Below are 46,805 nucleotides of genomic sequence, written 5' to 3' on the forward strand. Positions count from 1 at the left end.
TAGATTGTGCTGGCGTTTGGCTAATTCGGCGGCAAAGGCTGCACCAATTCCGCCAGAAGCACCGGTGATTAAAGCAGTCTGCATGAAATTAAGTCGGATATTTGATGTGGGCTTTATATATTTTAACAATTATTTATAGGGGAACCTGTAAAATAATTAAAAGGGAATAGGTGAGTTTTATGGCGCGTCTTACCGATCGAGCTTTTGAAATTTTGCGGGCAGAAGTTGACAAGTGCGCGGCGGCTGATAGTCTACCCGGTGATGTCTACCGACGGATGGTAATCAAGCGGTTGGAGAAGTTGCGATCGCAAAACGGCACTTTCGCCTCAAGAGAAGAAATCCGCGATACCTTCAAAGACGAATTTCCCAACTTCAGCGAACAAGCTCTCAAAGCTGCCGTCAAAGCCAACCGCCCGCCCGGATTGTTCGGTAAAATCATCTTTGCTGGGAGTTTGCTGGGAAGTGCTGCGGGGATAATTTGGCTGATTAACCTACCTTTTCCCATGATTCGCTGGCCCGTGGCGAAAACAATGCCGATATTATTGCTGCCGAGTTTTATGAGTATGGATCACAATTACCGGCAGGCGATCGCCCTTGTGGAACAATCCGATCAACTAATCAATAAAGCCACGGCTGTTGCTGATTTTGACTTGGGCGAAATTAAAGCAAAAGAGGCTCAAAAACACCTCGACGCCTTGCCGGTGTGGTTCCTCGGCTATTACCCAAAGAGGTACTGCTCTTTTTTCCGCTGCCGTTGGCGGTTTACAGTCGATGAATTTGAAGCCGCCCGCAAAAATGTCGGGCGGATGGAGGCTCAAATTTTCCAGCAAAAAAATGCTTTTACTCAGTTAAATCAAGTCGAACAAACGCTAAAGGCCGCGAAACAGGAGTATCAGGAAGCAAAAACTGCCGCAGATAGACAAAAAGCGACGGTAAATTGGCAAAGTGCGATCGACCAACTCAATCAAATTCCCGCCGAAACCCTCGCGGGAGAAACGGCTAAGAAAACACTCAAAGCAGCAGAAAGAGACTTTCAAGCAATGGGTGGCGTCGCCACCGGTTCTTTGCAGGCTGACAACTTAATTGAAGCTGCCAAAGAATTTGCTCTCTCCGCCGCCGTCGCCTCGCAAAAACCGCCACATCCCGCCGCACAGTGGGAGCAAATAGCACAATTGTGGCAAGAAGCAATTAACAGACTAAAATTAATTTCTGTCGATAACCCTGGTTATCTCGACGCTCAAACTAAACTCGCTCAATATCAAAAAGATTTAGGAATTACCCAGATTAGACTGGAAGCAGAAAAAGATTCTACAACAGCTTTGCAAGCAGCTAAAAACTTGTTTGCCAACTTGCAAAATAATGTGAATTCTCAAAATCCCGGTTACTCCCTCAGCCAGTTGCAACAAATTATCAATCAATTAGAATCCGTCAAACCCGGCACAACGGTTTATCCCGAATCCCAAAAATGGCTGCAATCTGCTCGCAAAAAACAGCAAGAATGGCAAAAAAATTAGTCAGTTGTCAGTTGTCAGTCAACAGTTAACAGTCAACCGTCAACAGTCAACTAACAAATTACCAAGTCGGGTCAACATACAGATTAATTGTCACTTGCTTCTTCCCGGAAGGGATGCCGGAAATACAAGCACAAATCGTATCTCCGCCATCAATTTCTACTTCGCAAGCGTGACAAGAACCCATGAGACAGCCAGTAGGAATAGAAACCCCTGCACGTTTGGCTACATCTAGCAAAAGCTCTCCCGGTTCAGCTTCAACTGTCACATTATCAGGTAAAAAACAAACTTTTGTCATTGAATTTGAACCTCAACTATAATAAACAATAATCAACAGTCAACAGTCAACAGTTAACCGTCAACAGTCAACAGTTAACTAATTAACCTAAAATATGCTTGATATCTAAATGCTTTTCCACTGTATCTGCTAGAGAGTCTAACAGAGCTTCTCGGTGTTCTCTGTAATTAGGAATACCAGTAGGCAACGCGCGGAGTCCCCGCTGCTGCCGCAAGTGATTTAACCAAGCTCGCCGCCAAGCTCCGTTGTCAAATATGCCGTGCAGGTATGTACCCCAAATTGATTGAGAAGTATTGACAATGCCTAAACTAGCATCGTCAAATAGCGGTTCAGTCAAATCAGACTCTAGGATTTGCGTTTTTCCTTGATGAATTTCGTAACCGGAAACGGGCAAACCCGGTTGAGGATAGTTAGATGTTACGATGCGTTGGCGGGCAATTTTGTTCGGTGCCATCGCAGTTTTCAAAGGCAGCAATCCCAATCCTGGAAATTCTCCCTTTTCTCCCTCAACGCCTTCTTTATCCGTGATACTTTCTCCCAGCATCTGAAAGCCGCCGCAAACTCCCATGACTGTACCGCCAGCTACTAAATAATTTTGAATAGCTTTTGCCATACCTGTTTGCCGCAGCACCTGCAAATCGGAAATTGTAGTTTTAGAGCCTGGTAAAATTACGGCGTCTGGATGGCCTAACTGGTCTTTTGGGCTGACATATTTGACAGTGACGGAAGTTTCCGACTCTAGGGGGTCAAAGTCGGTAAAATTGGAAATTCGGGGCAGGCGGATGACCGAAATATTTATGTCGGTTTGAGAATTGGGAGAACGTCGATCGAGTAAATCGAGAGAATCTTCTGAGGGAAACACTTCGTCTATCCAAGGAATTACCCCAACTACCGGGATTCCCGTCCTTTCTTCTAGCCAAGTCAGGCCCGGATCTAAGATCGATTTTTGTCCTCGGAACTTATTAATAATAAATCCTTTAATTAAAGCTCGTTCGTCGGGATCGAGCAATTCCAAAGTACCGATGATGTGAGCAAAAGCACCGCCGCGATCGATATCAACTACTAGCAAAGTCCGCGCCTTTAAATATTTAGCTACCCGCATATTTGTTAAATCGCGGTGTTTGAGATTAATCTCAGCAGGGCTACCGGCTCCCTCACACACAATCATGTCAAATTCTTGGGATAGAAATTCTAAAGATTCCCGAATAGCTTGCCAGCCGATATCGAAATACTGTTCATAATATTGAGATGCTCGCACATTGGCGATCGCCCGGCCCTTCACAATCAATTGAGAAGTCATGTCTCCTTGTGGCTTGAGCAAAATCGGATTCATTTCTACCCAAGGTGCTACGCCCGCGGCCCAAGCTTGCACTGCTTGAGCATAGCCAATCTCTCCGCCGGCCGCTGTGACATAGGAATTCAGTGCCATATTCTGACCTTTAAACGGAGTTACCCGCCAGCCGCGCCGAGCAAAGATTCGACACAACGCTGCAACCAGTAAAGATTTTCCTGCGTGAGAGGTTGTTCCCACGACCATAATTGCTTTCATAATATTAAAAGAGAAGGAAGAAGGAAGAGGGAAGAGCCAAGAGCGAAGAAGGAAGAGGGAAGAGGGAAGAGGGAAGAAGTAAAAAGTAAGAAGTAAAAAGTAAAAAGTAAGAAGTAAGAAGGCAGAAGGCAGAATCAAAAAAAATTCTGATTTCTACCTTTTGCTTTTAGCCTCAAGATGAGGGCTTATCTTCGTCGGATAGATTTTCAGACTTGGATTCATCGGCCGCTTGAGCAGCTTATACTAGCTCCGAAGGGGGGGGATTCGGGCGAATCAATTCCGGTTGTTCTCCCTCAGAAGATGGTGTTTTATCTGTGGAAGGGGGGGGATTCGGGCGAATCAATTCCGGTTGTTCTCCCTCAGAAGATGGTGTTTTATCTGTGGATTCGATCGAGATAACTGATACTGAAACCGTTTCCACCTGCACGCTCAACCCAGGTTCTCCCGGTACTTCTATCTCTACAGGCGCTGCCATTTCCACCACAGTCATTTCCAGAGATACAGCAGGGGCTTCTGCTTCCGGTACGCCGGCTGCTGCTGCTTCCGGTTCACCAACAGCAGCCAGCGGTGTCTGAATTTCAGCGGACGATCGATCTTTGATCGGAGTTTCCGCTATTTTGTCAGAACTCGCGATGTCTGCCGCCATCAACTCGGCCATTGCTTCAACATCGGTGGGAAACGGCACTCCTTGGCTTGTTTCAACAGCAGTGTTGCTGCTTTCGGCTGCAACTTCCGCAGCCGCCTCGGCTAATTCGGATTCGAGAATTTGGTCGATACCCGGTGCAGGAGTTGCCGTTATTTTAGATTCAGGTGCGATCGATTCTGGAGTCACTGAAGGTTTTGGCGTCTGCGGAGTTGCATCAGACTTGTTTTTACCCGCACCGAGTCCCAACATACCGCCGAGACTATTTTTGATATTGTCGAACAGACTTCCGAAACCGCCGGATTTTTTAGCTGGTTTAGGAGGACTAGGAGGAGTTGGGGCCGCCGCTGCTGCCGCTGCCGCCTGCGACTCTTTAACGGCTGTCCTCCATTCTGTTTCCTCGTCAAAATCATCGGCTTCTGGCTGCTGTGGAAGCTCTGGCTGAGCCTCTGCTGGCTCCACAATTGGTCCAACGGCTATTTCTGAAATTTCTAGAGGTAGAGGTAGAGGAGTGAAACTGCTGGCTAATTCTGCTGGGGTTGGTGAAGTCTCAGCAGCAGGAGTTTCGACTGAAAACACTGGTATTTCTGCAATTGCAGGTGGTTTCGAGTCGGAAATTTTCAAGTTAGGGGCGATCGCACTTTCGGCCGTCGCCTCGATCGAACTTTCGGCAATACTTTCAGCTATGGGGGGAATCGCCGCCTGTTCCTCTAGCTTTACCTCACCCTTATCCAGAGTGGGTGCTGGAACCACATCAGTTTTCGGTTTGGGCGATCGGACAAACTTAGGTTTTTTCGCTGCGGGTTCTTTTTTCTTGGCAAACAAGCCAGCAAACGGCACGCCTGCTGCAGCCAAATTCGCCGACTGAGGAATCGGCGTTTGCTCAGCAACGGGCGTCACCTGCCGGCGCAAAGTCAGAGTTTCCCAGGCAAACCAGCCCAACATCGCCACGCCCGCCATTTGACCAAGCAGGAGAGCACCAGTAATTCGTCCCGCACAAGCCCATAAAATTAACGCATAAAAAAGCCCTACCCCGCTCCACGTAAAATCACTTTTGCGGTGCACTTCTGGAAAAAAGAAGGCCGCCATGTAAATACTGAAGCTGCCTAGACCGACCGCCAACGCCAGAATGTATGCAAGCATATTGTCGGTACCTCCGCTGTGTCAAATAACTTCTACGCGCTAATTCTACCTTTGAGAGAGACTCAACGGCTTCTTTCTCAAGGACAATTCTCGATTTGGGGGCAAGTTCGGCAACGCGCCGTGTATAGGATTTAACACATTCACCGGATCTTGACGGTAGAAGTGCGAGGCAAGATTTTCCACTCTCCCCCACTTTCCTACTCCCCATTACCCCTTATCCCCATCACCCCCTATCCCCATCACCCCCTTCTCCGTGGTGATAGATGTCACTTAAACTATGCCCGTGCGATCGCACCAAGCGACTGAGGATGTTTATATCTTGTAGGTGTAAGAGGAATTATGCCCTAGGGCGTATGTATTGGAGACACTGCCATGTTAGAAAAACTATTATTAGCTGCCGGCTTAACCTTATCGCTTCACATATTTCCCGGACTCAGCACTTCCGCGCCGTTACCGAAAAATTTGGTATTGCGATCGAGCGATCGCCCGGCTCAAACCCAGAAACTTCCGATCGTTGCAGTACCTGCAGCCCTCCAGTCGAACGTCCAATCGTAATGATACGTGCAAGATACTTGCAAGTGCGATCGGACTTAGGCAGAGCCTCTATAATATTTGTTTCGAGTTCTTCTCTTTTCTATGTGAGTGTTCACAACTCATCAGTTTGTAGTCAGGGCTTTAGTCCTCATTAATATCACCTAATAAGGACTAAAGCCCTTACTACAAACCGTAGGCCAATAATTAGTAGTAGATAGAACATTAATTCCCATAATATACTAAACAAATCTCAACATCAGGCTGTCTTATAGAGACATTCAAACCTTAAAAAACTTGGGAAACCTTGAGTAAAAGTTCAAAATAGATATATTATGATGTCAGATTGAGATCAAAGCTAATAAGCACATTGACTATTAAATCAAGGAAAGTAAAAATGGGACTTAGTGATATTCTCTTGAATGAAAACCACAGAGAAACTTTTGTGGATGACTGTGTGAAGTTGATAGACCAACAAGTTGCGGCAGCGCCAGGATTGGGTGGTATGGCTCTTAAAGCTGCCTACTCTACTGTCAAGGGGATACGGGCTGACTATTGCGCCCAAGTCGTCGATCAACTTCTGCCAGAAATCTCGATCGCACTCGATCCGATGTGGGCTGAAGGGGTAAACAATGGCAACCCAGTAGAATATCTAGCCCAAAGAAAAGCTGAAGTAGCAGACGAATTGCTCCAGATCAGCGACAAAAGAGTCGAGAACAGCACAAGATCGATGGTTAAAGGCGCCTATGCCAAACTCCGCCCCTCAGCCAAGAATTACGTGGAAAAGGGAGTACCGGATTTAGCCGAAATTATTAATAAACATAGTGCGGCCGGATAAGTGAGCAACGGCTAAAAAACAGAAGACCCAGATACCCGGCTTCTTCCAGAAATCGGGTATCTAAAAGCAGACTTATTCGTAAGTTTGTAGTTAGGAAGGAGAGTCCTAATTTTATGCTGATCCATTGCCAATTACCCACTGATTTGCAGCCAATATTTTCAACATCGCCTGTCCGGTAATTCCCAACCCCAAAAACATCACAAACATCGCACTAATCGCAGGCAGAAATTTGACTGCTGTTATCTGTTTGGGCAGTTTATCAAAATTCCGTTTGGCATAAACTAAGATTAATCCGATCGCACTCAGCACTAAAGCCAATCCCAAACTAAACGCTATCACTAACGTCATTCCCAAACCAACATTGCCCAAAGCCGACGCGCTCAACAGCATCACCAAAGCGGAAGGACAAGGCAACAAACCGCCGGAGATTCCCAATGCTAATAAGCTTTTCCAAGTAATGGGAGAACCGTCAGTACCCGGCGGCAAATGCGAGTGAAGGCGGCCGTCTCCGTGATCGTGGTAGTGGTGAGATATATCTGGTTTTACAGGTTTAAATTCTCTCTCCCAACTTCCTCTATTCAAAAGATTCACTGGTTCTTCACATTCCGCAGTAAGGACTTTAGTCCTTAGAAACCAGTTTTTATTAAAAACTTTACTTTTGATTTTTTTGATAACTTCAGTCCTCACTAGCAACCTCGTCTTAATTTTTGATAATAATAAGTTAAGCCCGATCGAGGCTACTAATAAACCAGAGATTAAACTCAGCCAAGGATCTAATTTTTCTGGATCAATTAAGTGAGAAGCAAACAAAGTAATTCCGCCCACAGCAAACACGCCCGCAGTGTGAGTAATTGTAGTCGTCGCTGCTAGAAATAAAGCGTGTAGGGGAGTGGCCCGCGAACCCACTAAATAAGCGCCGACTATGGTTTTTCCGTGTCCGGGCGACATCGCGTGCACGCATCCCCAAGCAAATGCTCCCGCTATTGCTAGCAGCAAACTCCAACCTGAATCCCAGATTGATTCATTTCCCGCTAACAAAAAGTCGCGGTTTTGCGGCGTAAACACAAAGCTTTTTACAGCACCGGCTTGCACAATCGTAGCTTGACAGCTAGCTGTCGGAACTTTGGGCAAAAACAGATTGTAATTAATCCGCAATTTCTCTGGTTTGGAGATGGAAATTGAGTCAGGTAAACCAGGGGTTTTATCTTGAGAAGGTGCGGGCCAGGTGTAGTCTAAAATTAAGGTGCTGTGGGTATTGGGCTGCTGGATAACACTGGCGCTTTTAGCTGCTATTTCTAGCGGTTTTACTGCTACGGAGCCGGGAATGTTGCTGCTGTTGGTGAGGCGAATTTGTTGGCTAAAAAACTTTTCTAGCTGTGTTTGGTGGTTGCGAACTTCAGCAGGTTGTAGCTGGCTGTCTCGATTGTCGTCGGCGAAGTTTGTTAAGCCGGTTGGGAAAGTTAATGTTATTTGGGTTTGCAAATTGTTGACTACTATTTCTGCTACGGATAAGTCTGCCCAGTGCGAGTAAACGGGTCTGGTTGAGGTTGTTAGTAAGAATGAAAGTGTTAGGGAAAATAGGAGAAATAATTGTGAAAGTCGGTTCAGTTTGTACTGCATAAATACTTGTTTTTTTAGTGATTTTCGGATGAGTTATTTGTTTTTGTTGTGATTTGTTCGGCGCGCGATCTTTTCGTGAGTCCCACAGTCCGCCGGGGATTGAAATCCCCGTCTCATAGCGAAAGTCGGTTGAAACCGACTAAAAGATTTTCTAGTTTTTAGTGAAATATTTTAGTCCTATGCAAGAGGAATTAAGCTTTTAGGCAGGGGTTGAAACCCCTGGTGGGCTGGGGGAGTTGCAGCTATTAGCTAATCTCAAAATTCATAACTTCCCAAACCCAATGCTTGGCGAGATCGAACGTCAAAACTCGGGTCAATTTCCTTGGACTTTTGAAAATAAGTGCGAGATTCAGCATCCTTACCTAAAGTCCGGGCGATCGCACCAGCCCGGTAAAACATCCCCGCATCCCGAATCCCCGATCGCACTATTTCCGCCATCACTTGATCGGCCTTTTGCCATTCCCCAGCGGCGGAAAGCGCCCAGGCTAAAGTATCCAGCGTCACCGCATCCCGCCGAATTTTCACCTCCTCCTGCATTAACGCCAGCGCTTCCGCGACATCCTGCGCTCGACCTTTTTCCAGCAGCAAACTTGCCAAATCGCGCCGGTGGCCAAAACCGCCAGATCCAGAAACCTGTTCCTGTCGCAGCCCCGCTTCTGCTTTGTCGCGAAGTCGCCGGGATTCGATCGCATCTCCCTGCAAATCCTTCACCCTCGCCATACCGCGATCGACAATGCGATCGAACACAGTCTCAACCCCGCCAGAATACGCATAAACCTTGCTGTAATAGCCTTCCGCCTCCCGATAATTGCCCTGCCGCGTCTCCAAATCCGCCAAATAAATCAGCGCCAGCGGGTATCGCGGCACCAACCGCAGCGCCTCCAAAAACAGCGCTTTGGCCTGCACAAACTGCCCGCGACGCGCGTAAAATCTACCCAAGAGCGATCGGGCCCGCGCCGAACCCGCAACCTCTCCCGGTTCCTCCGCCGCCATTGCTTGCTGGTAATCCTGCAAAACCTCAGCATCTCGGCCCTGAGACTCTCTCACTAAAGCTCTCAAAGTGAGAGAACCCAAGTTGGGAATCCGGTTAACTAAGGCTTCTGCGGCTGCATTTGCCTCGCTCACTTTACCCATCGCTAAGTGAGATGTAACTGAAAGGGCGATCGCATCTTCATTGTCAAAACCCGCCTGTTTAGCCAAGCGCAAAGCAGTAGCAAAATCGTGTCTAGCCTCGGCAATTCGAGCTAAAACTAACAGCGCACCTTGGTTGTCAAAAGGCAAATCGGCGATCGACCTTTGAGCCGCTTGTTCCGCCAATAAAAACCAACCGCCCTCCCCTGTTGCGCGACCCATTTTTAAATAAGCTCCCGCCAGTGCCGCGCGGTTCAAACCGCTGCGGGAATCAACGGCCAATCGCTGCTGGTAAAACGCAATCTCTTGCTGAACTGTTTCCTTTTGATTGGGATTATTTCTCAAACTTTCCGAGAAATGATATCGGTAATTACCATCGAGATTTTCGGGACTTTGGTTAGAAAATTTATCTGAAATAAAACGCCAATTAGGAGGTAAATTTACTACTGCCATCCCTACTAAAGGAACCGCTATCAGCAGCCACCACCATAAAATATCCGATTTTCTTTCATCTTTAGTTTTAGTTTTCATACATCCGTGTTAATCAGCGTTCATCTGCGGTTAAAAAAAGTATTTTTGATATGTCATTAGCCAATAAGCCATGACTAATGACTAATGACTAATGACTAATAACTAATGACTAATTAGGCAAAGCCAGATAAGGAAAACTCGGTTCTAAAGGTTTGTGTCCCTGAGCCGGATTTCCCGGAGTTCCGTTATATGAAACGTTATCGCCAACCGGAGATCCCACCAAAGCTCCCAGAGTGATATCAATAACGTCGTCCATCAGCATACGACCTCCGATCAAGCTTCCTTGAGCATTTGTAGCGCTAGCGTAGCCGCTGGTTTTTGTGGTATCGATCCGCATGACATCGGGTAGGAAAGCTCCGGCGATCGCATTTGGATCGACATTATCCCGACCGTCCAAAAGATCCACAGCATTCAGAGTAGCAACAGCTTCCTGCCGCACCGGAGCAGCAGCAGCGCTCAAATCCAATCTCGGAGGAATATTATTAAATGCCTCCAGATAAGCGGGAGAAACTATCAAACCTTCATTAATTGCAGGTCTGGCCAAACGCTCGAATTGTTTGAAACCGCCAGCTCCGTCTCTGATGGAAACAGTTGACCAAACATCAAAAGTATTCGCCCCACTTCCTGCTTGCAAGAATGCTTTGGGAACGCGGACAGCAATTGTATTGACGTTGTAACCTTTAGTAAAGTCGATCGCTTGATTCGGTTGTTTAAAAGCAGTGCGCGGCCCCGTTCCCAAAGCTGCCGCGCGAACTCGGAAAAATTGTTCGACATCAAAGAAAAACGGGTCTTCGCGCAACCCGGCAAATACAGTCAAGTTAGAACCGCCCACAGGTACTGTATTCACAACAGCATTAGAATTCAGCGGAGTTGTGGCAATTAGCCCGCCGTTAACTGTAGTCTTAGCAACAGTCTCCGAGCCGCCGCGCACAACAGTTACAGCTACCGCTTGCATACCTTGATTGTTAGGCGGACTGAAGGCAAACCGCAAGATAATATCCGAACGTCCAGTAGGTGTAGAATTCACGTCCCCTACCTGGGTGATGTGAAATTGGTAGAGCGCTGTAGTGCTGAAATAATATTGAAAGCGGGCTACAGATCGGGGATTTGAATTCATGGTAAATACTAAATCCCCCTCCGCAGCACCGGAGTTTTGGTCTTTTTCGCGATATACGTACAGGTCAGTTAAATTTACAGCGCGACCTTTGATATCTACTTCCCCGTCGTCGTGGTCGGAAGCAACAATTATCCCTGGAGTTAATAGAGCAATTAGAGCTACTTCAATAGCTAGTATGGTTCGGCGAATTTTTTTTGTGAGCTTCACAGTTAGCACCTTTATTTCAATGAAATTTTTGCACAAATCAATGGTAAATAACCCGCAGTCGCGGGTTTTACTTTTGTAGCAGCAGGTTGAAATCTGTCAACCTGTGGGGCTTTTGCGCTGTTGCTGAGCCTTCTCCTATTGGTGGTATACGAAGGTTTGGCAATTTTGGATCTGTGCTGCCAGATTAATTGGTGTAAAAAAGTGCGTTATTGAGCATTAGCTCGTTCCCGGACTATGCTTGGGAATGCCTCCTCGGAGACAGAGCCTCCCTCGATTTAGTGGAACCAGAGCATCGCTTATATGAGTTTCCAGGCTCTTCTTGGGAGCTAGCGAACTGAGCTTAGGAACGAGTTAATGGCGCGGTTTTGACTGTTCAGGCTCCGGGCATTTATTCGTTGTGCATAAAGCGGATTGCTAAGTGTCAAAAAAATTACTAATCAGGTGGTAAAATGCAAGATGATTTGGGATTTTTACTATTCAAATCACGACAAAATTAGCCTGAAAAGGCATACTCCAGCTTGTACCCCCAACTTCAAACTTACAATTATGTTCTGTAGTGATATACGCCGAATTGTTAATTTTGGATCTGTGCCGTCAAAACAAAAATTTTGGGTACACTGAAATGACAGGCCAGAAGTCAAGCGATGAATCGCTGCTTTTAGTGCAGATTGCCCGGAAAGACCAAACGGCATTAGCTAAACTTTACGATCGCTACGGTCGTCCCAGTTATGCTCTCGCTTACAAAATTCTGGGTTCGGTAGAAGAAGCTGAAGAAGTGGTAATCGATGTTTTTTCCCAAATTTGGCAAAAAGCAGCAACTTACGATCCTTCTCGCAGTCGAGCAGATACCTGGTTGTTCATGCTTACCCGCAGCCGTTCCCTCGATCGGCTCCGATCGATCCAGCGAACAGTCCGGGCTGCTGAAGCTTGTCTGGAAGATGCGAAGGTACCCATCTCTAGCATTGCAGAACCGATGGAAGATGCAATGTTTAAAGAACGCAGCGAACAAGTCAAAGCAGCCTTAGAAAAACTGCCAAAGGAACAGCAAGAGGCGATCGAACTCGCCTACTACCAAGGGCTGACTTGCGCGGCGATCGCGGCTAAAACTGGTATCCCGACAGGTACAATCAAAACCAGAATTCGGTTGGGTATTTCCAAATTGCGTCAAGCTTTGAGCGAACAATTTTAGATGGTCAAAAAACAAAATTTAAGTTGTTTAACATCAATCTAAAATTATGGCATCTCCAATCATCCATCTTGAGTGCGAGGGTAGCAGACAATCTCAAATTTAAAATCAACTTAGGCGGAATTACAATTATTGGCGAAAAAGAGATGGAAATGATGCCAGACGAGGAATATAACATCCTTGCAGCCCTTCAAGCTCTCGATATCCTCGACGAGTCAGAACGCGGCGCATTTGCAGAGAAATTGAAAGAATCCGCAGAACTTACAAGTGAATTAGCGGCTTTTGAATCAACAATTGCCGCGATCGCCTACACAGCCCCCCCAGTTCCCGTCGCACCCGACCTCAAAAACCGCCTGTTCCAGCGCCTAGCCGAACTGCAGCCAACCCCGGCAGAATCAGTCAATTTAAAGCCCATTGTTACCTCCCCAACGGAGAACAATGCTCCATCTTTAATCGTGCGATCGAACGATGTCCAATGGAAATCTTATGGAGTTCCGGGAGTCTCGTTCGGCAAGCTTTACATTGACAAAAAAAAGCGCGAAATTACCTGCTTGATGCGACTAGAACCGGGAGTAACATTTCCCCTGCACCGACACGCTGCCTCCGAGGAAGTGTTTGTATTAGAAGGAGACTTAATTGTAGAAGGGGAAATTTGCCATCCAGGCGACTACATTCGATCGGTTCCCGGTTCCCAACATTCCTCCCTCACACAAGGGGGATGTTTGCTGTTAATGAAAACTTCCCTAGACAACGAAATGCTCGTCTGATATTATGTTTGTTGAATTGCCGACAGCTTGGAGGGCAGGTTTATGTAGCTTTTTAGTGACAATTACAGATTGTTGGTGAAACCCGCCACTACAATTATTTGGGTAAATTTACCGGATGCGATGTGACCCAACAACACCCAAATTCATCCGGGTTGCTCTGCGGTTAAAAATCCTAAATATATCACGTAATTCCAATGCTAAAATACTTGCGTTTAACTGCTGTTTTGTCCGCCCTTATTATACAAAATTTCCCCAGCGCCAAAAGCGCGATCGCCCAAGAACGCGCAGGATGTTTTCTTGTCAATTCAGTGGGAGAAGTAATTAACTTAAATTTGTTGTGTTCGCCTCAAGAATCAGACATTAAGCTGACAGGAAACGATGGGAAATTTCTCGAAGACTACAAACGCTTAGCAAAAAGCTACTCTCCCGAAGCAACGGAAAATTTACTGCAAGCAATCCAAAGGGCCCCTGGTCAAAAAATTGCGGCAGCTAAAAGAATGTGTGCGGAAGCAAAATCGGGAGTTTCTCTGCCGGAAGTTAAATTAAGAGCGATCGGGCAAGCTGTCAGTATCGAAAATCCCACTGTCAAAGAAAGTTTTCTTGCGGATGCCGATATTATTACCACTCTTGCCGCCAACCATTATTGCCCGGAATTAGCCAGTAAGTAATATCATGAAATTTGTAGGGAGACGGTAAGACAGCATCTCAGTTTTGATTTTACAGGAGTGCAAGGGGGACGTTCGCACTCCTAAAAAACCCTTTTTACAAAACTGAGATTCTCCCTCGGTAATACGGCATCTTTACTTGTAGTTAAAATATGAATTGTCATTTTGTCGGGCAACGATCTCTGAAATTACCAGACATGAGATGAAACATTTAAAATCAAGTTCCGCCGACTTGCGGGATTTATTCAAAGACAGCATTACAGTTAAATACCTCGCGGAACCTCTGAAAGCTGTCCCCGCTTGCGAAGACGCAGCCAAATTGCGATCGTGGATGGAAGCCCGCGATTTTGACGTGCTCGGTATCGAAGAAAATGGCACGGTTTGTGGCTATGTAGAACGATCGCACTTAATGACAGGCAAGTGCAGCGACTACCAGCAAATTTTTCACCCCTCACAATTAATCGCCGCTTCGACTCCTTTGATGGAATTGCTGCCCCTGCTGCGAGAAAAACCGAGATTATTTGTATTGGAAAGCAACAGGATCAACGGGATCGTTACCTGCGGCGATTTGCAAAAAGCACCGGTGCGGATGCTGCTGTTTGGATTGGTGACGCTTTTGGAAATGAATTTATTGCGGATCGTGCGGATTTACTTTCCCCAAGATTCTTGGCAGAAATTGCTTAAGGGCGATCGCATCTTAGCTGCAAAACACCTGTGGGAATTGGGGCGATCGCGAAATGAAGCAATTGACTTAATCGATTACCTGCAATTCTGCGACAAGCGAGATTTAATCCTGACTTCTGCTGAAATAGTCGATCGGCTGGGGCTCAAATCCAAACGCTACGGAGAGCGTTTTTTAAAGTCAGCAGAAGCATTGAGAAACAAATTAGCTCACGCTCAAGATTTAATTAACGGTTCTTCTTGGCCGGAAGTAATTTTTTTAGCCCAGGAAATAGAAGAGCTTTTGCAGCGTTGCGAAGAAATTGAAATGCCCGCACCTACTGAAGTAGAGAGCATTTAATCCTAGTCTCTTAGAGAGAGTTTTGGTTTGTTGAGTCCCCATTTCAATCGCCTATTTTGATAGAGGAAGGTGCGCCGAAGCGCACCCTAAATTTAGTTCTTAATTTTTAGTTTCCTGTTAGTATACTGAGGAACCCAGCCTTGAGCAGTGGTGTAATACTGCAAGGCTTTCAAGTACAGCAACGGAGTGAGATAAAACCAATGTTCGGTATTGGCCGGCACTTTAATGTATTCTTCAGCTTGCAGCATTAATTGTACCTGAGAGCCGTTAGAATACACAAACCCAAAAACACATTCCCCAGCTAAAATGTGAAGAACTTCTGCATCTGTGTGGGTGTGAGTGCGATCGCTTTGAGTCATCAGCGCGTAAATCTGCTGCGAACCTGGATGCAGCACTTTTAAGTCGCACCACTTATATCCGCTGGCGCGCTTAAACTGTTCAAACTCGCTATTAAATGCTGCGAGAATCTGCTGTTTTTCTGTAACATTGAGAATGTCTTGAACTAGCAGTTCTTTAAACGCCGGATTTTCGTTTGTGGGCAGGGAATCGATCTCAATATTTAAAAGTGCCAGTTGACTCGCAATCGCCCGGATATCCGTATATGTTCTACCGTCTTCTAGTTGCAGAACAGCCATATTACCACCTAATGTTTTGAGCTTTGAGGGAAATTTAGTTTCCATTTTTAAGCTGCTGTTTTAAGCTTTCGTCAAAAACTAAACTCCTGCTTTTTTTCAATAATAGCCGATCGCTAAAATCCTATATCTACCTTCATAACCATCAAAGAATTACCACACATGAGATGATTGGTTGAGTTATTTAAGTTTTATTTCTAATTCTCAGAGTCGGGCTGGGAATGCAGATCCATAGGCTGTGGCTATTTTTTAGGGTGCGATGTTTATTAAACGGGCGATCGGCAGAACACCGCCTACAGCATGAAAAGACAGAAACACAGGCTCAATATATAAAATTCCCGTCAGATTAGTTTACAATAGAAGACTAAAGCTCAAAATTACGGCGCAGCCTAATTGCTGCTACTTTTATGTCTCTACCTATAGTTGCTATTATTGGACGCCCCAATGTAGGCAAATCGACGATCGTCAACCGTTTAGCCAACACCCAAGACGCGATCGTCCACGACGAACCAGGAATCACGCGCGATCGCACTTACAGACCAGCATACTGGGGCGATCGGGAATATCAAGTCGTAGACACCGGCGGGCTAGTATTCGACGACGAGACAGAATTTCTGCCTTTAATTCGCGAACAAGCAATGGCGGCCCTCGCAGAAGCCAGCGCAGCCATTTTCGTAGTAGACGGACAAACCGGACTCACTGGCGGCGACGAATCGATCGCATCTTGGCTGAGACTGCAAAAAGTCCCCGTCATTCTCGCCGTCAACAAGTGCGAATCGGAAAATACAGGACTCACCCAAGCAGCCGACTTTTGGCAATTGGGACTCGGAGAACCTTACCCAATTTCCGGAATTCACGGCAACGGCACCGGCGAATTGCTTGACAAATTAATTACTTACCTTCCCACAGAAGTATTACCAGAAGTTGAAGAAATTAAAGTAGCAATTATCGGTCGTCCCAACGTCGGCAAATCGAGTTTGTTAAACGCATTTCTCGGAGAAAACCGCGCCATAGTCAGCCCGATTTCCGGCACAACCCGCGACGCGATCGACACCTTAGTAGAACGCAACGGTCAAACCTACCGCCTGATTGACACCGCCGGAATCCGCAAAAAGAAAAACGTCGAATACGGTGCAGAATTTTTCGGGATCAACCGCGCATTCAAAGCCATCCGCCGCGCCAATGTCATACTATTAGTAATTGACGCAATAGACGGCGTTACCGATCAAGACCAAAAATTAGCCGATCGCATCAGCCAAGAAGGTCGCGCCTGCATCATAGTCGTCAACAAATGGGACGCCATAGAAAAGGACAACGACACCATCTACGAGTACGAAAGAGAAGTAAGAACCAGACTTTATTTCCTCGACTGGGCAGAAATGATTTTTGTTAGCGCCATGAGTGGACAGCGAGTTGAAAAAATCATTGAATTAGTAGACAAAGCCTCCGACGAACACAAACGCCGCGTCACTACCGCAGTCATTAACGAAGTCATAGAAGAAGCCACAAGCTGGCACTCAGCCCCAGTTACCCGCCAAGGAAAACAAGGCAAAATCTATTACGGTACTCAAGTGCGATCGCAGCCACCGACAATTGCGCTGTTTGTCAACGATCCCAAGCGCTTCACAGAAAATTACCGCCGCTACATGGAAAGCCAATTCCGCAAACACCTCGGCTTTACTGGTACACCAATGCGGCTACTTTGGAGAGGCAAAAAAGTTCGTGCCACCGAAATGAGCACAACAAACAGAGCACTGCGCGTGAAGTAATTCTCGACTCTAGATTAAAGAAAAAACGCAGTTTAATGATATAAGCAAATTGCGTTTTTTTCTTTTCTCTTCCTTCTTTGTCTTCCTACCCTTCGGGAACGGCTTCGCCGAACGCGTCCTTAGCGTCTTCGCGGTTCAATAAATTAGAACTCTTGTAGAAGTCCTTTTTTGATACAGAAACCGCAGATGTAAGGCAGATAAACACAGACAAACGCAGATAATTTCCAGATAATTTTGGAATGAATGCAAGAGGTCTATTGATATTATTAAAAATCTCAAATCGACAAGATGGATTTACTTCGCTCGCTTCCCATAGGACTCTACCTAGAACAACCCGTAACCTGGCTTCACCGGCTAGACTCCCGCGTAAAACTCGCCTGGTTGATGACATTTCTGATTGCGCCAATACTCGCCAATCCCATCTGGCGGTTGATGCTAGTAGGAATGTTAATCGTACTGACATTAACAGCAGCAATTCCCTTGCGCGTGTGGAAACAGCAAATGGGAATGCTGCTGCTATTCTGCCTATTAGTATTTTGCCTCAGCGCGATCGCCCCCGACGGACTCCCCTCAGAACACCAGCCCCGCATCCCCGCCGACGAATTAACCTTTTCCCAACAGCCCGCAACTCTTCCACCCCGTCAAGAGCCCAAACCCTGGTACAAACCTTTTAACTTAGGCTCAAACTCCCCCATCCCCAATCCCAAAGCCCAAAGCCCAACTCAACTCCCCCAACCCACAAACTACCGTTACGTTTTATTCAAACAAGGCCCGATTAAAATCACCCGCAAATCCCTAGATTTAGCTATCAACGTCAGCACCCTATTTTTCACAGTAATTTACAGCACCAACCTCTACCTCCTTACCACAGCCAGCGAAGAAATCACCGGGGCGATTGAAAACTTAATGCAGCCTCTGCGCCGCTTGAACTGGCCTGTTACCGAAATAGCCTTAACATTAACTTTATCTTTGCGATTCATTCCCCTAGTATTGGAAGAAATACAAAATTTAGTGCGATCGGTCAGAACCCGAGCGATAAACTGGAAAAAACTCGGATTTCGCAGCGCCGCTCAAGTGTGGTTGATGATAGCCGAGCGGCTGTTAGAAAACTTGCTCCTGCGAGCTGAACAAATTGCCAGCGCCATGAAAGTTCGCGGCTTCACCAGTCCCGATCGACACCGTGTAGAATGGCACCAGTTGCAATTGAAAATCCGAGACTGGATCGCCCTCGGATGCTTGATCGTCCTCTGGAGTGCCCGCTTGGTTTGGGGTTGGGACAGTTAAGATTTTAGATTTTAGATTTTAGATTTTAGATTGAAGAATTTTGAAGAATTGGGAATGACTGATGAAGCTCGTCGTGTGGAGCACGGGCCTACATTTGAGTAAGTTTTGTCTGGTGCGCGATAGTCCTGCTAAAGTAATGGAGACAAATATTTAGAGAACCAAGACCTTGAACATCTATCTTGGGACAGATATCGTATATGTTCCGCGCATACAAGCCGCATTAGACCGGTTTGGCGATCGCTTCCTCGAAAAAGTTTACACACCCGCCGAACAAAGGGATTGCGGGCAACTAAATTCTCAACACAGCAGCATTAAAGGTAAAATGAATCGAGTTTCCTGCAACCAACTAGCGGGGCGCTGGGCGGCAAAAGAAGCCGTTGTCAAAGCTCTAGGCACGGGATGGCGGGGAATACGGTATGCAGATGTGGAAATTCGGCGCTCCCAAAACGGTGCTCCAAATGTGCAACTGCACGGAACCGCGGCAGCACAAGCCTCTGCTTGGGGAAATTGCCAGTGGCAATTAAGCCTCAGCCACGACGGAGACTATTGCACGGCTACGGCGATCGCCCTTTGTAGCCCGCCGTCAAACAACGCCGTCGGGCGATCGAGCGAAACTAAAATCTAAAATCTAAATCTTTAATCTAAAATTGATCGATTGTGAGCGTGAATGACTACCGAAACTTACCTGAATCATCCAAACTTTGGGCTCCTCTTCAGGGTATCCCAGGTTGAAGACAGCCAAGAATTATTTACCACCCTATACGCCCAGCGCCTGTTTTTTTTGGTGACAAACGGCCCGGGCGGGCTGAGATTTGAACCAATCAGCCGCTCCGACGCTCGCCTCATGGTCGAAATTCGCCTGCGAACCCTGCGTCGCAGCGGTCAATATAACGAGTACGACCAATTGCAAACCATTCACCAGCGCACATTTCAATAGCGAAAATCAGTAACTTGGTAATTGGTAACTGTCTTTATTTTCCTTCCCTCCAGTTCCCAGCATTGAGTAACCATGACCATAGCCTCTCGAATTCACAGCATTCGCCAACACTTGCCCGAATCAGTGCGGTTAATTGCCGTTACCAAACAGGTACCGACTGATGCTATCCGCGAAGCATACGACGCCGGTATCCGGGATTTTGGCGAAAGTAAGGTTCAAGAGACAGCCGAAAAACAAAGCCAACTGCAAGATTTACCGGATATCAACTGGCACTTGATCGGCCACTTGCAAGCCAACAAAGCCGCCAAGGCCCTAGAGCATTTCCAGTGGATTCACTCTCTCGACAATTTAAAACTCGCTCAGCGACTTTCGCGCTTGGCGGGCGAACAGTCCTGCTCTCCCCAAGTCTGCCTGCAAGTCAAAATGTTGCCCGACCCGGACAAATACGGCTGGAGCGTTCCAGAACTGCTTGCCGACCTTCCAGAACTCAACAAATGTCAGCATATCAAAATTCAAGGTTTGATGACAATACCCCCACTGGGATTAAATGACTCGCAAATCCTAGAATTATTTAACAGCACCCGCGAACTTGCTGACAAAATCCAGCAGCAAAACTTGCCTTCCATTCAAATGCAGCAGCTCTCGATGGGGATGTCGGGAGATTATCATTTGGCAATTCAAGCAGGTGCTACTATGGTACGGCTAGGACAAACCTTATTTGGCTCTAGGAGGGGATAAATAATTGAAATCTTCTGATAAAGACAATTTGGGTTAAATATAGAATAGTCAGCCACCCGCGACTAACGCGCAACGCGAGTATAGTCGGGGCAGCAAAGTCGTGAAGGAGAGTGAATCATGAATATTTTTTCTAAACTGCGAGATTTTGTAGGCATCAACAATGAGCCTGAGTACGATGACGTGTACGACGAAACGGAAGGGGAGCGCTATCAGAACTTCTACCAAGCGCCTGAACCGAACCCCGCTGCCGTCGCAGCAGCCGAAGAAGAACGTCGTCAAAATCGTAGAATGCGAGAGCGCTCAGTAGTAGGATCGACAGGTATGGATGTCGTTGCACCAACCGGGGGAGTAGGGTCAGTAATGAATAACGTGATTGGAATGCCTGGAGCTATGAACGGGATTTCGGAAGTAGTAGTAATGGAGCCGCGCACTTTTGAAGAGATGCCGGCCGCAATTCGAGCTCTTAAAGAACGGAAGTCTGTGGTTTTGAACCTGACGGTGATGGACCCAGACCAAGCGCAAAGAGCTGTGGATTTTGTGGCGGGCGGTACTTATGCCCTTGACGGTCATCAAGAGCGAATTGGCGAAAGTATTTTCTTGTTTACGCCTAGCTGCGTGCAGGTGAGAACTCAGTCTGGTGTGGTTCACGAAGTGCCTCCTGCTCAAGGACGCCCTCGTGCTGCTGCTCCTGCACCAACAGTCTGGCCGGCAGAACAAGCTCCAATGGCTCAGTAGTAGTCAGTAGTTAGTAGTCAGTTGACAGTGGTGAGTAGTCAGTAGTCAGTAGTCAGTAGTCAATAGTTAACAACTAATAACTGTGGAATAAACACTGCGGATTAATAACATTAGCTAACAACTAAGTAACCAATGACAACTGACAACTGACAACTGACAACTGATAACTCAAAAGTGACAAGTGACAACTGACTAATGACAAACATAAAATTTGGTACGATCGGCGGCGGGGTAATGGGAGAGGCTCTCTTATCCCGCTTAATTGCACAAAAAGTTTATTTGCCTTCAGAAATATTGGTGAGCGACCCACAACTTCAACGTCGCCAATTTTTGACGGAAACCTACGGGATTGGAACAACAGCCAGCAATCTAGAAGTTGCGGCAGCTACAGAAGTGCTGTTTTTGGCGATTAAACCGCAAGTTTTTGATACGGTAGCTTTGGAGTTGGCGGTGGCGGCCGATCGCAAACAGGGAAATAATGGAGAAACGGCTAATTCCGAGCCAGAAGCGGTGGTAGTGTCGATTTTGGCAGGAGTGCCACTGAGCAAGCTCGAACCCGCGTTCCCGGGGCGGGGAGTGCTGCGTGTGATGCCGAATACCCCGGCAACGGTAGGAGCGGGAATGAGCGCGATCGCTCCAGGAAAACTTGTTCAACCGGCTGATTTAGAATTGGTAAAGCGCATCTTTCAGGCCGTGGGAGAAGTGGTAGAAGTACCTGAGAGTATGCTGGATGCGGTGACGGGGCTTTCGGGTTCTGGGCCTGGTTATGTAGCAGTTTTGATTGAGGCCTTGACAGATGGCGGAGTTTGTGCAGGTTTGCCACGGGCGATCGCCTCTCAATTAGCTTTGCAAACTGTATTCGGTACGGCGAAGCTAATGCAAGAAACGGGAATGCACCCAGCAGAATTGAAAGATCGAGTTACAAGTCCCGGCGGCACAACTATTGCCGGAATTGCTAAATTAGAGAGTAACGGCTTTCGATCGGCCCTAATCGAAGCAGTGAAAGCAGCTTGTTTGCGTTCTCAAGAATTAGGGAAATAAGTCAGGAAGGACGCACAGAAACAATCCGAAATGAGTTCAATCGCACTTTAAACCTGCCGCTTGTGCTGTCGGATACTTGACGGGAACAAAAGCGAGGCCGAACTGCTCTTTTGGACATTCTACAATATGCACCAAATCGCTGGGAGGATTTTTCCGATCGCCATTTTCCGGCGAGTTAAACTGAATGGTTCCTGTTGCTCCCCAAGCCCTAAAATCAGGAGATGAAAGCGTTCTTTGCATTCCTTCGCGGCTGGGTTCCTGCTGCATTTCCAATGCTTTTATGAGTGCGCGCGCTGCATCGTAACCTGAAGCTATACGAGTATTTCCCTCTTCTCCCCACAGCGAGCGAGCCTGTTGAGGAAATTCTTTGTTGGGGCTGTTTAAGGGATGCCAGCCGACAGAAAGGATTAGTTTATTAAACAACCTTTGCGGTTGCCCAGATATAAATTCTAACATTTGCGGACACATCAGCATCCATGCCCCGGCAATCCAATTGCGATCTGCGTTAAGTTTTATTATCTCAAATGCGCTGTTTAAGGCTCCCCTAACATGAGGGTCTGGAACTAACACGATCGCAGTTTCTGCGTTCGCGTGGATTTCCTCGATCGCTCTTTGGGCGTTGAAGTCTGTTTCAAATAAATCGAAATCGCGAATGCAGACTATTTTTCCCCCTTGGCGGTCTCGAAAATACGTTGTGTACTCTTCCTTAAAAGATGCGCTGAATGGGCTTTCCTGATTGTATAAAATTGCTACTTGTGTTTGATTTTTTGCGAGGAGGTAGTCGGCTAAATCCCTAGCGATTAAGCTGCTCGTATATTGAGTCCGAAAGAAAAATTTTTTAGGCTCATCTGTCAGCTCTTCCGTGGCTGCACCCGGAGACATCAAAACCAGATTATTGTTATTGTAAATATCTACCGTGTACATCGTCATCTCGCTGCTAGCGTGACCGACAACTGCTAAAATCTCCGGTTGATTTACCAGTGAGATTGCTCTTTGTCTTGCCTTTCTTTCATCGTTCCCATCGTCAGCAATAATTACTTTAAGTCCTTTGCCGTTAATGGCTTGACTTGGTAAAAAACCTCGACCGGGAAAGTCCCGATCGCTAGCATGGGACAGTCCCAAATTAACTTCTGTTTGCGCTTGAGCCACTCCGCGCAGAAATTCTTTGGCCTGAGCACCAAGCAGAGCAAAACTATCCGGCTTTCTCCCACAAATGGGAATGGCTACAGCAATTGTGTAATAAGGAGCGTTGCTGACCTCCAGAAAAGCATTGTTCAGGTAAACTAAAGTTTCTGGATCTTTGCCGTATTCTTTATGCCACGATTGTTTGAATAAATTAAAAGCTTGCTCTGAATTTGAAGCTGCAAATTTTTCAACTCCTCTTTGCTTTAACCGAGGACGAGAACTGGTAAAGAGAATTCTTTCTCCGGCACTTAAATTATCTGGGAGGACTAAACGAGGGTTTGAGTCCACAGGTGTCCTGCTGTCACTGGCGATCGAATATTCCACTCCCACCTGCGTCGCAGTCTCAATCGGCGGTGAGGGCGATACCACCACCGATCGCAAATCCTGTAACACTTCAGCAGCGGATTGATAGCGATCGTTAAAGTGGTAGCGCACCATCTTATTTAAAACTTTTTCCAGCTTGTCGCTAATTTGTACCATCGGGCGATCGTGGGTTGAGTAGTGCCAGACGAGTTCCCCAGTTCTTATATGATTAAAAAAGTCTTGAATATCTAAACCTGCGATCGCTTGAATGCCTATGATTCCCACAGCATAGATATCGCTGTTAAATCTTGGTTGATTTGTCCACTGTTCGGCTGGCATATAACCGTCTGTACCGATGACGCGAGTTTGAGTTATTTGACCGCCCTGAATCGCCAAATTGCTAATACCTTTGACTGCCCCAAAGTCAATCACGGCAATTTTGCCGGAGCGGTTGCATCGGATTAAGTTTGACGGTTTAATATCGCGGTGAATAATATGTTTTTTGTGGACGCAATCTAAAACTTCTAAAATGTCCTGCAATAAATTAATAACTTCTGATTCCCTAAACTGCCTGCCTGAACCGATCTCCTTGTTCAGCGGATTTCCTGCAATATATTCTTGAATTAAGTAAAATCTTCCCTGTTCTTGAAAGTGCTCGATTAACCTGGGAATGCGCGAGCACTGCTCCAGAGATATCAGGGATTCAGCCTCTGTTTCAAATTGCACCTGTGCCCTGTGCAAAACATCGGGATCGTTCGATTGAGGAGGCCCAATTTCCTTGACGACGCACAGGGGATTTTCGGGGCGGCCTAAAGCGTCGTTAGCCGTATAGGTTCTGGCAAATCCTCCCTCACCTAATTGACCGAGAATTTGGTAGCGATCGCGCAGAATATCCCCTGGATTCAGACACATAAATTGTTCTATCCCCTCGACTCGCTGCACTCGTTGGTGTCGATATTACCACAAATATGACTTTTATGAACTCAAAGTTATGACTTTTATGAACTCAAAGTTATGAATATATGAATTGATTTTGAGAGTGGCTTATTTAATAATCTTGGCATCTGAGATTTTACGCGGAGATTTTTTATGGCTTTAAAACCCGATCCGTCTGAACAGCGGCGATTAATTGGCGACAATACATCCGAAGTCGTTACTTTGTCGATCGCAGATGCAACTAATTTTCCTTTGGGAAGTTGGATGCTCGGAGGTGACGATCTAGTCACCGGCTCAACAGCTAATGATTTGATATTTGGCAATGAAGGGGAAGATCTTATCAGCGGCGAGTTGGGCAACGATTCTTTATTCGGAGGAAAAAGTAAAGACTTTCTGTCTGGAGATGAGGGAAATGACTCTCTCAGCGGCGGTCAAGATGCAGATTTGCTTACGGGTGGTGCGGGAAACGATATTCTCTTGGGCGGTAGAGGCAATGATTTCTTAGCTAGCGGTAACGGCAATGACACTCTGGTAGGAGGTTTGGGTCGCGACATTTTACTTGCCTTGAATGAAAATAATTCAATCAAAATCGGGGGCAGCAACTTGTACGTCCTCCAAGCAGAACCCGGAGTTACAGATGTCAATAATGCCGATGCTATTGGAGGTTTCAGAGTTGGTGCCGATCGAATTGGATTGGCAGGCGGTTTGACGGCTAGCGATGTAGACTTGCAATACGTGACAAACGTGACACTCTTATATGGGTTTGATGCACCCGAAAGTATCAAACCATTTGTCCCGCCCGGTGCATTCGATCTTCAACCGATACAGAGTCAAGGCACTCTAATTAAAGTTAGGAATTCCGGTGACATAGTAGGGTTTGTGGCAAATGTAAGAGTGGCTGAGATTCAAGGGAGTATTATCTCGGTTCAGGGATTCTAAGCTGTAGGATGCCCTGCAACGCATCCTGCAAAAGCTTAAATCGAAGATTAAACAGAGAAATGGTAATCTGCAACCAGCGGTACAAAAATACTACCGATCAATCGCTAGCTGCTGTTTCCAATTTCTCCCCAATTCTCGGTTCCGTACCATTCAACAGCCGCTGAATGTTGCTCCGGTGCCGCACAATTACAAACACACCGCCCGCAATGCCAAACAATACATAAGCTAGCGGCTGATTTAAAGCAAACATCAATCCAGCCACGCTAATCGCCCCGATAATCGAACTCAAAGAGACAATTCGCGATACCGCAAATACTATCCCGAAAATTCCGAAAGTTCCCAAACCAACTGGCCAGTACAAACCGAGCAAAACTCCCAAACTCGTCGCCACAGATTTGCCGCCAGTAAACCCCAGCCAGATTGATTTGCTGTGACCCAAAACAGCAGAGAAACCCGCCAAAGTTGCCATCCAAGGAATGACAGTTGCAGTATTTTCTAAACCGGCGGCGGTTGCTAGCTGCTGGGTAAAAGTGAGAGAGTAAATGTAGCGGATTAGGACGATCGCACTTACCCCCTTCAACACATCAACCAACAAAACCCCCAACCCCGGCCATTTCCCCAAAGTCCTCAGTACGTTAGTCGCACCAGTCGAACCCGAACCAACCTCTCGAATATCAATTCCCAGCATCCATTTCCCCAAGGCGTACCCAGTAGGAATCGATCCCAGCAGATAAGCTGCTATTAACACTGCGCCATTTAAAATTATCCAGCTAGCCATTTTTTAATTTGAGATTTCGTGTACTTTTAAAATTTGCAACCTTTCCCCTAGCATAATTAGCAATTAGCAATTACTAATTAGCAATTACCAATTACCAATTACCAATTACCCAATCAAAAATCCTTAGCAGCCATCAAACTTTGCGGATCGGCAGCAAAGGCCAGCCATAACGGAAATTGCAGGATTGACAAACTAATTAAATCCTCAGTTTCATCAATGACAATTAGTGGCAATTTGCCATCTTTCACCAGTCGATCGGCTTTTTGAGCCAAAGCCTCCGCAGACTCAAACATAATAATCCCCCTTTCCGGGCCAAAATCGCTGCGAGTAATGCCCAAACAGTCCTGCAAACCCCGGCGCCACTCTCCCAGACGTTCAGGACTGTTGGCGAGCACCAAAGTCCGCACCCGTCCGCCGTAGACGCTTCTGAGTACAGAAATAATTGTGGAAGTAATCAAGATATTTTGCAAGCGCGAACCCATAGTCCGCAAAGCACCCCTTCCTCCTTGAGTGAAAAACCAGTTAGAAACTCGTTCCGCGTGGATGGGTTCAAAAGTGCGACGGAGTTGCCAAGGCGGGCCGTAGTAGTCTGGGAGAGTGCGATATTGATCCAGGGTGCGGCGAATTTGTTTGGCTTGTTCTTGAAATCCCTGTTCGGCAAATTTGGGATTTACCGGTGCTGAGGATTGAGACTCCTCCGCAGGAATTTGCTTGGGTGTCTCTTGCACTGGTGGCGTCAAATCTAAGAGTTCGGCGGTGGCGGCCAAATCCTGCAAACTGCCGACTAGATAGTCTTTGAAACCCTGGACTCGAATTGCCAAATCTTGGGAAACGCCGGCAAAAGTGGTTCGCATTTCCTTTTGAATTCGATCGCGCCGGCGTTCGAGTTTTTCTACTTCGATTTGTAGCGCTTGTTTGCGCTGATCTAGTTGAATCAAGCCGTCTTGTACCAAACGCCCGATCGATGCTTGAGCCTGGCCCAACGCTTCTATAGCATTGGCTTTGTCGGCTTCCAAGGCGGCAATTTTTTCAGTCAAAGCTTGTTCTTGCTGCTGCAATTCTTTGACTCTCTCTGCCAACTGTTCGGTAACATTTTCTGGGATGCGCGTTACCGTTTCTGCGGTTGCTGTTGGCACAGAGTCTATTGGAAGCTCAATTTGAGCGATCAGACTTTCTGATTCGCCATCGTCGGTGTTGGGCGGAATTTGGGCGATTGCGCCTGCTTCGTCCACGAATTGGGCGATTTCGGCATCTTCCTCGCCCAGCGGCGGGTCTGTTTCTGGCGGGAGTTGGGCTGGCAGTTCATTTTCGTCGAGCCACAAATCCTCTGTTTGAGATAGAAGTTGGTACTCCGTCTCATTCACGGGTAAATCGACTTCGCCGGCACCGCTTGGGGCGGCTGGTTGTGGTTGCGGTTCTTGGGTTGGAGATTCGTCTGAATTCATGGGAAATTTTGTTCGGCGTGGGGCACAGAAAAGTTAAAAATTTAAAATTAACAACTTTTTTAGTCTTGATGGGGACAGCGCTGTTCTAAGCAGGTCTGTAGCATTTTACGATCGAACAGAACCGGCAGAAAGTGAATGCTGTTAATTTCTTTGAAATAGAACAAAATCGGCACAGCGGGCCAAAATATCCGCCAATTTTGCCATTCTCGGAAAGGAAAGCGGCGGATTAAGTTGGACGATCGATAAATGTCCAAATCTGTTGGGGTGAATTGTAGCCGGAGGGTGGCGGCTTGGTACATCAGAAACAAGCCGAACACAGAAAGTGGCAAACTCACCCACTTCTGCACGAACAGCAGCGGTACGGCGGCCAGTACCAAAACTAGGGGAATCGCATAACTCGGAGCGAGTTCGATCGTACTTGTCGGCGCAGTCGAAGAGGCAGTTGTACTCACGGTTTTAAATCAAGGGTAGTAAACTAATGTTGCCAATTATTCATATTTTATCCGTTTCTTAGCTTACAAGCCTTTGAGTACGCTAGAGCCCGTCCCCTGAAACATCAGCCAAGTCATCAAAAAGTTCACAATAAAAATAGCCAGCAAAGCCGTCACCACCGCTGTGGTAGTCGATTGGCCGACGCCTTTTGCCCCGCCTGTGGTGGTCAAACCCCAGCTAGTACCGATTACAGCAATCAAACCACCGAACACAAAAGCCTTAATTGCCGCGCTGCAAATATCCCACAGACTCAGGAAATTGCGGACTGATTCTAAAAACACGCTTTGAGAGATGCCGTACATCGTCGTAGCAATCAGCAGTCCGCCGAGGATGCCGGTGACGAGACACATGATGGTTAAAATTGGCAGCATCAAGCAGCAAGCAATGACGCGGGGAATGACTAAATAGTCGATCGGGTCTGTTCTGAGCATCAGCAGGGCATCTATCTGCTCTGTTACCTGCATCGTGCCGATTTCCGCTGCAAAAGCCGAACCTACCCGTCCCGTCACGATGACGGCTGTTAAGACGGGGCCGAGCTCGCGAGTCAAAGACAAAGCCAAAACGCCACCGACGACATTGCCGGCACCGAGGTTAATAAACTCCCTCGCTACCTGAATAGTAAATACCATGCCGACAAAACCCGCAGTCAGCAAAGCAATCAGCAGAGATTCCGGGCCGACTGCTGCCATTTGGTCGATGGTGTTGCGGCGGTGAATTTTGCCCTTCAGCAAGTGCAGCATGACTTGGCCGCCCAATAAAATTGCTGCCAGCAACCGCTGACTCCACAAACTGAGGCTCGAAGATGTAGTAGGGGTCAAGGGATTTCGACTCTAGAACAACTGCAAAAAATGAAATTTATCTACAAATCTTAAACAAGTTTTTTCTATAACATTTAAGATTTCTGACAGAACCGGGCACTTAGGGCGATCGCTGCCTATCGTAGAAAAGGACAAGTTTTGTTTACTTGCACCTTTCGGCAGTTTAGCTGAATTTACTGACTCTTATGAGCATTTTCCCCAATTTTCTTCGCTCTGTACTGCTGACCAGCCTGTTGAGCTTTGTCGCCCCCATATTGTTAATCGGCGCGGGATTGACTAGCTTTTCGCTGATCGGCTTGGTGCCTGCTCTCCAAGGAGTTGGTCGTTCTGGAGAAGACCTGATTTTGCAGTTCTTAGCTACTTTCGGCAGCGGCTGTCCCCTCCAGGGTTTTTTCGTAATCGGTCTAACTTTTGGTTTGGTGGGTGCTTTATTTGATACCTACGCTTCTTATCAGCATTCGCGGTGGAGTTAATCGAACCTTGGATTTTAGATTTTAGATGGGAATTCCTCGCTCGAATCTAAAATCTAAAATTGCTGGGTTCGGGTTGGATCGGATACCCGTACCTGCAATGATTTAGCAGTATCGATCGCGAATGTTCGGAAATGCGATCGGCCTTTTTGCGGAAAACCGAATCCCCCTGTTTCTGGAGCTGGAATATATTAAATACAAGTTGAGTCAAGTGTTTCTCAACCATAAAAACTTCAGATAGTCGAGGTATTAGTTATGGCACTTATTCGTTGGGAACCTTTGCGGGAAATGGACTCCTTGCAACGAGAAATGAATCGGTTGTTTGATAGCTTGACACCGGCAACCGATCGCACATCTAACGGTGTTGCTTTTGTACCCGCCGCCGAACTCGATGAAACTCCCGAAGCCATCCACCTTAAATTAGAAGTTCCGGGCATGGAAGCTAAGGATTTGGACGTACAAGTAACCGCAGAAGCTGTTGCTATCAGTGGCGAACGCCGTCAGGAAACTAAGAGTGAAGATAAAGGGATGACTCGCTCTGAGTTCCGCTACGGTTCCTTCCGCCGGGTGATTCCCCTACCCGCACGGGTTCAAAATGACAGCGTAGAAGCTGAGTACAAAAATGGAGTTTTGCACCTGAATTTGCCTAAAGCGGAAGTAGAAAAGAACCGCGTGGTTAAAGTGCAAATCGGCGGTCAATAATTGTTTGCCAGTTTAGTTAGTTGATTAATAGGGGTCACACTGCGCCCTATTTTTTTTAATTGATTATTGGTCATTGGGAATTTCTGCTTCCTCCCCTTCTCCAACTGTGCTAAACTAGAAAAGGCAACGGTTTGTGAGGAGACTTGCGTGCCGAGTCAGGGAGTTGGAGGCAATGGAATTGCATCGGAATTTGGAGACTTAACCGGAATGACTCGTCAAGAAGTTAATGACTTTTTGCGCGGGCTGGGTGCAGAAATCCGAACTACTGAAGGGGGTTATATTGAATAGGAATTTGCCGATCGTTCGCGAGTCAATATCCGTCCTGATGGTGAAGTTGTACGCACCCCAGCTCCCAGATACGGTTCAGATGGCAGAAAAATAAACAAAGGTTTGCGTCTTGACAAAGATGGCAGCTTGGTCAAAACACGCGATGAATTTGGCAATAAGATTCCTGGGACGCACAATACTGGAGAAAAAGTGAGTAATTAATATGCCCGATGACTACAACTTGCTTAATTTAGGTGGACTTACATCCCTCATCACAAATGTTAATGTGTCTTTGTGGGGAAATGAAATGTTATTTGAATGTATTTACGATCCGACAGGCGATCGATTGCCTTATAACATAGTATTTCATGACTGCCGAGACATCAGTTGGGAGGTGTTCCATCCTGAAGATGTCAAAGATCCTGAAGCTGATTTGATTGGTTTTCATTTGGGTGAAGACGCGCACCGGAAAGCAGCTTTAATTCATACTGACATTTTTGAAATTTCAATTTTATACGGCAGTTTTAGCATTCACAAGGGAGAAAACCTAAATGCTGAAGTAGAAGATTTAGAAACAGAGAATTGGGGTATCACAACAATCGACCGCAGTATTGTACCAATTGTAAACCCCGGCGCGGTTAAATTGCCAAGGCGTTAGTAATATTATATCGGGTAAAATAACTATTACAGGACTTACCCACTCCGACACCTCGAAACTGGTTTTTTACCTAATCTGCGGGTTTTAACGAAGTATTTTCGTAAAAAACCCGGTTTCGGAGCACCCATGGGTAAGTCCTATATTATTAGGTTTGTAGTGAGGACTCAAGTCTTCATCAACAATCTAAGGAAGGATTGAAGTCCTCACTACAAAAGAATTACCAATTTTTCAAAAAAGATAGTAGGTATTGTTGCCCGCCTCAGTTTACGATACTTAATAGAACTTTTTTCCAGATGAGGTAAAACACAATGCCTGATATTGTTGATATTGCCGTAGGTGCGGGTTCGTTCCAAACCCTCGTAACAGCCGTACAAGTAGCTAATTTAGTAGACGCGCTCAAAAGTCCGGGCCCTTTTACTGTCTTTGCTCCCACTGACGATGCTTTTGCGAAATTGCCGCCGGGAACTATCACAACCCTAGTGCAGAACGTCCCCCAACTGACTAGGATTTTGATGTTTCATGTCGTCTCCGGCAAGTTTATGAAAGCTGATTTGGCAAAACTAGGTTTTGTTACTTCCTTGGAAGGTTCGCCGATTAAAATTGATTGTTCTGACGGTTTTGAGGTGAAAAATGCTACAGTTGTCGCTGCGGATATCGAAGCTGATAACGGCGTGATCCATGTGATCGATAACGTGATTTTAATGGGATAATTTCGCCGTCCAATCTCGCTGCGGGAGCGAACATGGTGCTTTGCGGTGCCGCTTTGCTCCCGATCGCGCCCTTGTTTTTTTATCGGTTGAAGGTAATTTCAATATAAAAAAGTTGTCTTTTCGGCGGATGTATTTTAAGATGATTGTTTGAAAAAGTTTAAAAATCAATAATTATAATATAAGCAAACCAGTTTGGTGAGCACTATGCAAATCCTAGCCGCCAGCCTCAAAGCACAAGTCCGCCAGCGTACCTTGGAACTGCAAGTTCTCAACGAACTTACTGCAAAAGTTCAAGCCGCTCTCAGTGTTGAGGAAATTTGGTCTGCGTGTCTGGCACATCTCCATCGCCTGATTCCCACACAGGCGATCGCAATTTTGACGCTACCGGACGATCGACTATACCTGGAACACTTACAGCCGTTAAGTGCTAGCACCCGCTCCGAAATTGAAGGGCGCTTGCAAGCTGCTCGCGCTGAATGGCTTGCTGGCAATCGGGACTGGGCGCACAACATCACTCCGCCACCAATTGCTGAGTTTCAGTCGGTCTTGATGGCACCAGCCAACCCGGATGAAAGTGAAGAATTGTTGGGAGTATTTTTCATTGGTGCAGAGCAGCCAACTGCTTTTAATTTGGAACACCTTTGTTTGCTCCACACAGTAGCTCAAATTTGTGCAAAACAGTTAAATGGTATAGCAGCTAAAACTACCATTGTCAAGGATAAACTTAAAAATAATTTTGCTTTGGATTCGGCAAGTCAAGAACTATTGTTGCGGGCTGTAATGCACGAGGCCCCGGACAGAGTGTTTGCGAAAGATAGAAATTTTAGATACATTTTTGTCAATCAAAGTTTTGCTGAATATGTGGGGAAAAATGTTGAGGAAATTATCGGCAAAGATGATATTGAATTAGGGTTTTCAGCCGAATTAGTATTTGGCGATCGCAACGGCCAAATGAGGAGCATCCGCGAGGAAGATCGAGCTGTACTGGCTGGGGATAGGGTTCGCAATCCCTACCAGGCGATCGCCTTTGAAGGTGGCAAACAGTACGTCTTTGATACGCAAAAACTGCCTCTATGCGATGCAGATGGTAATATATTTGGGGTTTTGGGTTTTTCTAGAGAGATTGGTCAATTGCAGGCCACAGATGAAGCCAGGAATCAAAGCCAAGCCAAACTGCAAAAAATTACTGCTAGCGTACCGGGTACGGTATATCAAATTGACTTGAATCCTGACGGCTCGATGGCCTTCTCGTTTGTGAGCGCGGGCTGCCGAGAATTGTATGAAATAGAACCAGAGGCTGCTCAGCAGGATTTTAATGTAATTGTTGACATGATTCATCCCGAAGATCGAGATGATTTTCTCAACTCGGTGACGCTTTCTGCTGAAAATTTGCAGCCTTGGCGGTGGGAAGGAAGAATTGTCACTCCGTCAGGAAAACTTAAATGGGTGCAAGGAGCTTCCCAGCCAGAATTCCAAGCATCGGGGGAGATAGTTTACTACGGCTTATTCACGGATATTAGCGCCCGGAAACAAGCTGAACTGAAGCTGCAACTTTATCAACAAATCTTTTTGAAATCCAACGATGCGATCGCGATCTTAGACCCCCAAGGCTATTACTTAGAAACCAATCAAGCTCACACGGCTTTGCTGGGCTACAGTTCGTCTAAATTGTGGGGAAAAACCCCGGCAACTCACATGGGAGAACAGGTATTTGCCTCGGTAATGCAAAGCTTGGCAGAAACTGGGAGTTACCGAGGCGAAATGACCTTTATGAACGCTTTGCCAGAAGGAACAGTTGAGGTAGAGCTTTCGGCTTTTGCGGTTCTCAATGATGCTGGGGATGTAGTTTGTTACGTAAGTGTCAAAAGAGACATCACCGAACGCAAGCGAGCTGAGGAAAAACTAAAACTTTACCGAGAAATATTTTTAAATTCCAACGATGCGATCGTCATTATCGATGCTGACGGGTTTTTCCTCGAACAAAATCTCGCTCACCAAACGCTTCTAGAATACACAGACGCGGAATTAGAAGCAGAAGCTTCGCCGCTGGTGGCGGGGGATCGCTTTTTGGAAATTGCCCAAAGTTTAGCAAAAACAGGAAGTTTTCGGGGCGAAATTACTAACTTTACTAAAAAAGGCCAGACGCTGGCGATCGACGTTGCGGCATACTCTGTGATTAACAACGCCGACGATGTAATTTGTCACGTCTGCGTCAAGCGCGACATTACCGAACGCAAAAAAGGAGAAGAAGAACGGCAAAAATTTGTGTCGCTGATTGAAAACAGCAGCGATTTTATCGGTATGGCTACCCTGAAAGGCAAAACGCTGTTTGTTAACGAAGCCGGACGAAAACTGGTGGGTGTAGAGAATCTTTCGGCAGTTCTTTATACGGAGATATGGGATTATATTGGGCCCTATTTTCAACAGAAATTCAGTCAAGAGATTTTACCAACAATTATCAGTCATGGCCAGTGGCAAGGCGAAGGTCAAATGCAGCACTTGGGCAACGGACAACCCATTGATGTTGTGATGAATGCTTTTCTGGTCAAGCACCCTCAAACCACCGAACCGCTGTGCTTTGCTGCGGTAATTCGCGATGTCACCGAACGCAAGCAAGCTGAGAGAATGCTGCGGGAACAAGCAGAACAAGAACGGCTGGTTTCGGCGATCGCCCAGCGAGTCCGCCAGTCTCTCAACCTCACTCAAACTCTGAGCACTGCTGTACAAGAAGTGCGGCAGTTGCTGGCCACTGACCGCACGGTAATTTATCGTTTTGATGCCGAGGAAACAGCGATTGTGGTTGTGGAATCTGTAGGGGATGATTGGATGCCCCTGCTGGGCAGAAAAGTTCAAAGAACATCCTTTGGCGAAAGTTTTGTATGGCTGTACAGTGCAGGAACAATTCAAGCAATGGCAGATATTTATACGGCCAAATTGAGCGAGGAACACCGAGATTTACTTGCTAGTTTGCAGGTAAGGGCTAATTTAGTTGTACCAATTTTTATAGGCGATGAAAGTCAGGGGTTGGCAGCAGAATATCCGCCAGAAACTCAAATGAACCCGCCGGGAAGGAGTTGGGAAACGACTCAAAATCGGTTGTGGGGATTGCTGATTGCCCATCAGTGCAGCGCTCCGCGTGTTTGGACTGATTCTGAGATGGATTTGCTGGGAAGGTTGAGCGTGCAGTTGGCGATCGCCATTCAGCAATCTACTCTTTTTGAACAAGCGCAGCAAGCCCGAGAAGCCGCCCTAGAAGCGTCTCGCATGAAGTCGCTATTTTTAGCAAATATGAGTCACGAAATCCGTACTCCCATGAATGGAGTGATGGGGATGACTGATTTGCTGCTGAAAACGAATCTTACTCCCGAACAGATTGACTTTGTGCAGACGCTGAAACTCAGCGGTCAAAACTTACTCTCCATCATTAACGATATTCTGGATCTCTCCAAACTGGAAGCAGGAGAAATGCGCTTAGAGATACTAGAATTTAACCTCAGTATCTGTATGAATGAAGTGCTGGATTTGTTGGCAACTCCCGCACAAGAAAAAGGTATAGAAGTGGTGGCACTGATTGACAGCGAGGTGCCGCTGCAAATTAAAGGTGATGCAGCGCGGTTGCGGCAAATACTCACTAATTTGATTAACAATGCTATTAAGTTTACAGAAGCAGGAGAAGTGGTAATTGAAGTGGCAGATGCTAGTAATCCTGGGTTATTGGCAGCCAGTGATAATCAGAAAATTTTAGAGAATATCGAACCGTTAAAAATAGAAAACAATGACTCGATGCTCCTGCTATTTAAAGTGACAGATACAGGAATTGGGATTGCTCCCCAAGACCAAAAAAAGCTGTTTCAATCTTTTACTCAAGTTGATGCCTCTACGACCAGAAAATATGGTGGCACAGGTTTGGGGTTGGCTATTTCTAAGGAATTGGTGGAGTTGATGGGTGGGCAAATCGGTGTGGAAAGTACCCCTGGGCAAGGCTCGACTTTTTGGTTTACTGTGCCGACAGTTAAGGAAAATTTAACAGTCGGCACAGCGTGCGAAGTGAATTTGGAAACGGTGCTGGCGGGGCGAAAAATGTTAGTTGCCAGCGACAAGCCGACAGTGCGAAAAGTGCTAGTGAGAATGGCTGTTTTGTGGGGAATGGAGGTTGAGGAGGTTGAGAACGGTTGGATGACGATCGCATCTCTGTACAAAGCTGTCAGCCTTAATTCCCCTTACGATATCGTTTTGGTTGATATTCAGTTGCCGGAAATGGTGGCGGGAAGTCTCGAACGCTTGAGGATTTCTGAGCCGGCAATGCAGCAGACAAAGTGGGTAGTGCTGACTTCAATGACTCAGCTTGCAGAGGCGAAACGCTTGGTAGATAGCGGTTTTAGCGGGTATTTAACTAAACCTGTTAAAGCTCACAGACTATTTGATTGCTTGGCGAATGCGATCGCCCCGATGACGCTGATGGATGAGCCACTGGCAAGTTCAACGTCGAATCGAGCCTCAGCTATTGACAACCGGGAATTAGCAAGTTTAAAGATTTTGTTAGTTGAAGATACTCCAATCAATCAAAAAGTTGGTCTCAATCAACTCAGAGTTTTGGGATGCACTGCGGATGTCGCCAATAACGGTGCAGAGGCGCTATCTATGGTTGCTTTGAAAAAGTATGACATTGTGTTGATGGACTGTCAGATGCCGGTTTTGGACGGTTATGAAGCAACGCGGGAATTGCGCCGCCGGGAAGCGGCAGATGGTGCGGGCAAGATGGAGCCACATCAAAAGACGGTGGTGATTGCGATGACGGCGAATGCTTTGAAGGGCGATCGGGAAAAGTGTCTGGCGGCGGGCATGGACGATTATATTAGCAAACCTATTTCGATCGAAAAGTTAAAATCGGTACTAGAAAATTGGTCTGCCAAGCTAAAAATTGGAACTCCCAAGTTTAATGGGGAGGAACTTCCAAACTCTGATCCCGATATCGAATCGGTAGTCGATATGGCACGTTTGCACGAAATTTCGGGGGCTGATTTAGAGTTTGAGCGGGAAATACTGCAAGCTTTTGTGGTGGATACTGCTAGTTATTTAGAAGCTGCTAAGGGGGCGATCGCCTCGGGAGATATGGAGACACTGGCGCGCCACGCTCATCAAATTAAAGGTGTCAGCGCTACGGCGGCGGTGCGGTTAATGCCCGATATGGCAGATCAGCTTCAAAGTCTGGCCGAATCTAATGATTGGGAGGGGGCTACAAAAATCATCGCTGAATTAGAAATCATTCTCGCGGGGGTTCAAAAGTTGGTGGCTACTGAGTAATCAATCAATTTTCTTTGGAACCGGGCCCCAGGAGCCCGATCGCAGACAGCTCCTGGCAGCCCCCACGAGCTAGAGTTTGTAAAGATTTTTAATGTTTTATCAATATTTTGGTCTCAATGTGACAATATTCGGAACTCTTATAACATCTTGTGTGTTGTAGCTTATGGCACTACTGTCTTAAGTTATGGTGGTCAAATATAAAATAATCATTAAGCCGATGGTTATGAGGGTGCTTTTCGTCGATAGGCTTGAGACACCAAGACCCGCTTTTCGCTATGCCCGCCCATTAAGTGCGTATTTACGCTCAACGAGGTTTTATGACTCCAGTCATGTTACGCCAACTCTGGTCATTAATTGAGACCACCCAAGCTACTCTGTTAGTCAATTTAGACGATGCCACCCTGGTACAGTGGCTGCTGAAACAGTTAAAGACCAACTCTGCGCTTAATTGCAAAGAAGCAGATTTGTTGGACGAATACATCCAGTCTCGGCTGTCCCTAATCCGCGATTTAGCTGAGCAGCGGCTAGCACCAGAGCTACTGTGAGCGGATTCAATCAAAATCGGATAAATATTCCAGGGAAGGGCGAAGATCGATCGCGCTGGGCAGAAATAGCAGAAAAGAAACCGGGTTTCAGGGATAAATCTGAGGTTTGACGACCAGACCTCCAGCCAGAAACCGGGTTTCTAACTTTGGGCTCCCAGCTTGCTCAAAAAAAAAACAGGCGGGTAGTCGGTGCAGTTGTCGCTGTGCAGCACCGGATGCAGAACGGCTAATTTGAAACCGGAAGCTGTGTAGATCGCCGATCGCCACAGTTCTGACAGCTACAAGGTAGGATTGTCAGGAAAGCGTTCTATTAAAATCTATGCGTAAATGGGGATTTCTGCTACTAGCAAGTGTGTTACTTGTGTCACCGTTGGCGTCTTGTAGGGATCGATCGGCACAAACCGGACAAACAACAGCAACAACTACTGCCGGCGGCAACTCGCAACAAGGTTCCAGCCGGATAGATACAATTGTCAGCCGCGGCAAACTGATTTGTGGCGTCAGCGGCGAACTGCCGGGTTTTAGCTTTGTAGACGAAAAGGGCAAATATTCGGGACTAGATGTGGATGTGTGCAGGGCGGTAGCGGCGGCAATATTAGACGATCCCGAAAAAGTCGAGTACCGAAAGCTCAACGCTAAAGATAGATTTACAGTTTTGCAGGCGGGAGAAATCGACATTCTCAGCCGAAATACCACCTACACCGCGAGTCGCGACAGCACTACTGGACTGGAATTTGCCCCGGTGATCTTTTATGACTCTCAAAGCATCATGGTCAAAAAAGACAGCGGTATCAAAAGTTTAAAAGATTTTGCGGGCAAATCTATCTGCGTGCAGACAGGTACAAGCACCGAACAAAATTTGTCTGACCAAATGCGAAAATTAGGAGTTAAATACACTCCTGTGGTGTTTGAAGATGTGAATGCTACCTTTGCTACCTATCAAGAAGGTCGCTGTCAAGGTGTTACTGCGGATCGATCGCAACTTGTTTCTAAGCGCACAACTCTGCCAAATTCCGAGAATAATGTTGTTTTGCCGATCGTGATGTCAAAAGAACCCTTAGCCCCAGCGGTAAAAAGTGGCGATCCTAAATGGTCGGACGCGGTGAAATGGATTGTTTTCGCGGCGATTGAAGCTGAAGATTTGGGAATTAATTCGGGAAATGTAGACAAAATAGTGGCAAGCACTACAGACCCGAACATCAAACGTTTGCTAGGAACAGAAGGAGATTTAGGTAAAGGTTTGGGACTCCCGAACGACTACGCTGTCCGCGTTGTTAAGAAAGTGGGGAATTACGGGGAAATGTACGATCGCAACCTCGGCCCCAAAAGTACACTCAAGTTAGAACGGGGTCAAAACAGACTCTGGAAAGATGGCGGTTTGCTTTACTCGCCGCCGTTCCGTTAATTTTAGTTAACTGTTGACTGTTGACTGTTAACTGTTAACAGTTAACAGTCACGCACCAAAGCTATGTATGGTGCGTGACTTGAAAAATCTTGATCGCCGATATAGTAACTATCAAGTCACGCACCAAAGCTCAATCTAGCCTGGATTTGCCAGCAGATTTATCAAATATAATTTAAGTTATGAATCCAGAACCTCAACCGGGGAAATCGCAGAAATTGCCCAATTTTAAAGATATATCAAAACTGCTGCGGGACGATCGCTTCTGGAAAATTGCCGGACAGGCGATCGCTCTAATTTTAGTAATAGTTGTTATCGCCATTCTTTGGGACAATCTCAGTGCCAATTACTCGCAACTGGGGATTGCGTTTGGATTTGATTTTCTCAATTCCCAAGCATCTTTTGATATCGGCGAAAGCGTGATTCCCTACAGTCCCGAAAACAGTTACAGACAAGCTTATTTTGTCGGTTTACTCAACTCGCTGCGGGTGATGGGTATCGGCATTATTTTCGCAACCGTTGCGGGTTTGACTGTAGGAATTGCCCGCCTTTCCGACAATTGGCTGTTGCGAACTTTGGCTGGTTTGTACGTAGAAATTCTGCGAAATACGCCGTTATTGCTGCAATTATTTTTCTGGTATTTTGCAGTTTTCATTTCCCTGCCAAAACTGGAAGACAATCAGCAGTTACGCGGGCCGATTTACTTGACAAATCGGGGCATTGCTGTACCTTGGCCTGTGGCTTTGCCGGGTTTTGAGATTTGGTTGATTTTGCTAACTATCGGAGTTTTGGCTGCGGCGGGGCTGTGGATGTGGCGGGCGCGGGTGATGCTGGAAGAAGCTAAGCCGGGAAGACAGTTGTTTTGGGCTCTAGGTGCGATCGGGCTGAGTGCAATCTTAGCTTTGATTATTACCAAAAATCTGCCTTTTCGTCTAGATTTCCCCCGCCTGACACCAGCATTGCAACTGGAAGGAGGATTAAAATTCACTCCAGAATTTGCAGCATTGGTGACAGGACTCAGCTTGTATACTGGCAGTTACATTGCAGAAATTGTCCGGGCCGGAATTCAATCAGTATCGAGAGGCCAGTGGGAAGCGGGAAAGTCTTTAGGGCTGAAGTCTGGAACAATGATGCGGATGGTAATTTTGCCACAAGCTTTGCGGGTGATTGTGCCGCCTTTAACCAGTCAGTATCTGAATTTAGCTAAGAATTCGAGTTTAGCGGTTGCGGTTGCTTATCCCGACGTTTATTTTGTCGTGGGCTCTCCGACGTTGAATCAGACCGGTCGGGCGATCGAAGCAATGTTAATTATTATGGTAACATATCTAACAATTAGTTTGATAGTTTCTTTGTTCATGAATTGGTACAATAAAACTGTACAAATCAAGGAAAGGTAAAGAGTTAATGTTGAAAAGTTTACAACAGCGACCAAAGGAAAGAGAAAAATGGTGTACAGTGATTTTAGTTTAGAAGGCGCAGTCAAAACATTTGAATTAAAGTATTCGGAAGTCGCCGATTTGTTTGGCAAAGAACCCAACTTAGAATGCAGCCAACTACTAGCAGAAACTCTCAAGCGCAGTGTACCGTTAGGTCTGGCAAGTAACAGCCAGAAATCCCGCGCTGAAATGATTACAGCACCAATTTTAATTGAACTTACAGAACAATTACAAAATCGAATTAGCTTATTTTCCGGTATTGACTTTAATGTTGACTCCGAAAGAGGCTTATACGGTAGTTGCGATTTTCTAATGGGCAATTCATCAGGACTTTTGTTACTTGTTGCACCAGTCATTATACTTGTAGAAGCAAAACCGGAAAATCTCAATAGTGAATTGGGAGAGTGCGTAGCGGAAATGCTAGGCGCTAGAATATTTAATGAACGTGAAGGCAACGATATTCCTGCGATTTATGGCGCTGTCACTAGCGGAAATATCTGGAAATTTTTCAGATTAAAAAACCAAGTAATTGAAATAGATTTGACCGAGTCTTACCTCACAGAGGTTAATAAAATTTTAGGTATTTTAGCCAGTGCAATTAATAATTAATAATTAATAACCAACAAATAAAATGGAAACTGTTCCCGTACTACCGCCACCAGCCACCGAATCGCCTACCCCTTGGAATTGGGCGCGCAAAAATTTATTTAGTACCTGGTACAACAGCATTCTGACAGTAGTTTGCCTAATTATCGCCTTCCAAACTATTAAAGTAATTATCGTTTGGGCAACAACAAAAGCTCAATGGCGCGTGTTAGAAGCTAACTTGCCGCTATTTTTCGCCGGCAGATTTCCCCGCGAATCCTACTGGCGACTGTGGATAGTAACGGCTATAATTGCCTTGTTAGGAGGATTAACTTGGGGAAACATTCAGCGGCAAGAACGTCTTTGGAATCCGCCTTTACTAATTATACTCGGTGCTGCGGTTGTGGGTGCGGTCATTTCGCCGATCGACCTAACCTCTCGCCTCTACCTCTTAGGAATTATTATCGCAGCCGCCGCCAGCTATGCCATCGGAAGGCAAATTCACCCAAAAATCATGGACTGGATGTCGGGAATTTGGGTTCTTTCCTTCCCAATAATTTTGTGGCTAATTAAAGGCGGGTTGGGTTTGACCGAAGTGTCAACAAATGATTGGGGCGGTTTAGTGCTGACGCTGTTTTTAGCAGTTATTAGTATTGTGCTTTCCTTTCCTTTGGGAGTATTGCTAGCACTAGGGAGACAAAGTTCTTTGCCCGTTGTGAGACTGTTATCAACATTATACATTGAAATTATTCGCGGTTTACCATTAATTGGCATTTTGTTTTTAGGTCAAGTGATGCTGCAACTCTTCTTGCCGCCCGAATATCCGAAATTGGATAGAGTAATTAGAGCGATTGCTGGACTGACTCTATTCAGTGCAGCTTACTTGGCAGAAAACGTGCGCGGTGGCTTGCAGGCCGTGCCCAGGGGACAAATAGAAGCAGCTAGGTCGATCGGACTCAATACACCCCTGCTTACAATTCTAATTGTACTGCCTCAAGCACTGCGAATAGTCATTCCGGCGATCGGCGGTCAATTCATCGGATTATTTATGGATACATCCCTGCTGTCTCTATTCGGAATGTTAGAATTAATCGGAATATCCCGCGCAGTTTTAGCAAATCCATCCTATATCGGCAGGTACGCCGAAGTTTACCTATTCGTCGGCATCATTTATTGGATATTTTGCTACTCAATGTCCCTAGCCAGCCGCAAAATAGAGCGAACTTTAGAAGTAGGCCAGCGCTAAAAACTCATCTACTTTCATCTGCGTTCATCTGCGTTCATCTGCCTCCATCTGCGGTTAAAAAATAAAAAAATTATGCAAACTCAGCAAACAAGCCCAGAAACAGTAATTGTCGCAGAAAACGTCCACAAATGGTACGGACAATTTCACGTGCTGCGAGGTGTCAGCATGACCGTAAACCGAGGGGAAGTGGTTGTCGTAATGGGACCCTCTGGTTCGGGAAAATCCACGTTTATTCGCACATTCAACGCATTAGAAGAATACCAACAAGGTAAAATTACGATCGACGGAATCGAACTTTCCCACGACTTACGCAACATCGAGACAATTCGCCGCGAAGTAGGAATGGTGTTTCAGCAATTCAACCTGTTTCCCCACTTATCAGTCTTGCACAACGTCATGCTAGCCCCCGTATGGGTGCGCCGATGGCCAAAGAAAAAAGCCGAAGAAGTGGCGATGCAACTGTTAGAAAGAGTGGGCATTTTGGAACAAGCTAAAAAATATCCCGGACAGTTGTCAGGGGGACAGCAGCAGCGGGTTGCTATTGCACGTTCTCTAGCAATGCAGCCTAAAATCATGCTGTTTGATGAACCGACATCAGCATTAGATCCGGAAATGGTGCGGGAGGTGTTAGATGTAATGCGAAATTTGGCTCAAACAGGAATTACAATGGTGGTGGTGACTCATGAAGTCGGGTTTGCGCGCGAAGTTGCCGATCGCATTGTATTGATGGATGGCGGCGTTTTAGTGGAAGAAGCGAAGCCAGAAGAGTTTTTTCAGAATCCGAAGGAAGAACGCACCCGCAAGTTTTTATCTCAGATATTGTAACGGATTTTCCAGTTTAATCGGTAGGTTTGGCGACGGTAGCAGCAGTAAAAATCGGCACAATTAAGCTAAAATAAAAGAGTCTACAATCAGTCTCTCTTTTGCTGAGATAGCTTGCAATGCCATCCACAAAAACTCTGCCGTTAGTTAAAGACTCGGAACGCCTAGAAAGTCGCCTCAAAGAAATTCCGGCGGTTCCTGGTGTATATTTAATGCGAGACGAGAGCGATCGCATCCTTTACATCGGCAAATCCAAAAAACTCCGAAACCGCGTCCGTTCCTACTTCCGCGAAAGCCAAAATCTCAGTCCCCGCATCGCGATGATGGTGCAGCAAGTGCGCGAAATTGAATTCATCGCCACCGACACAGAAGCGGAAGCTTTGGCGTTAGAAGCAAACCTCGTAAAACAGCACCAACCTTACTTCAATGTCCTCCTGAAAGATGATAAAAAATATCCTTATTTGTGCATAACTTGGTCGGAGGAATACCCGCGCATTTTTATCACCCGCAAACGCCGCGCAGGTAGTGCAAAAGACCGCTACTATGGCCCCTACGTTGATACAGGGGCACTGAGGAGTACGCTGCATTTAATTAAGCGGATTTTCCCGCTGCGGCAGCGCCCTCAACCGCTATTTAAAGACCGTCCTTGTTTGAACTACGACATCGGGCGCTGCGTTGGCGTTTGTCAAGGGTTAACTTCGCCGGAGGAATATCATAAAATCATCCAAAAAGTAGCGATGATTTTCCAGGGAAGAACTCAGGAATTACTCGACATCCTGGAACCCCAAATGGAAGAAGCAGCGGAAGATTTAAACTTTGAAACGGCGGCGCGGATTCGCGACCAAATTAAGGGTTTGCAGTCTTTGAGTGCGGGTCAAAAAGTCTCTTTGCCAGATGATACTGTTTCCAGAGATGCGATCGCACTTGCTGCCGACACCCAGCACGCTTGCGTTCAATTGTTCCAAATTCGTGCCGGTCAATTGGTCGGAAGATTGGGATTTATGGCGGAAATACCCTCCCAACCCCCCCTTGCCAAGGGGGATCAAGAGTTATCTCAACTTTCTCTTTCCTCCTCCCCTGGGCAAGAGGCAGAACGAGGGGGGGTAGAGGCCGGAGCGATTTTGCAGCGGGTGTTGGAAGAACACTATCAAAATGTCGAATCTGTAGAAATTCCCAGCGAAATTTCAGTGCAGTACGAATTGCCAGAAGGGGAAATATTAGCAGATTGGTTGAGCAATCGTAAGGGGCGAAAAGTTACCATTTTGACGCCACAACGGCAAACTAAGGCAGAATTGATTGAGATGGTGGAACGCAACGCTGAGTATGAATTGGCGAGAATGCAAAGATTGAGCGATCGCAATTCTCAAGCAATGGAAGATTTAGCAGAAATTCTCGATTTGCCAGAAGTTCCTCGCCGCATTGAAGGTTACGATATTTCTCACATTCAAGGTTCTGACGCCGTAGCTTCCCGCGTCGTATTTATTGACGGTTTGCCGGCCAATCAACACTACCGCCACTACAAAATTAAAAATCCTGAAATTAAATCGGGTCATTCTGATGATTTTGCTAGTTTAGCAGAAGTTATCGGGCGCCGATTTCGAGGATTGAAGGAAGAAGGAAGAGGGAAGATGGAAGATGGGTTTAGCGATTTAGAAGAACCGGAAGAAATCAGCAATTTATCATCGGTTTCTCATACTATTTCCGAAAAACCAGACTTAATTATGATAGATGGCGGGAAAGGTCAATTGTCTGCTGTTGTGGCTGTTTTGCGGGAGATGAATTTGCTAGAAGAGTTGCGCGTTGTCAGTTTGGCAAAGCAGCGAGAGGAGATATTTTTGCCGGGGGAATCTTTGCCGCTGCCAACTAATTCTGAGCAACCGGGCGTACAATTATTGCGCCGGGTGCGGGATGAGGCGCACAGGTTTGCTGTGAGTTTTCACCGGGATCGAAGAAGTGAGAGAATGAAGCGATCGCGCCTTGATGAAATTCCCGGCTTGGGACACCACCGACAAAAACTTTTGTTAGCACATTTTCGATCGATCGACTACCTCCGTTTAGCAACTCCCGAACAGTTGGCAGAAGTTTCTGGGATTGGCCCGCGTCTAGCACAGCAAATTTACGATTATTTTCATCCGTAAAGCCTTACCCAGCATTGGAGACCGGGATTGTAGGCGCGATCGGGCGATCGGGCCGCAAGTCCTTATTTAGCCACTGTGAGGGAGGTATTCAAAAATTTTGCACAGGCCTATTGCAATCCCCAGAGACTTGTGGTATGTTTAGTTTCTGTGCGCGGGCATAGTTTAGTGGTAAAACTTTAGCCTTCCAAGCTAATTATGCGGGTTCGATTCCCGCTGCCCGCTTATGTCTATAAAAACCTCAAACCCAGGATAAATCAAGGGTTTGAGGTTTTTTATTGCTTATTTTTTCGGTTTGTGATGGGTCTAGTTGACTAGAAATTGAATACAAATTGAATACAATTTGCCTCGTTTGAATACAAATTGAATACAATCCTTACCTACACTAGCTTTCAGCCGTTGCCTTCCGTTAGAAACCCCAGAATAGCGTTGATATCGGCCAAGTCGGCCCTCGACTTTTTGCGCCGCCCTTTTAACTGATTGAGCAAGTCGGCCGCTTCTGGCAACTCGCTGGCAGTGACTGATTTTTGTCTCAGGTCGGAGAGTTGTATCTCGACTTCTTCCCGATCGGCGCGCTCTGTCTCAAGTTGCGATCGCAATTCCTGCACTTCCCCTCTCAGCTTATTGGTGACTGCGGTGCTGGATTCTAGCAGCGTGGCATAGTTGGCGCGGGCTTCATCTAGTTTTTCTTCTGCGTGTCGGCAGTTGTCTTTGAGAATCGCAATCAAGTTGTCGCTGGCTTCTCTAGCCACTTGGTGGCTTTTCATCAAGTCATCAACATCTTGCTTTAATTGTCGATTCTCTGCCTGTAGGTTGCCTACCTCATTCTGCAACCGTTCTATAACCTCATTATCAACCTTGGGCAACTTGAAAGAATCACCCGACTCTAACTTTCCCGGCAGTGTCTCCTGTAAGGCTTCAAGCGCTTTCTGTAAATTAGCTACCTGCAATTCTAATGCTGTTAGCCTATCGGTAGAGGTTTCTGCAACTTCTGCAACTTGTACAACTTCTTCTGCAACTTCTGCAACCTTGTCAACCCGTGGTACTGGGGGAGTCTCTAAAGCTTCTGCAATCTCCTCAAGCTTTGCAATGCTTACCTCTGAACTTTTACCGATGTATTTTTTGCGTACTTTGCCGGCAACTTTTCTGCAACCGTACCAATAAATACCTGATTCCTTGCGGACTGTGTAGGGTTTGCTGTCCCCGCTTGGCTCAAACCTGAAAGAGCCGATTGACTCCAACCATGTGGAACCCTTGGGGGAGTCTAGCTCAAATACCTTGCCGTCCTCTGTCTCTATCAAGCCCTGGACTACCGATGGGATTGTCATAAGGTTGCCTAGAAGTTGCTTACCTGCTTACGCAACTATTTTAAGCAACTTCTAGGCAACTGTCAAGGGTTGCAGAAACCTATTTTCAATCTTCCCAAAACCCCTCGAACCGCAGGCTTAAAGCTTCATCAGGTCAGAAGCTTCAAACTCCGATTGCCGAAGGTTTTTGACGGGCTTATCGAACCTTACCAAATAGCTAGTGCCAGCACGGCTGTAGATATTGTCCACAACCTCACCTCGTGCGCCTTGATAGATGCCGCCGACATCCTTGACCACAACCCGATCGCCTATCTCAAAAGTTCTGGGCTTCTTGGCAGAGGTTGCCGTACTAGTACAGCATGGCGGAAATAAAGTACCTATTTTATGGGAGACTGGGGCTAAGTGAGATAAATTGCACTCAGAACA

43 protein-coding genes and 1 tRNA gene (1 of these 44 only partly in view) are annotated in these 46,805 nt (G+C 46.4%); 29 read left to right on the forward strand and 15 right to left on the reverse strand.

Annotation, left to right across the window (positions count from 1 at the left end):
• Positions 1 to 84 carry the 5' end (the start) of an SDR family oxidoreductase gene (locus QUA74_RS13625; protein WP_333329479.1) on the reverse strand. Its footprint begins 705 nt before the window's first position, so only the first 84 of its 789 coding nucleotides appear in the window; its start codon is at positions 82 to 84; its stop codon lies beyond the left edge, outside the window.
• 95 nt (positions 85 to 179) lie between these two features.
• Between QUA74_RS13625 and QUA74_RS13630 the strand changes: the two genes are divergently transcribed.
• Positions 180 to 1,514 carry a hypothetical protein gene (locus tag QUA74_RS13630; protein WP_333329482.1) on the forward strand — a complete coding sequence of 445 codons (1,335 nt, stop codon included), beginning with the start codon at positions 180 to 182 and terminating at the stop codon, positions 1,512 to 1,514.
• Positions 1,515 to 1,572: 58 nt separating this feature from the next.
• On the opposite strand, the gene QUA74_RS13635 is transcribed toward QUA74_RS13630, so the two are convergent.
• The 3 genes from QUA74_RS13635 to QUA74_RS13645 all read right to left on the reverse strand — a co-directional run bounded on the left by QUA74_RS13635 (position 1,573) and on the right by QUA74_RS13645 (position 5,144).
• A complete protein-coding gene (locus QUA74_RS13635; protein ID WP_006634188.1) occupies positions 1,573 to 1,809 on the reverse strand; it encodes a 2Fe-2S iron-sulfur cluster-binding protein in 237 nt (78 codons plus the stop codon).
• An 82-nt stretch (positions 1,810 to 1,891) separates the two neighbouring features.
• Positions 1,892 to 3,358, reverse strand: a complete 1,467-nt coding sequence (gene cobQ / locus QUA74_RS13640; RefSeq protein WP_333329486.1) for a cobyric acid synthase CobQ — start codon at positions 3,356 to 3,358, stop codon at positions 1,892 to 1,894.
• 238 nt (positions 3,359 to 3,596) lie between these two features.
• Positions 3,597 to 5,144: a Ycf66 family protein gene (locus tag QUA74_RS13645; protein WP_333329489.1), complete on the reverse strand. Its 1,548-nt coding sequence runs from the start codon at positions 5,142 to 5,144 to the stop codon at positions 3,597 to 3,599.
• Positions 5,145 to 5,516: 372 nt separating this feature from the next.
• Between QUA74_RS13645 and QUA74_RS13650 the strand changes: the two genes are divergently transcribed.
• Positions 5,517 to 5,699 (forward strand): hypothetical protein, encoded by a 183-nt coding sequence (locus QUA74_RS13650; RefSeq protein WP_333329492.1) that lies wholly within the window; start codon positions 5,517 to 5,519, stop codon positions 5,697 to 5,699.
• A gap of 373 nt (positions 5,700 to 6,072) precedes the next feature.
• On the forward strand, positions 6,073 to 6,513 hold the full coding sequence (locus QUA74_RS13655; RefSeq protein WP_333329496.1) for a DUF6918 family protein: 441 nt from the start codon (positions 6,073 to 6,075) through the stop codon (positions 6,511 to 6,513).
• A 111-nt stretch (positions 6,514 to 6,624) separates the two neighbouring features.
• Here the strand turns inward: QUA74_RS13655 and QUA74_RS13660 are convergent, their stop codons facing one another.
• The 3 genes from QUA74_RS13660 to QUA74_RS13670 all read right to left on the reverse strand — a co-directional run bounded on the left by QUA74_RS13660 (position 6,625) and on the right by QUA74_RS13670 (position 11,119).
• Positions 6,625 to 8,133, reverse strand: coding sequence for a HoxN/HupN/NixA family nickel/cobalt transporter (locus QUA74_RS13660; protein WP_333329499.1), 1,509 nt, complete (start codon positions 8,131 to 8,133; stop codon positions 6,625 to 6,627).
• A 255-nt stretch (positions 8,134 to 8,388) separates the two neighbouring features.
• Positions 8,389 to 9,795, reverse strand: a complete 1,407-nt coding sequence (locus tag QUA74_RS13665; protein ID WP_333329502.1) for a hypothetical protein — start codon at positions 9,793 to 9,795, stop codon at positions 8,389 to 8,391.
• Positions 9,796 to 9,904: 109 nt separating this feature from the next.
• Positions 9,905 to 11,119 (reverse strand): DUF4331 domain-containing protein, encoded by a 1,215-nt coding sequence (locus QUA74_RS13670; protein WP_333329505.1) that lies wholly within the window; start codon positions 11,117 to 11,119, stop codon positions 9,905 to 9,907.
• A 622-nt stretch (positions 11,120 to 11,741) separates the two neighbouring features.
• Between QUA74_RS13670 and QUA74_RS13675 the strand changes: the two genes are divergently transcribed.
• The 4 genes from QUA74_RS13675 to QUA74_RS13690 all read left to right on the forward strand — a co-directional run bounded on the left by QUA74_RS13675 (position 11,742) and on the right by QUA74_RS13690 (position 14,758).
• Positions 11,742 to 12,308: a sigma-70 family RNA polymerase sigma factor gene (locus QUA74_RS13675; protein ID WP_333329508.1), complete on the forward strand. Its 567-nt coding sequence runs from the start codon at positions 11,742 to 11,744 to the stop codon at positions 12,306 to 12,308.
• Positions 12,309 to 12,331: 23 nt separating this feature from the next.
• A complete protein-coding gene (locus tag QUA74_RS13680) occupies positions 12,332 to 13,072 on the forward strand; it encodes a cupin domain-containing protein (RefSeq protein ID WP_333329511.1) in 741 nt (246 codons plus the stop codon).
• Between the two features lie 194 nt (positions 13,073 to 13,266).
• Complete coding sequence (locus QUA74_RS13685; RefSeq protein WP_333329513.1) at positions 13,267 to 13,740, forward strand: DUF732 domain-containing protein; 474 nt, start codon at positions 13,267 to 13,269, stop codon at positions 13,738 to 13,740.
• Between the two features lie 199 nt (positions 13,741 to 13,939).
• Positions 13,940 to 14,758 (forward strand): hypothetical protein, encoded by an 819-nt coding sequence (locus tag QUA74_RS13690; RefSeq protein WP_333329516.1) that lies wholly within the window; start codon positions 13,940 to 13,942, stop codon positions 14,756 to 14,758.
• Positions 14,759 to 14,850: 92 nt separating this feature from the next.
• On the opposite strand, the gene QUA74_RS13695 is transcribed toward QUA74_RS13690, so the two are convergent.
• Complete coding sequence (locus QUA74_RS13695) at positions 14,851 to 15,438, reverse strand: acireductone dioxygenase (protein ID WP_333329519.1); 588 nt, start codon at positions 15,436 to 15,438, stop codon at positions 14,851 to 14,853.
• Between the two features lie 359 nt (positions 15,439 to 15,797).
• Here QUA74_RS13695 and der point away from each other — a divergent pair, with 359 nt between their 5' ends.
• From der to proC, 7 genes are all read left to right on the forward strand, one after another.
• On the forward strand, positions 15,798 to 17,159 hold the full coding sequence (gene der / locus QUA74_RS13700) for a ribosome biogenesis GTPase Der (protein WP_333329522.1): 1,362 nt from the start codon (positions 15,798 to 15,800) through the stop codon (positions 17,157 to 17,159).
• Positions 17,160 to 17,447: 288 nt separating this feature from the next.
• Positions 17,448 to 18,443, forward strand: a complete 996-nt coding sequence (locus tag QUA74_RS13705) for an energy-coupling factor transporter transmembrane protein EcfT (RefSeq protein WP_333329525.1) — start codon at positions 17,448 to 17,450, stop codon at positions 18,441 to 18,443.
• 166 nt (positions 18,444 to 18,609) lie between these two features.
• Positions 18,610 to 19,068 (forward strand): holo-ACP synthase, encoded by a 459-nt coding sequence (gene acpS, locus QUA74_RS13710; protein WP_333329528.1) that lies wholly within the window; start codon positions 18,610 to 18,612, stop codon positions 19,066 to 19,068.
• 42 nt (positions 19,069 to 19,110) lie between these two features.
• Positions 19,111 to 19,380, forward strand: coding sequence for a transcriptional coactivator PipX (pipX, locus tag QUA74_RS13715; RefSeq protein WP_333329532.1), 270 nt, complete (start codon positions 19,111 to 19,113; stop codon positions 19,378 to 19,380).
• Positions 19,381 to 19,452: 72 nt separating this feature from the next.
• Positions 19,453 to 20,118, forward strand: a complete 666-nt coding sequence (locus QUA74_RS13720; protein ID WP_333329535.1) for a YggS family pyridoxal phosphate-dependent enzyme — start codon at positions 19,453 to 19,455, stop codon at positions 20,116 to 20,118.
• Positions 20,119 to 20,235: 117 nt separating this feature from the next.
• Positions 20,236 to 20,853, forward strand: coding sequence for a cell division protein SepF (locus QUA74_RS13725; protein ID WP_333329538.1), 618 nt, complete (start codon positions 20,236 to 20,238; stop codon positions 20,851 to 20,853).
• Positions 20,854 to 21,048: 195 nt separating this feature from the next.
• Positions 21,049 to 21,894, forward strand: coding sequence for a pyrroline-5-carboxylate reductase (proC, locus tag QUA74_RS13730; RefSeq protein ID WP_333329541.1), 846 nt, complete (start codon positions 21,049 to 21,051; stop codon positions 21,892 to 21,894).
• A 36-nt stretch (positions 21,895 to 21,930) separates the two neighbouring features.
• Here proC and QUA74_RS13735 read toward each other — a convergent pair whose 3' ends face one another.
• On the reverse strand, positions 21,931 to 24,324 hold the full coding sequence (locus tag QUA74_RS13735) for a bifunctional serine/threonine-protein kinase/ABC transporter substrate-binding protein (RefSeq protein ID WP_333329543.1): 2,394 nt from the start codon (positions 24,322 to 24,324) through the stop codon (positions 21,931 to 21,933).
• A 147-nt stretch (positions 24,325 to 24,471) separates the two neighbouring features.
• Between QUA74_RS13735 and QUA74_RS13740 the strand changes: the two genes are divergently transcribed.
• Positions 24,472 to 25,257 carry a calcium-binding protein gene (locus tag QUA74_RS13740; RefSeq protein WP_333329545.1) on the forward strand — a complete coding sequence of 262 codons (786 nt, stop codon included), beginning with the start codon at positions 24,472 to 24,474 and terminating at the stop codon, positions 25,255 to 25,257.
• A 97-nt stretch (positions 25,258 to 25,354) separates the two neighbouring features.
• Here QUA74_RS13740 and plsY read toward each other — a convergent pair whose 3' ends face one another.
• The 4 genes from plsY to QUA74_RS13760 all read right to left on the reverse strand — a co-directional run bounded on the left by plsY (position 25,355) and on the right by QUA74_RS13760 (position 28,790).
• Entirely contained in the window at positions 25,355 to 26,035 is a 681-nt protein-coding gene (gene plsY / locus QUA74_RS13745; protein WP_333329548.1) for a glycerol-3-phosphate 1-O-acyltransferase PlsY, read from the reverse strand.
• A gap of 113 nt (positions 26,036 to 26,148) precedes the next feature.
• Positions 26,149 to 27,480, reverse strand: a complete 1,332-nt coding sequence (locus QUA74_RS13750) for a DUF3086 domain-containing protein (protein WP_333329551.1) — start codon at positions 27,478 to 27,480, stop codon at positions 26,149 to 26,151.
• Positions 27,481 to 27,539: 59 nt separating this feature from the next.
• Positions 27,540 to 27,932 carry a DUF3119 family protein gene (locus QUA74_RS13755; protein ID WP_333329554.1) on the reverse strand — a complete coding sequence of 131 codons (393 nt, stop codon included), beginning with the start codon at positions 27,930 to 27,932 and terminating at the stop codon, positions 27,540 to 27,542.
• Positions 27,933 to 27,995: 63 nt separating this feature from the next.
• Complete coding sequence (locus QUA74_RS13760; RefSeq protein ID WP_333329557.1) at positions 27,996 to 28,790, reverse strand: MlaE family lipid ABC transporter permease subunit; 795 nt, start codon at positions 28,788 to 28,790, stop codon at positions 27,996 to 27,998.
• A gap of 185 nt (positions 28,791 to 28,975) precedes the next feature.
• Here QUA74_RS13760 and QUA74_RS13765 point away from each other — a divergent pair, with 185 nt between their 5' ends.
• From QUA74_RS13765 to QUA74_RS13830, 14 genes are all read left to right on the forward strand, one after another.
• Positions 28,976 to 29,263 (forward strand): hypothetical protein, encoded by a 288-nt coding sequence (locus QUA74_RS13765; RefSeq protein WP_333329560.1) that lies wholly within the window; start codon positions 28,976 to 28,978, stop codon positions 29,261 to 29,263.
• Between the two features lie 252 nt (positions 29,264 to 29,515).
• Positions 29,516 to 29,962 (forward strand): Hsp20/alpha crystallin family protein, encoded by a 447-nt coding sequence (locus QUA74_RS13770; RefSeq protein WP_333329563.1) that lies wholly within the window; start codon positions 29,516 to 29,518, stop codon positions 29,960 to 29,962.
• A 147-nt stretch (positions 29,963 to 30,109) separates the two neighbouring features.
• A complete protein-coding gene (locus QUA74_RS13775; RefSeq protein ID WP_333329566.1) occupies positions 30,110 to 30,250 on the forward strand; it encodes a hypothetical protein in 141 nt (46 codons plus the stop codon).
• 202 nt (positions 30,251 to 30,452) lie between these two features.
• The gene (locus QUA74_RS13780) at positions 30,453 to 30,887 is read left to right on the forward strand and encodes a hypothetical protein (protein WP_333329569.1); all 435 of its coding nucleotides are present in this window, start codon (positions 30,453 to 30,455) and stop codon (positions 30,885 to 30,887) included.
• A 308-nt stretch (positions 30,888 to 31,195) separates the two neighbouring features.
• Positions 31,196 to 31,597: a fasciclin domain-containing protein gene (locus tag QUA74_RS13785; RefSeq protein WP_006634220.1), complete on the forward strand. Its 402-nt coding sequence runs from the start codon at positions 31,196 to 31,198 to the stop codon at positions 31,595 to 31,597.
• A gap of 204 nt (positions 31,598 to 31,801) precedes the next feature.
• On the forward strand, positions 31,802 to 36,901 hold the full coding sequence (locus QUA74_RS13790) for a PAS domain S-box protein (protein WP_333329572.1): 5,100 nt from the start codon (positions 31,802 to 31,804) through the stop codon (positions 36,899 to 36,901).
• A gap of 317 nt (positions 36,902 to 37,218) precedes the next feature.
• Complete coding sequence (locus QUA74_RS13795; RefSeq protein WP_333329575.1) at positions 37,219 to 37,446, forward strand: hypothetical protein; 228 nt, start codon at positions 37,219 to 37,221, stop codon at positions 37,444 to 37,446.
• Positions 37,447 to 37,765: 319 nt separating this feature from the next.
• On the forward strand, positions 37,766 to 38,851 hold the full coding sequence (locus QUA74_RS13800) for an amino acid ABC transporter substrate-binding protein (RefSeq protein WP_333329578.1): 1,086 nt from the start codon (positions 37,766 to 37,768) through the stop codon (positions 38,849 to 38,851).
• Between the two features lie 179 nt (positions 38,852 to 39,030).
• A complete protein-coding gene (locus tag QUA74_RS13805) occupies positions 39,031 to 40,245 on the forward strand; it encodes an ABC transporter permease subunit (RefSeq protein ID WP_333329581.1) in 1,215 nt (404 codons plus the stop codon).
• A gap of 48 nt (positions 40,246 to 40,293) precedes the next feature.
• Positions 40,294 to 40,893 carry a hypothetical protein gene (locus tag QUA74_RS13810; RefSeq protein WP_333329584.1) on the forward strand — a complete coding sequence of 200 codons (600 nt, stop codon included), beginning with the start codon at positions 40,294 to 40,296 and terminating at the stop codon, positions 40,891 to 40,893.
• Positions 40,894 to 40,915: 22 nt separating this feature from the next.
• A complete protein-coding gene (locus QUA74_RS13815) occupies positions 40,916 to 42,115 on the forward strand; it encodes an amino acid ABC transporter permease (RefSeq protein ID WP_333329586.1) in 1,200 nt (399 codons plus the stop codon).
• A gap of 72 nt (positions 42,116 to 42,187) precedes the next feature.
• Entirely contained in the window at positions 42,188 to 42,940 is a 753-nt protein-coding gene (locus QUA74_RS13820) for an amino acid ABC transporter ATP-binding protein (RefSeq protein WP_333329589.1), read from the forward strand.
• Between the two features lie 116 nt (positions 42,941 to 43,056).
• On the forward strand, positions 43,057 to 45,075 hold the full coding sequence (gene uvrC / locus QUA74_RS13825) for an excinuclease ABC subunit UvrC (RefSeq protein ID WP_333329592.1): 2,019 nt from the start codon (positions 43,057 to 43,059) through the stop codon (positions 45,073 to 45,075).
• Between the two features lie 151 nt (positions 45,076 to 45,226).
• Positions 45,227 to 45,297, forward strand: a tRNA-Gly gene (locus tag QUA74_RS13830).
• A gap of 167 nt (positions 45,298 to 45,464) precedes the next feature.
• On the opposite strand, the gene QUA74_RS13835 is transcribed toward QUA74_RS13830, so the two are convergent.
• Both QUA74_RS13835 and QUA74_RS13840 read right to left on the reverse strand, forming a co-directional pair.
• Positions 45,465 to 46,400: a hypothetical protein gene (locus QUA74_RS13835; protein ID WP_333329595.1), complete on the reverse strand. Its 936-nt coding sequence runs from the start codon at positions 46,398 to 46,400 to the stop codon at positions 45,465 to 45,467.
• Between the two features lie 117 nt (positions 46,401 to 46,517).
• On the reverse strand, positions 46,518 to 46,805 hold a 288-nt coding region (locus tag QUA74_RS13840; RefSeq protein WP_333329597.1), incomplete at its 5' end, for a hypothetical protein.

The organism is Microcoleus sp. LAD1_D3 (genome assembly GCF_036702135.1).
GTDB lineage: Bacteria > Cyanobacteriota > Cyanobacteriia > Cyanobacteriales > Microcoleaceae > Microcoleus.

Coding starts and splice junctions, on each gene's coding strand:
- QUA74_RS13740 (WP_333329545.1), top strand. CDS start 24,472: ATGGCTTTAAAACCCGATCCGTCTGAACAGCGGCGATTAATTGGCGAC.
- QUA74_RS13815 (WP_333329586.1), top strand. CDS start 40,916: ATGGAAACTGTTCCCGTACTACCGCCACCAGCCACCGAATCGCCTACC.
- QUA74_RS13720 (WP_333329535.1), top strand. CDS start 19,453: ATGACCATAGCCTCTCGAATTCACAGCATTCGCCAACACTTGCCCGAA.
- QUA74_RS13725 (WP_333329538.1), top strand. CDS start 20,236: ATGAATATTTTTTCTAAACTGCGAGATTTTGTAGGCATCAACAATGAG.
- QUA74_RS13630 (WP_333329482.1), top strand. CDS start 180: ATGGCGCGTCTTACCGATCGAGCTTTTGAAATTTTGCGGGCAGAAGTT.
- QUA74_RS13705 (WP_333329525.1), top strand. CDS start 17,448: ATGGATTTACTTCGCTCGCTTCCCATAGGACTCTACCTAGAACAACCC.
- QUA74_RS13785 (WP_006634220.1), top strand. CDS start 31,196: ATGCCTGATATTGTTGATATTGCCGTAGGTGCGGGTTCGTTCCAAACC.
- uvrC (WP_333329592.1), top strand. CDS start 43,057: ATGCCATCCACAAAAACTCTGCCGTTAGTTAAAGACTCGGAACGCCTA.
- QUA74_RS13770 (WP_333329563.1), top strand. CDS start 29,516: ATGGCACTTATTCGTTGGGAACCTTTGCGGGAAATGGACTCCTTGCAA.
- der (WP_333329522.1), top strand. CDS start 15,798: ATGTCTCTACCTATAGTTGCTATTATTGGACGCCCCAATGTAGGCAAA.
- QUA74_RS13690 (WP_333329516.1), top strand. CDS start 13,940: ATGAAACATTTAAAATCAAGTTCCGCCGACTTGCGGGATTTATTCAAA.
- QUA74_RS13655 (WP_333329496.1), top strand. CDS start 6,073: ATGGGACTTAGTGATATTCTCTTGAATGAAAACCACAGAGAAACTTTT.
- QUA74_RS13685 (WP_333329513.1), top strand. CDS start 13,267: ATGCTAAAATACTTGCGTTTAACTGCTGTTTTGTCCGCCCTTATTATA.
- QUA74_RS13805 (WP_333329581.1), top strand. CDS start 39,031: ATGAATCCAGAACCTCAACCGGGGAAATCGCAGAAATTGCCCAATTTT.
- QUA74_RS13765 (WP_333329560.1), top strand. CDS start 28,976: ATGAGCATTTTCCCCAATTTTCTTCGCTCTGTACTGCTGACCAGCCTG.
- QUA74_RS13835 (WP_333329595.1), bottom strand. CDS start 46,400: ATGACAATCCCATCGGTAGTCCAGGGCTTGATAGAGACAGAGGACGGC.
- QUA74_RS13645 (WP_333329489.1), bottom strand. CDS start 5,144: ATGCTTGCATACATTCTGGCGTTGGCGGTCGGTCTAGGCAGCTTCAGT.
- QUA74_RS13795 (WP_333329575.1), top strand. CDS start 37,219: ATGACTCCAGTCATGTTACGCCAACTCTGGTCATTAATTGAGACCACC.
- cobQ (WP_333329486.1), bottom strand. CDS start 3,358: ATGAAAGCAATTATGGTCGTGGGAACAACCTCTCACGCAGGAAAATCT.
- QUA74_RS13635 (WP_006634188.1), bottom strand. CDS start 1,809: ATGACAAAAGTTTGTTTTTTACCTGATAATGTGACAGTTGAAGCTGAA.
- plsY (WP_333329548.1), bottom strand. CDS start 26,035: ATGGCTAGCTGGATAATTTTAAATGGCGCAGTGTTAATAGCAGCTTAT.
- QUA74_RS13750 (WP_333329551.1), bottom strand. CDS start 27,480: ATGAATTCAGACGAATCTCCAACCCAAGAACCGCAACCACAACCAGCC.
- QUA74_RS13810 (WP_333329584.1), top strand. CDS start 40,294: ATGGTGTACAGTGATTTTAGTTTAGAAGGCGCAGTCAAAACATTTGAA.
- QUA74_RS13675 (WP_333329508.1), top strand. CDS start 11,742: ATGACAGGCCAGAAGTCAAGCGATGAATCGCTGCTTTTAGTGCAGATT.
- QUA74_RS13820 (WP_333329589.1), top strand. CDS start 42,188: ATGCAAACTCAGCAAACAAGCCCAGAAACAGTAATTGTCGCAGAAAAC.
- QUA74_RS13665 (WP_333329502.1), bottom strand. CDS start 9,795: ATGAAAACTAAAACTAAAGATGAAAGAAAATCGGATATTTTATGGTGG.
- pipX (WP_333329532.1), top strand. CDS start 19,111: ATGACTACCGAAACTTACCTGAATCATCCAAACTTTGGGCTCCTCTTC.
- QUA74_RS13695 (WP_333329519.1), bottom strand. CDS start 15,438: ATGGAAACTAAATTTCCCTCAAAGCTCAAAACATTAGGTGGTAATATG.
- proC (WP_333329541.1), top strand. CDS start 21,049: ATGACAAACATAAAATTTGGTACGATCGGCGGCGGGGTAATGGGAGAG.
- QUA74_RS13800 (WP_333329578.1), top strand. CDS start 37,766: ATGCGTAAATGGGGATTTCTGCTACTAGCAAGTGTGTTACTTGTGTCA.
- QUA74_RS13780 (WP_333329569.1), top strand. CDS start 30,453: ATGCCCGATGACTACAACTTGCTTAATTTAGGTGGACTTACATCCCTC.
- QUA74_RS13790 (WP_333329572.1), top strand. CDS start 31,802: ATGCAAATCCTAGCCGCCAGCCTCAAAGCACAAGTCCGCCAGCGTACC.
- QUA74_RS13650 (WP_333329492.1), top strand. CDS start 5,517: ATGTTAGAAAAACTATTATTAGCTGCCGGCTTAACCTTATCGCTTCAC.
- QUA74_RS13660 (WP_333329499.1), bottom strand. CDS start 8,133: ATGCAGTACAAACTGAACCGACTTTCACAATTATTTCTCCTATTTTCC.